The sequence below is a fragment of the Priestia sp. TSO9 genome (assembly GCF_021029645.1).
In the GTDB taxonomy this organism is placed as follows: Bacteria; Bacillota; Bacilli; order Bacillales; family Bacillaceae_H; genus Priestia; species Priestia megaterium_E.
Map to the genome: position 1 here is coordinate 1,769,518 of NZ_JAJEKD010000015.1, position 57,671 is coordinate 1,827,188.

The following is a 57,671-nucleotide window of genomic DNA, read 5'->3' on the forward strand; positions in this document are numbered from 1 at the left end:
GGAACGCTTTAATTCCCACAATGTTTGCTGGATTGTGAAGCGGTGCTAAATCAGATAAAGCTTCAATTTCCGCTAGTGTTTCATCTGTGATTAAAACAGAATCAGCAAACTTCTCTCCGCCGTGTACTACACGGTGACCTACACCAGTGATTTCATCGTATGATTGAATGATGTTTTGAGAAAGTAACTTTTCAACTAAAATTTTAACTGCAACAGCATGGTCAGGGATTTCTGTAATATCCGTTTGTTTTTCACCATTTACCGAGATCGTGAAAACAGCGTTATCTAAACCAATTCGTTCTACTAAACCTTTTGTTAATACCGTCTCACTTGGCATTTCAAATAATTGAAACTTAAGTGAAGAACTGCCGGCGTTGATTGCCATGATTTTTGACATAAAAAAACAGCTCCTTCTTTATTATACGTGCATCATAAACATAACGAACAGAACATAAAAGTGTAATCTCTACAATATTCTATGCATTTCGACACGATTTCTATCCTTATTCATTTAATCATTCACGACAATAGATTTCAAGAGCTATACATCATGAAAACGCTACCGACAAATATTCATTATTTTCGAAAAAGACTTACTTTTTATTCACTCGGAACCATTGGTCCATTTGAGCCATAATATCACTCATTGCTTCCCGATTGCTGAACTTCGGTAAATTCACAAGCAGCGCGTTTTCAGGTGCTGTTACTCCTTCTCCCTGCTTTTGAAGAACCATAATACTTTTAGCAGCCTGCTCTTGTTTGAACATTGAAAGCGGCAGCTGAACGATTCCTTGAACGATTGCTTCCTCTTTTAAAAGCGGCTGTAATAAATGAGACTGTTCAGATTCAAACAAGTTATTTGGAATAAGAGCCACTACGTATCCTCCGTCTTTTACATGACGCAAGCTTTGTTCAATAAATAAGTGATGAGCATAAGTGTGACCTTCTTCAGCTCTTACTTTATACTCTTTTGCCCCTTCGTCGTTTGGATAATAACCAACCGGCAGGTCACAGACAACTAAATCAACAGGATCAATAAAAAGCGGCTGTAAGCTGTCTTGATTGAATAATTGAACGCCGTGCTTCTGTAAATTTGCATTTACATATGTCAATTGAAGTAATAAATCATCCACGTCTACACCGTATACGTGTTCAATTGACGCAGCGTGTGTATTTAAAATGGTTGTTAATAAGTTCCCTGCTCCTACTGCTGGATCTAAAAGCGTATATTTATCTTTTCCTGCCATGAACTTTCCAACTAGGTAGCTGACAAATAGTCCTACAGCATCAGGCGTCATTTGATGGTTAGGCTGAACTGCTTCTTTCATGCCTTTTAAAATAGCTAGCTGATACGCTTTTCGAATCGTTTCTTTTTCAAAATGATCAAGCGTGATTGAATCGTACTCTTTTTTTAAACGTTTTTTAGTTACCTCATCTAGCTCTTCTTGTAAAATAGTTCCTTGAAACAAATTTTCTCCCGTTTCAGCTACTGCTTCTAAATATACGCAGTTTAGTTCTTTTCTTAAAATAATAGCTGTTTGATCAATTACACCAAATAGCTTTTCCATACTAGCTAACTGACTCATATTCTGCCTCCTGTGTAATGAAATAATATCTATATAAATGAGTAAACGTCCTATTTGGAACATCATATTTTATCATAAAAACTTCTTAAAACACAAAGAAGGCGAAAAACATTGTTTTCCGCCTTCTGCCGAACGCCACTGACAATCTTACTTAGCTGTTTTAGCTGCTTCGATTGCTGCTTCGTAGTTCGGATGCTCAGTTACTTCTGGTAAGTACTCAACATACGTTACGTTGTCATTTGAGTCTACTACAAAGATTGAACGAGCTAATAAGCGTAATTCTTGAATAGCTACACCATATGCTTCTCCGAAAGATAAGTCGCGGTGGTCAGATAAAGTTTGAACATTATCAATGCCATTAGCACCACACCAGCGCTTTTGAGCAAACGGTAAATCTACGCTTACTGTTAATACTTTTACGTTATCTAATTTAGCTGCTTCTTCGTTGAAGCGGCGAGTTTGCGCATCACAAACTCCAGTATCAATAGAAGGAACTACACTGATTAGGCGAACAGAACCCTTTGTGCTGTCAAGCGTTACTTCTGATAAATCATTTGCTAAAACAGTAAAGTTTGGAGCCTTGTCTCCAACCTTCACTTGATTTCCTAATAATGTTACATCGTTACCTTTAAATTTAGTCACGAATAATTCCTCCTTTAAATAAGTATGTACACTGTTCATATTAGCTTGTCTGTCTCTATATTGCAATTAAATGACATACAAAACATGGCACTCCAAGCTAGAAAACAAACCAAACAAAATAAGCTTTGCTTGCTTCTTTTACTATTCAAAGAAGCAAGCAAAGCTTTATTTTATACCTACAAATTAAAATCGTTTGCACTATCATGATGCTGATTTTGTTGATTGTGCTGATCCTGCTGATGATTGTTGCGCTTGAACATTTGCTGCACGCGTTCAATTGCTTGAGGTGCTGTATCTAGAATCTTTTCATATAAATGTGTACTTTCGTTAAGGTGAAGCATTTTAATTCCGCTTCCACTTACAATTAAAAAGGCAATTGGCGTAATCGATACACCGCCACCGCTACCTCCGCCGAATGGATGAGCTGATTCTTGCTGATGCTGTCCCGGAGAAGATGGTGCATGCCCTTCTACTCCAAACTCGCTTCCGCCCGCTGCAAAACCAAAACCTACTTTTGAGACAGTTAAAATAACACTGCCATCAGGTGTTTCTACAGGATCCCCAATGATTGTATTAACATCAATCATTTCCTTTAAATTTTCCATAGCTGTCGACATTAAACTTTTAATTGGATGTTCTGCCATTAAGATAACCTCCTTATGTTTTCACAGAGTGTGTCTTGTTCTTATTTGACGACTTCCATCTTTTGCGACGCTTTTTGGACGTATGCCGCCAGTATCTCAAGGTCCGTAAACCTACTAGAATAGCTTGACCAACTCGAAAAGAAATTATGCACTCAAATACCGTTTCTGACCAAAGATGTTGAAATACAGGAGTAACGCTCATGACAGGCATATCTTTTAGTTTCATATAACGGCTGATTATACCAACTATGCCCCCCTTTGCAGACCATACAGCCCCGGTAAGTACGCCTGTTAACGCAGCATCACCTAAGCCGAAACGGCTATGCCATCTAATATCACTTACCGTCACTTTCTGTAAGAAACGACGAAAAATTTTATGAAAACCGACTACCTGTTCAAGGAATTGCTTCGCATTTTCTAACATGCTTAACCCGTCTTCTACAGAATAATCATTCCATGAATTCTCGTCTTCTTTTCCTTGATCCCCCATTCCTTTCTTCTTTTCAACAAGCAAACGAGGAGAATCTTTTTTCACTTTCACTACCGGAATTTCATATGTATAGCGAATAAGACCAAACCAAGCCCTGAGTCTCACTCTGTAATAATCGTTATCTCGGACATGGTGAAGATCTACAAATAGTGTGATTTTTGTCCATACAATAAGTACAATAACAATTAAAAGTGCTAGCAATATCCATAAAAGCCATAGCACATCCTTCACTCCTTCTTAGCTTCACATTATCTCCAAAACACAGAATATTAAACCTTATGAAAACAATAAAAAGAGGTTGAGACATAACGAAATGAATCCAATCAACTGCTAGAAGAATCTAAATAAATGAAACCTCCTGCGTTTACCATAACAAAAAAAACGCACCACTAATCAAAAATCTTGATCAGTGGTGCGTTTTTCACTTCGTCTAAAACCCTTTTGTTCCAGCCTCTTTTTATTATCTGCTGATTGTACCTTCATGTATGACAGTTGTATCTGCGTAGTAATCATGAGCTCCTTGCTTCTTAGGTAAAAACGCAACTAATAAATAGCCAAGTAAAAAAACTGTTTTAGAAATATAGCGTCCAACTCCTTCACGAAACAGCACAACAGGCCAAGTTAAAGTGGAGTCTTTCAGCGATACTACTTTAAGCCCAAACACCATTTTTCCAAGCGTTTGGCCAAAATACTTGGTCATTAAAACAAAATAACCATAAAAAATAATAACCGTTACAATCGTATAGGGAGAAAAAAATCCATCTCCTCGAGAAATACCTGCTAAATGGAAAATGGGCTTGATCAGCAGAGAGTTCAAGCTAGCTACCACAGCTAGATCTAAAAGGTATGCCCAAAAGCGCATCCAAAAGCCTGCATAATGGAATTCACTACCTATTGGAGTACTTACCGCTGGGTCATGTTTTATATTGTCGTTTGATTCGGTTGAATGAGACTGATTTTCCATGTTCCCACCTCTATTCTGCATATAAATACATCAGACGCGGAGAGCTTGGCTGCGCAAATGTTTTTAACATTGCAGTAACTTGTTCATCTCCACCTATTACTTTTTGCATGCTCATTGAAAGCCAAGAAGGCAGTCCGAATCCTTGATTGTATTGAATTACTTGTGCACCTTTTAACTTATAATCTTTCTCCATTCCTGTTACCGCATCTTCAAAATAGCCTAGTTGATCGACCAGCTTCAGCTCTTTAGCCTGACGTCCATCGTACACTCTTCCATCTGCGATAGAACGCACTTTTTCTTTAGACAAGTGACGTCCCTCAGAGATAACATTGACGAAACCATCGTACGAGTTGTCTACAAGTGTTTGCATAATTTCTTTTTCTTCTCCGGTCATTTCTCTTGTTGGAGACATAATATCTTTATGAGCTCCGCTTTTGATCACAACAGATTCTACTCCTAGTTTATCAGCCAGCTTGCCGTAGTTAACGCTTTGCATAATTACACCTAGTGAACCTGTTAAAGTGTCCGGGATTGCATAGATTTTGTTAGCAGCTGTTGAAATGTAATAGCCTCCTGAAGCAGCCATTGATCCCATTGAAATATACACTGGCTTTTTCGTTTCTTTCTTCAGCTCTTCAATTTTTTTATGTATTTCAGCACTTTCAACGACGCCGCCGCCCGGTGAATTCACCTTAATAATGACTCCTTTAACTGCCTTATCATTTTTTGCAGCCTCTAGCTGCTTTAAAAATGCTTGGTGGTTATAACCATTTTGGGACATAAGCGGAGAGGAACCGCTTCCTGTATCTTGAATCGTTCCATTGACCTCTAGCACTGCAATTTTCTTCGCTGCATTTCCTTTTTCAATAACTGTTTCTGATAGTTCGCTGTCGTCTCCTCCAAATATGCCTGCCAGACCGTCATCTTTTTCTTCTTTGACTGAAAAACCAATATTAACAATCGCAGAAAAAATGAATAAGCAGGCCGCAATTAAAAGAGCAATCCACCTTTTTTTGTTCATGAAAATCCTCCTTTTTAGGTGTCAGAATTAAAAGATTATTCTTTTAATTCTTAAAGCAATAATGCTATAATTATTGTAACAAACTTTTTTTAAAAAGTTTACTTTATCGCTAATATTTTACATATCAGACAAACAAGGGGGAACTATCTATGCCAAATCGTCGCAACGTTTATTTCTTTCATCCAAAAAATCAGGAAACAAAGGCGCTTGTAAGTCCACTTATTGAACTTGCAAAACAATATGACTTTCAAATAGTAGATCATTTCGATAGCGCTAACATCATTGTAAGTATTGGCGGTGACGGAGCTTTCTTACAGGCTGTCCGTCAATCTGGCTTTCGAGATGACTGCTTATATGCTGGTGTCACAACTTCAGATCAACTAAGCTTTTACTGCGATTTTCATATCGATGAAACGGATAAAATGATTGAAGCTATTACGACAGAAAATATAGAAGTACGTCGATTTCCCGTTTTACAAACTCAAATTGATCAAGGAACTTCTTTTTATTGCTTAAATGAATGTTCGATTCGATCAGGTGTGATAAAAACACTCAGTCTAGATGTTTTTATTAATGAAAATCACTTTGAAACATTCCGTGGGGATGGGATGATTATTTCAACACCAACAGGCAGTACGGCTTATAATAAATCGGTAAGTGGAGCCGTAGTTGATCCGTTAATTCCTTGTATGCAAGTCAGCGAATTGGCATCGTTAAATAATAATAACTATCGTACATTAGGATCTTCATTCATCCTAAGCGCTGAGCATACGCTCACTTTAAAACTATCCAATGACAACAACCACAGTCCAATTATTGGAATAGATAACGAAGCATTAAATGCACGCCAAGTTGATCAAGTTCAAATTCGTTTAAGCGACCGTCAAATTAAAACGGTTAAACTGAAAGATAACTCTTTCTGGCAACGAGTTAAGCGTACATTTCTATAATAAAAAGCGCCCTTGGGCGCTTTTTATTTTTGATATACAATTTCTCCATTAATAGCAGTCATCTGCACCTGTACCGATGGGATATCATCTACATGTATCTCAAACAGATCTCTTTCTAACACGGTAAAATCAGCTACATAGCCCTTTTGAACATATCCTTTTTTGTCCTCTTGATGAATGGCCTGCGCGCTTCCTAAAGTAAACAGCTGAACAGCTTCAAATACTGTAAGTCGCTCAGATGGTATGTAAACGACCGAGCTATTTGGAGAAGTTTTTCTAGAAACTGCTGCATGAATTGTTAACATGGGATTGATAGGTTCAATAGGCGCATCCGATCCCCCTGCACACATAACGCCCTCGTCCAATAACGTTTTCCACGCATAGCAATAGTCTAAATGCTCTTCTCCAATTTTTTCAATGACCCATGGAAAATCACTGGCTAAAAACCGAGGCTGAATATCCAATACAACCGGGAGCTTTTTTACACGCTCAACTAAATCTTTTCGTAGAATTTGCGCATGAATAATACGATCTCTTTGCCCTGTTTGAGGAGGATATTGCTCGATGCTTTCTACTACATATTGAAACGCTAAATCACCAATCGCATGAATTGCAACCGTCATGCCCAATTCTCTTGCTTTTCTCACTAGCTGTTTTAATTCATCTAGTGATTGAATAGCTACACCTCTTGTAGATGGGTCGCTTTTGTATGGAAAGCTTAAAAGAGCAGATTGACTGCCGAGAGAACCATCAGCAAAAATCTTCATTGGACCTATTTCAATAAAAGCGGATGTGTCTTTCTTTTTTTCAAGGTATGTATACATATCATCTACAGCTTCATGATGAACAAGTAAATGAGCACGAAACAGCTGCTTTTCTTTATGAATAACGTCTTGAAATGCTTGATATGCACGCAAAAAGCCTCCATAATAATTTAAATCTTCCGTATGTCCACCCGTCAATCCGTGCTGAACACAATCTTTAATGGCTACTGAAAGAGCTTGTCGAATGTATGCTTCTGATACTTGAGGAATATGACCCGTTACTAATTCTTGCGCTTGATCAGCCAAAAAACCGGTAGGATTTCCTGCTTCATCCCTCTGGATAATACCTCCTTCCGGGTCACGTGTTTCAGCTGTAATCCCGGCTATTTTAAGAGCAGTCCCGTTTACTACTAATCCGTGACGACAGACTCGCTTCAACATAATCGGATGTTCAGTTGAAAGTTGATCAAGATCTTGATACTGAATCAAAGAGGAATCTTCCCACTGATTTTCATCCCACCCTTCTCCAATTACCCATTCTCCTTTTGGTGTACTCTCTACTTTTTGCCGAACGCGCATCAGCACGTCTTCCCTAGAAGTAGCTTGAGACAAATCAAGCCTAAGGAGCTTTTCACCGTGACCAATTAAATGAAGATGGCTATCTACAAAGCCCGGATACATTGGATATCCTTTGAGGTGTACTTCTTTGTCAATCTCAGCACCCCATTTAATTCTTAGATCTTTTTCTGCGCCTATATCTTCAATGAATCCTTTTTTTACATATACGCTTTCTACATGTTTACCCTCTTTTAGCATCGTATATATTTTGCCGCCGTAAAATAAAGTCCCCATCGCCAACATCTCCTTTACTTTATAAAGCTTGATCTTGTCTCTATTATACGTGACAAAACAAACAAGACAAAAGAGTGAGGTTTCCCCCACTCTTTTTAGCCATCATTATTTAATTAATATGACTTATTTACCACCAAGTTGTTGCTCAGCCATTTGAACTAAGCGTTTAGTGATTTCTCCACCAACAGATCCGTTAGCGCGAGCTGTTGCTTCTGGTCCAAGATTTACACCGAATTCAGAAGCGATTTCGTATTTCATTTGGTCGATAGCAGCTGCTGAACCAGGAGCTACTAATTTGTTTGTGTTTGCCATGTGTTTTCACCTCCTTGTTGAATATAGATTGTGTCAAAACACATGGCATCATACATTATTTTTTTGGTAATTTTATGAAATTTAACTTTTAAAACAAATCTTCTACGCTGTCTTGGGTATTTGTAGCCGAAGAAGCTGTCATCTCAAGCGTTTCTACATTATTTACCGCTTCTTGAATTAATGTTTCAAAATCATAAAATTGTTCGTATCGATTTATTTTTTCACGCTTTGGCTTCGTTTTTGGTGAGCTTGGCGTAAAGATTGTACAGCAGTCTTCATACGGTCGATTCGAAATTTCATGTGTATCAATTTTGCGGGCAATTTCAACAATCTCCGTTTTATCCATTGTTACAAGCGGACGCAAAATTGGCGTATTAGTCACTTCATTAATCGCATACATGCTCTCAACCGTTTGACTAGCTACTTGCCCTAAGCTGTCGCCAGTTACGATAGCTAACGATTCATTTTTTTCACGAATAAGGTCCGTAATTCGAAGCATCATACGGCGTGTAGAGGTCATGGTATAATTCTCTGGAATTTGCTTTTGAATCGCTTGCTGTACAGCTGTAAACGGTACAATGTGAAGCTTTACTTTTTCGTGATAAGCCGTTAATTTTTGCGTTAAATCGATGACTTTTTGCTTAGAACGTTCACTTGTAAAAGGCGGACTGTAAAAATGAACCGCCTCTATTTCTAAACCGCGCTTCATAGCTAAGTATCCTGCAACCGGGCTGTCAATTCCTCCAGAAAGCATCAGCATCGCTTTTCCACTCGTACCAACTGGAAGACCTCCGGCTCCGCGATAATCAAAGCATGTAATATACGTTGCTTCACTTCTCACTTCTACTCGTACATTTACGCTTGGTTCTTTTACGTTTACCTGTAGATGCTCTGTATTTCGTAGAATATGACTTCCTACTGCATAATTTAATTCGTTTGTATCAAGAGGAAATTGTTTATACGCTCTTCGAGTAGATACTTTGAATGTTTTTCCTTCTATATCAAATTCTTTCATTGCTTCTAACGCTGCTTCTTGAATCGCTTCAAGCTCATTTTCAACTTTTAATGCTAAACTAAAGCTTTGAATACCAAAGATTTGCTGAAGACGTTCGATGATAGGCTCGTGATTTTCACCGTTTAAGTGAATATACATGCGGTCTCTTGTGTATTTTACGTGAATATTTTGGAATGCACTAAGAGCCGTTACAATATTTTTTCTTAGCTGGGCAACAAATTTTTTTCTATTTTGTCCTTTGGTTGAGATTTCTCCGTACCGAATTAAAATATGGTTATATATCATAATCTTTTACCTCATTACTTTCTTTAGATCTTCAATTACTGTGAAAATAGCATTTACAATGGGCGTTACTTCATTATAATCATTTAAGCCTGACAAGCTCAATCGAATGGACTGATCGGCTTCTTCGTAATTTTTACCGATAGCTAAAAGCGTTTTGCTTGGCTTTTTTCGCTTTGATGAGCAAGCAGATGTAGTGGATACAAACACTCCTTTTTCTTCAAGAGCGTGAACAAAAACCTCACCTTTAATACCTTGTGCTGTAAAATTTATAATATGAGGTGCCGAATGCTCATTCGGCGTATTCATCGTGATTCTTTCGTGAGCAGAAAGTTTGTCCATCAGTTCTGCTTTTATTTTCCGCATTTTTTGCTGATTTTGAGCAGCATGTTCAAGTGTTAAACGCAGTGCTTTAGCAAATGCTACGATTCCCGGGACATTTTCCGTGCCTGATCGATGCTGCATTTCCTGAGAGCCTCCGCTAAGCAACGGATGAAGCTGAACTCCATTTCGTTTATATAAAACTCCTGTCCCTTTTAAGCCGTGAATTTTGTGTCCTGATAATGTGCATAAATCAATTTTATGATCCGCTAAAGAAAGCGGAACTTTTCCAATCCCCTGCACATGATCGACATGAAAAAGCACCTTCGAATAGTTCGTCAGCATCTGTCCAATTTCTTCAATTGGCTGAATGGTGCCAATTTCATTATTTACATGCATAACAGATACTAAAATGGTTTCATCCGTAATAGCTGATTCAATAGCCGCAGGTGATACAAATCCACTGGAATCTACCGGAACATACGTAACGTTAAATCCTAGTGCTTCTAACTGCTTGAATGGTTCATGAACAGAATCATGTTCAATATTTGTCGTAATGATATGCTGACCTCGGCTTTTATATTGCATCGCTACGCCTTTAATAGCCAAATTATTCCCTTCCGTTCCTCCAGATGTAAAAATAATTTCATTTGACGATACGTGCAGCAATTCTGCTACTTGCTCACGCGAACGGCTCAACAAATTCTCCGCCTGTACGCCAAATTGATGGAGGGAGGATGGATTGCCATAATAAGTTGTAGCTACTTTAGTAAAAGATTGTATGACTTCATTATAGGGTTTTGTTGTAGCGCTATTATCTAAATAAATCAAGGATGCGCGCCCCCTTCTTCATTTTTTCGGAACAACGTATTATCATAACATACCTTGATACTTTTTTAAATTGGACGTTACTTATATTATTGATAAACTATTTAGATTTTTTCAAAAAAACCTATATATGATTTCATAAATATGATAGTATGTATCACGTACTTTTAGTTTTTAAAAAGTCAGAAAATTTAATTAACATTATAAGATACACTAGGAGGCATTATGAAAACCAAAGCACTTACTAACAAAGAAATATTTGCCATCGGCCTTATGCTGTTCGCTCTCTTTTTTGGAGCAGGAAATATGATTTTTCCTCCTTTACTTGGACAGCAAGCAGGAACACACACTTGGAGCTCCATCATCGGTTTTCTCATTACAGGTGTAGGACTTCCGCTTATGGGTATAATTGCTGTTTCTAAAAGTAACGGAAACTTTACCGAAGTAGCTAAAAAAGTTCACCCTATTTTCGGAATTTCATTTACTATACTGCTTTACTTAGCAATCGGTCCTTTTTTCGGTATACCAAGAACAGATACGGTAGCGTTTGAAATCGGCGTAACACCATTTTTATCAGAAAATGCGGCTGCAAGCAAGATTCCTTTACTTGTCTATACCGTTATTTTCTTTGGCCTAACACTTTATTTATCATTGAATCCAACTAAAATTGTTGATCGCATAGGAAAAATCCTAACTCCTTTGCTGTTGGCAGTATTAGCTCTTTTAGCTATCAAAAGTTTAATGACCCCTATGGGTTCTTTTCAAGAACCTCACGCCAAATATATAGCCTCTCCATTTACGGGCGGCTTTATTGATGGATATTTGACAATGGATACAATCGCAGCTCTCGTATTTGGCATCGTTGTTATCAACAGTATTAAAGAAAAAGGCGTCACAGACGAACAAACACTTGCTTCGATATGTATAAAAGCCGGATTGATTGCTGCTGCTGGGTTAGCTCTCGTTTATCTCTCTCTCGCTTACATCGGTGCTTCAAGCGTAGAAGCAATTGGTATGAAAGAAAATGGAGGAGCTATTTTAACAGCTGTAGCTACAACATTATTCGGTTCGTTTGGAACCATTATTTTAGGACTTGCTATTACATTTGCTTGTTTAACGACAGCCATCGGATTAACTTCTGCTTGCGCACGATTTTTCACGCAGCTGGTGCCGAGCATGTCATATAAAACATTTGTTGTCATTTTAATGCTGTTTAGTGCTGTTATTTCAAATGTAGGTCTTACTCAATTAATTTCTATTTCCATACCTATTTTGACCTTTGTATACCCTATTGCCATTACGCTAATTGCTTTATCGTTAATTGAAAGAGCCATTTCGTTTGGTCGAGAAGTATATGTGACAGCCGTAATCATTAGCTCGATTCTTAGCATTTTTGACGGGTTAAAAGCAGCAGGAATTATCCTAACAGGCATAGACGACTTTTTCAAAAACTATTTGCCGCTTTATAACCAAGGCCTTGGATGGCTCATTCCAACAGTCATTGCCGCCTTCATAGGCTATATTATTAGTATTGCAAGAGGTACACATCACACAGATCGTATACAAAGAAAAGCGTCATAAAAAAGCTCGTGTCCTTTGGACACGAGCTTTTTAACTCTGTGAAGATACAATACGCTGTATACGATCCAGCGCACCAGGATCTACTTGCTCAATAGCTGCAGATGCTTGTTTTAATGCTTCTTTGTATTCGTAATGACGAAATGCTTCTTCTGCTTCTTCTAAAGACTGTGCAATCGAATGATGAGTACTTCTATAACGGTTACCATATTGAATCACTCTTTCAACGAGTCGCGCTTCTTCTAACATTGCCTCTGTTTCATCAAATGTATCCTGAACAAAACCAACAGCATCTTCAAGTAAAGATTGAACAGCTTGAATATTAAGCGGTTTTTCTTTCAGCTTAGCGGTTACTTCATTTAAGATATGAACCGTTTTTTCAAGCTGCACTTTATATTCTTCAGGAACACCAGGAAGGTTGCTTTTTTGAATAAGGCGTCGTGCTTCAATCAACTGAGATTTCAGTTCTTCTATTTTGTCCTTAGCTGAGAGCTCATCTTTGCGAAGAGCTTGTAGCATATCGCTATAGGATTCCTGAGATTCTTTTAATTGGTTAAGCTGTTTGGAAACGTCTTCGAGTTCTTCTTGGATCACACTGTAGGCTAAATTGTGCTCCGCCACCTTGTCCGAAATATTATAGTACAAGTTAGTCAATCGTTTTAGTTCGCGGTCCATTTTATAATATACGTCTAAATCGCGCTCTTTAAAATGATAGCTTTGCTGTACAAATAGCGTTTCTTCACGAAGTTCACGATTTCGTTCTTGAAGCATACGAAGGAAGTTAGATACCGTATGAGATTCACGGTTCATTTTATGATAGGAGAAAACCTCATGCTCAAGTGAGTCATATAACTGCTCTAAGCGTTCATTCACATCATCTAGTTTTGTAATCGCTTCTTCCACATATAATTCTTCAATATCTGCAATAATTTCAGCAGTTTCTTGTTTTAAAAGCTCTACCGTTTCTTCTACTTGCAGATGATCTAACACATATCCCTGCTCACTCATTTCGCGAAACCCGTCAAGCAGTTCATTGAACTGAACAGGAAGAGTGGTCTGACACTCAACTAACACTTTAGGAATTTGTTCTAAATACGAATCAATAGCTGTTAAATCAGTTTTTAATTGAAGAACAATCTCACGTGCTTGAAGATAGTTTCCGTTAATCGTCTCTTCTTCGTATTTTTTAAACTGCTCTTTAGATGTATTAATTGCGTATTCTAACGTTTTTTCAGCATTTCCATAGGAATACCGATGTGCGAGCAATTTTTTCTTCACATGGCGGTGAAGCTGATTTAATTCCTCAATATCATATCGATTATCTTGTTCGCTACCAATTAAATTTTGAAGTTCAGTAAGTATGTTTTCAATATCTATCTTGGTTTGTTCTAAGGCTTGATCAATATGTATAGACAACTGCTTCGCTTTTTTAAATCGGTATTTATCTGCTGCTTCTTCCGTTTCAAACAGTTCTTTATCAACTTTCGGGAGATTAGTTGATATAATTTCATCCCACTGCTCACGCCAACGTTCAAATAGCTCTTCAGTTTGACCTGTCATGTTCAATTCTTTTACTTTTGAAATTTCCTCTGCAACTGGCGTATTTGCTAATTCGACTTTGATCGTTTCCAGGCGATCAATTTCTTGATAAATCTTTTTACGTGAAAACATTCCGTACACAACTAATCCGATAATAAGTATGATTAGTGCTATAATGAATTCCATACTAAGCCCCCTTACAGTGCGTTCTACATGACAAGTTTCTTATTTATAAAAAGGGTGAATTTAATCCTTTAAATTTTTTTGCGTCAATGTTTTTATGATACCATGTAAAGTCCAACTTTTGAGCAAAAAATTAAATTTTTTTATACAAAATATTGGCATGGCGTCACTTTGTGTCGTTACAATGGAAAAAGAAGAAAAAAGGAGGCATTTTTTATGAAAGTTGACAAACATATTCATACTCCATTTTGCCCACACGGTTCACCTGATTCATTGCAACAATATGTTGAACAGGCGATTTCCCTGAACTTTGACGAGATTTCGTTTACAGAGCATGCTCCATTACCAAAAAGCTTCAGTGATCCGACGCCTGATCGCGACAGCGGAATGGATCCTGACAAACTTGATTGCTACATTCAAAACGTACAGCAAGTTAAAAAAGAATTTGAGCGCGATATTCGCATTAATATCGGATTGGAAGTTGATTTTATTGAAGGATTTGAACACGAAACAACAGATTTCTTAAACGAGTATGGTCCTCATCTCGATGACAGTATCCTTTCTGTCCACTTCTTAAAACATGAAGAAGGATATGACTGCCTAGATTTTAGCTCTGACGTATTTGCACATATTGTACAGAAATTTGGCAGCGTAAGCAAAGTATATGATAAGTATTACAACACGGTATTACGCTCTGTACAGGCCGATTTAGGCGTTTATAAGCCTAAGCGCATTGGGCATATGACACTCGTACATAAATTTCAAACTCGCTTTCCATATGACGACACGCTTTCCCCTATTATTTTATCAATACTCGATGAAATAAAAATGAAAGATCTGGCTTTGGACTATAATGGTGCAGGGTTGTTTAAGCCTTTGTGCAAGGAAGCGTATCCAGCTCCCTTTGTCGTAAAAGCAGCCCAACAGAAAAAAATCCCTCTCGTATATGGGTCAGACGCCCACTGTGCGAAGGATTTAGGCCAAGGCTATGGAGAGCTCCATTTAGGATAATTGAACGCGCAGTTTGTTTGTCCGTTCATATGGCAAACATACCGTTGTGTGCACCCATTGCTCAAGCTCAATCGCATATTGCTGAACAAAATACGGTTCGTGAGGCAATATATGAAGAACTTCACTTAGGTACTGAGGATGGAGATAAGGCATAGACAGCATGCCCTTAAGCTCAATGATTGTAAAGGAAACGTGCAGCTTTCGAAACTCCTTTTCTTTCATCCCTCTTTCAAGGATTGTTTTTAAGTAGTATTTTTCCTTGGTTAAATACGTAGTCATAACTTCTCGAATTAAAATCGTGTCAAGAGAGATTTCTCTATATACAAGCCGGGCAATGTGCCTATTTTCGTGCTGGTAATGTAAGATAGCTCGAATCATCACGATCATACTTTCTGTTGGAGACAGTTTTTTCATTTCTTGGAATGCTTGCTCCAGCACCCCAATATAACCTTCAAAATAAGAAATCACTAAACTTTCAAGCAATCCTTCTTTGCTATGAAAATAATATGAAATATTCGCTACATTCACTTTCGCTTTCCCAGCAATCTCGCGCACCGACGTACCATCAAAACCTTTTACGTTAAAAAGAGAAACAGCCGCATCAATAATTTTCTCTTTCGTTTTTGACTGTACAGCCATCTATCTACACCTCATTTCGATTTATTTTTACAAAACACATATGATTGCAAAATTGTGTAGAAATCGTTACAGTATTTAAAAAGGATTTTAGTAGCCTCTCTACATAATTCGTGATAGGCTTTTTAGTTCCTGTAATCTTTTATCGACAAAGTAGCGTTAAAACTGACGTTTCCTGATAAAAATTCATTAAATCTTATGTTGAATGGAGGAGAATACATTGTTTAATGTCGAAAACTACAGCGGCTCAAAACAAAAGGATTATGAATTAGTAATTAAGCAATTACGCGCCCTATTAGAAGGAGAAAGCAATACCATTGCTAATCTAGCAAATGCTTCAGCTTTACTAAATCAATTTTTAAATGAAGTAAACTGGGTAGGTTTTTATTTAATGGAAGACGGCGAGTTAGTACTCGGTCCTTTCCAGGGGTTGCCGGCTTGTGTTCGAATTCCACTTGGAAAAGGCGTATGCGGTACAGCAGCTCAAAATCAAAGAACAGAGCGAATCGAAGATGTTCATGCATTCCCTGGCCACATTGCATGTGATGCTGCTTCTCAGTCTGAAATCGTTGTGCCAATGGTAAAAGACGGTAAACTTTTAGGTGTTCTTGATATTGACAGTCCAATCAAGAATCGCTTTGATGAAATCGATCAACAGTATCTTGAAGAATTCGTCAAAGAACTCACTTCTTTTCTTTGAATATGAATAAGCAAAAAAACCGCTGCACATCAGCGGTTTTTGCTTATTAAACAAACGTTTGATTAGCCCATCATCACCGTTTTCTTATGTTCTTTCTTCTCCTTTCATCCTTCAAAAGAATATATCCTTTCTTTTACATTCTTTTAATCTTCAATCTTCCTTGACTTTATACGAGGAAACACCTATAATACTCGTTGTGTGAAATATTGCAGCTTATACAATCTTCTTTATGTTTTTTCATTTTGTTCCTCATTAAAAGATTGTTTTACAGAAGTAGCAAGTCTTTTAACAAGATGGTGTATCGTGTAACTCTCTGCTGCTAGAGCGATGGTACATGAAAACAAAATGAGCATATCGCTAGAATGTGTCTGTTTTTGTTTTGCATAAAATAAAAACACAAACAAGGAGGAGTCATCATGGCTCGTTATACAGGTCCAAGTTGGAAAATCTCTCGTCGCTTAGGTCTTTCTCTAAGTGGTACAGGTAAAGAATTAGAAAAACGCCCTTACGCTCCAGGTCCACACGGCCCAGGTCAACGTAAGAAAATTTCTGAGTACGGTTTACAATTACAAGAAAAGCAAAAATTACGCCACATGTATGGTGTAACTGAGCGTCAATTCCGTAACTTATTCGTTGCTGCTGGTAAATTAACTGGTAAGCACGGTGAGAACTTCATGATTCTTTTAGAAGCTCGTCTTGATAACTTAGTATACCGTATGGGTCTTGCACGCACTCGTCGTCAAGCTCGTCAATTAGTTAACCACGGTCACGTTTTAGTTGACGGTAAACGCGTTGACATCCCATCTTACCGTGTACAACCTGGTCAAGTGATCGGTGTTCGTGAAAAATCTCGCAACCTTTCAATCGTGAAAGAAGCGCTTGAAGTTAACAACTTCGTACCAGACTACTTAACAGTAGACGCTGAGAAATTAGAAGGTACATTCACTCGCTTACCAGAGCGTTCTGAATTATCTGCTGAAATCAACGAAGCACTAATCGTAGAGTTCTACTCTCGTTAATAGTAAAAAAGCCGTTCCTTATGGAGCGGCTTTTTTACTGTCTATATATAGAAAAAAAGGCCTTTCGGCCTTTTTTTATGCGTATTGAATAAGCGTATATTTTTTCTTGCCTCGACGAATCACTGTGAATTGACCTTCAATACGGTCTTCTGCACCTACTGTTTTTTGTAAATCTTGCTCGCGCTCACCATTTAAGTAAATAGCCCCGTTTGAAATATCTTCACGTGCTTGACGTTTAGAAGGAGAAATTTTACTTTCTACAAGTAAATCAATTAAACCAATATCTTCACCTGTATGCGTGTAAGAAGGAACATCCTTGAAGCCTTGCTTAATTTCTTCTGCTGTTAACTCTGAGATACTTCCGCTAAATAAAGCTTGCGAAATACGAATTGCTTGCTCAAGAGCTTCTTCACCGTGTACAAGCGTAGTCATCGCTGCCCCTAGTGCTTTTTGTGCTTCGCGTTTTTCAGGAGCTTCTTTTGCAGAAGCTGCTAATTCATTAATTTCTTCGTGTGATAAGAATGTAAAGTATTTTAAATATTTTATAACATCACGATCATCTGTATTAATCCAGAATTGGTAGAATTCATACGGACTTGTTTTTTCAGCGTCTAACCAAATTGCTCCGCCTTCTGTTTTACCGAACTTCGTTCCGTCAGCTTTTGTTACAAGCGGAACTGTTAATCCAAATGCTTTTGCATCTTCTTCTGATTTACGAATTAATTCTAAGCCAGCCGTAATATTTCCCCATTGGTCGCTGCCGCCAATTTGAAGCTTACAGTTATATGTTTGGTATAAATTCAAGAAATCGTATGACTGTAAAATCATGTAGCTAAATTCCGTAAATGAAATGCCAGATTCGATACGAGATTGAACAGAATCCTTTGCCATCATATAGTTAATACCAAAGTTTTTACCGATATCTCGTAGGAATGTAATAACATCTAATGAACCAATCCAGTCATAGTTATTCGCAATAACTGCTGCATTTTCACCTTCTTCGAAATCTAAGAAGCGTGAAAGCTGACCTTTGATACGCTCACTAAACATAGCAACCGTTTCTTTTTCGTTTAACGTACGCTCTGCTTTTTTACCGCTTGGATCTCCAATAAGACCCGTACCTCCACCAACTAATGCAATTGGTTGGTGTCCAGCTTGTTGAAAGCGACGCAAAATTAAAACAGGAAGCATGTGGCCGATATGAAGGCTGTCGGCTGTTGGATCGAATCCGCAGTATAAACGAACAGACTCTTTACTCAAAAGTTCACTTAAACCTTTTTCATCCGTTTGTTGGTTAATGAGCCCTCGAAACTCAAGATCTTGTAAAATATCCATGTTATATATTCTCTCCTTTATCTAATTGCTCGTTGCAATTTGTTGAACAACATAAAAAACGCCCCTTCTTAAAAAAGAAGGGACGAAAATATCGCGGTACCACCCTATTTGGAAATAAATTATTTCCCACTTAAATGATGTAACGGTCTACCCGTCTTTTGCTACTGTAAGTTCACAAAAGATGCTCAAGGACGTATTTCATATTTGTCTATGTACTGATTTTCAGCAACCATCAGCTCTCTTAAACAGGGAGACAAGTATTACTTCTTCCTATCACTGCAGTTTATTTTATTTAAAAGTTTACACCCCACAATTATGAATGATTTCATTTTAAAATTCAAGTCCAAAAAAAAGTTCAAACAGCTGGCTGTTTGAACTTTATAAAAACCACTTATTTTTCCTACAAAGATTGAAACATTTACTCCTTAGTCTTCCATCGTTGACAAATCTCCCGTTGGCAAATCTAATTCCCAAGCTTTTAAAACGCGACGCATAATTTTACCACTTCGTGTTTTAGGTAGCTTATCTTTAAACTCGATTTCACGCGGGGCTGCATGAGCAGCTAACCCTTTTTTCACAAATTGACGAATATCTTCAATCAGTTCATCTGAAGATTCATACCCATCTCTAAGTGCGATAAATGCTTTAATAATTTCCCCGCGCACAGGGTCAGGCTTACCAATAACACCCGCTTCTGCTACAGCAGGGTGTTCAACAAGCTTACTTTCTACTTCAAATGGACCCACGCGTTCTCCTGCCGTCATAATAACATCATCGATTCGGCCTTGGAACCAAAAATAACCGTCTTCATCCATATACGCCGAATCACCTGATACGTACCAATCACCTGGCATAAAATATGACTCATACTTTTCTTTGTTGTTCCAAATCGTATGCATCATAGATGGCCAGCCTTTTTTAATTGCTAAGTTACCCATTCGATAAGGTGGAAGCTCTTGTCCTTGATCGTCAACGATTGCTGCTTGTACACCTGGAATTGGTTTCCCCATAGATCCTGGCTTAATTTTCATAGACGGATAATTACAAATCGTCTGACCTCCAGTTTCGGTCATCCACCACGTATCATGAATACGTTTTTGGAACACCTTCATTCCCCAGCGTACCACTTCAGGATTTAACGGTTCTCCCACACTTAATACATGTCTGAGATTACTTAAATCATAGCGTTTAACTAAGTCATCACCAGCACCCATTAGCATACGAAAAGCTGTAGGTGCACTGTACCAAACCGTTACGCCAAAATCTTCAAGTGCTTGATACCATGCATCTGGACTAAATCGTCCTCCCACAATCACATTGGTTGCTCCAGCAAGCCAAGGACCAAAAATCCCATAGGAAGTCCCCGTTACCCAACCGGGATCTGCTGTACACCAATACACATCGTCATCTTTTAAGTCGAGCACCCACTTAGCAGTTTGATAATGCTGAAGCATTGCATTATGAACGTGAAGCACCCCTTTTGGTTTGCCAGTTGAACCTGATGTATAATGAAGTAGCATACCATCTGTTCTATCTACCCACTCAATTTCCACCTCTTTATTCGCCGCTTCTAATCGCTTCAGAAAATCTAGTTGAATGCCTTCTTCTTCTACATTTTCCCCTACCAGGAGAATGTGTTTTAAAGCTGGCAAATCTTTCACCGGAACGCGGCTCAGCAATTCAGGCGTCGTAATTAACACTTTTGCATCACTGTCTTGCAAACGATCTTTTACTGCACCTTCCATGAACGCTTCAAATAAAGGCCCAACAATAGCGCCAAGCTTCACCGCGCCTAACAATGCAAAATAAAGTTCCGGAGAGCGAGGCATAAAGATAAACACGCGATCTCCCTTCTCTACGTCTGCTTGTTTTAGCACGTTTGCGGCTTTGTTTGACCATTCTTTCATTTCTTTGAATGTATATTTTTCATTGCGCTGCGCATCTCGATAGTAAAGCGCAACTTTATTTTTACGCGTAGAGTTTGCGTGCTTATCAATTGCTTCATAAGCTGCATTTAATTTACCTGTTTCATGCCATGAAAATTCCTTCTCCACTTGTGACCAGTCAAAGGTTTGATACGTTTTATCATAGTCCTGTAAGTTGTATACCCCTTCAATTACAGGAAGCGCTTCCACCTTCATCACAAACTCCCCCTTATGTATAAAATTTACAAACCTATTATATAACAAAAATAGACTTTTCACAATTTTATAAAAATTATTTGTCGGAATTGGGATAATAGTCTCCCTTGTTATATGACAACCTCTGTTATAGAAGTGTCGAATTAACAAGAATCTCTTTTAATTTCCTATTCTATGTTTTTTAAAAAACTCCTTTTCTTTTATTTAATTTTTTGAAAACGCTTTAATATAGAGTTTTTTTTGTATTATAATACAGATAAGACTGCTTGAAGGTGGTGATTCATGTGAAACATTCCCAAACATACAATATGAAAGAACTAAAAACAGCTGTTGGAGCAATTGTTATTGAAGGACCTGTCTCCTCCAAGACCTTGCAACAACTTGATTTTCATGAGCAACTAACGGCCTTTCGTCCACCTGAACAGCAAAAAGAAGCATTGATCGAGATTGCCAACTTGCCTGAAGGTAGAATCATTATTGCTCGCCATCATCATACAATCATTGGTTATGTAACCTTTTTATATCCCGATCCTCTAGAACGATGGTCAGAAGGAAATATGGAGAATTTAATCGAATTAGGAGCTATAGAGGTAGCCGCTCCATTTCGCAGCTACGCTGTTGGTAAAAACTTGCTTATCGTATCTATGATGGATGATGCAATGGAAGATTATATTGTCATTACGACAGAATACTATTGGCATTGGGATTTAAAAGGAACAGGGCTAAATGTGTGGGATTACCGCAAAATTATGGAGAAAATGATGAATAAAGGCGGACTGACGTGGTTTGCCACAGATGATCCGGAGATTAGCTCCCACCCTGCTAATTGTTTGATGGTAAGAATCGGGAGCAGAGTACCTCAAAAAAGCATACAAGAATTTGATAGCCTGCGCTTTCGAAATCGCTTTATGTATTAAGCTGACCTTTAAGAAAAGGAGCTGTGTCTGATGATTGTTGAAGAGATGATGAAAACCGATCTCGTTACCTTAACCCCCGACCATACGATTGCTGAAGCTATGAAACTTTTAGATACACATAAGATTAGACATATTCCTATCGTTAATGACCTTCATCACGTAGTTGGCATCATTTCTGATCGAGACGTAAGAGATGCAAGTCCATCTATTTTAGATAATACTTATACATCTGCTCTTCTATCTGAACCCGTACGGATGATTATGCAAACAGAAGTCATTACAGCTCACCCTCTTGATTTTGTTGAAGAAATTGCAAGTATTTTTTATGAACATCAAATCGGTTGTATTCCCGTCACAAAAAACAAGCGGTTAGTAGGCGTTGTTACCGAAAGAGATCTATTACATACGTTTATTCAGCTTACCGGCACTAATAAGCCAGGTTCACAAATTGAAATAAAAGTAGAAAATAAGGCTGGTGTTCTCGCTGAAGTTACATCCCTCTTTGGTTCAACGAGAACAAACATCTTAAGTGTACTTGTCTACCCTGATGTAGATGAACGATATAAAATCCTTGTGCTTCGCATTCAAGCTATTAATCCATTGATTAGTATAAATACATTAAAAGAAAACGGCTATGAGGTGTTGTGGCCTAAATTACCGGAGATGACGTAATGACTAGTAATGCTGTATTTATTTATTCAGATGATATTCTTTCGTACAAATTCAGCAATAATCATCCGTTTAACCAGCTTCGTGTTCAACTAACATATGAACTGTTACGGGAATTTGGCGCTTTAGGCAATCAAGATATTGTATTACCGCGGATGGCATCTGATGAAGAACTTCAGCTTGTCCATGATACTAGCTATATTCAAGCGGTAAAATTAGCAGGAAGCGGTGAGCTTTCTATTGAAAAAGCAGCAGATTTTGGTCTTGGAACAGAAGATACACCTATGTTTCCCAACATGCATGAAGCCAGTGCTTTTTTAGTTGGGGGTACACTTACTGCTGTAGATTATGTGATGACTGGAAAAGCTAAGCATGCTCTAAATTTAGGAGGAGGATTGCACCACGGCTTTCGAGGAAAAGCTTCCGGCTTCTGTATTTATAACGATAGCGCGGTAGCCATCAAATATATGCAGCAAAAGTACAACGCGCGCGTTCTCTATGTCGATACAGATGCTCACCACGGTGATGGCGTGCAATGGACATTTTATGACGACCCTTCCGTTTGTACTCTTTCCATTCATGAAACGGGACGCTACTTGTTTCCAGGCACGGGAAACGTTAACGAACGCGGGCACAGTGAAGGCTATGGTTATTCATTTAATGTGCCTGTTGATGCTTATACGGAAGATGAGTCTTGGCTCGACGTTTATAAGACCTCTTTAAAAGAAGTAGCTGCTTTTTTTAAACCAGATGTTATCTTGACACAAAATGGAGCCGATTCTCATTATTACGATCCGCTCACTCATTTATGCGGCACCACGAAAATATACCGTGAAATTCCTAAAATTGCTCATGAAATTGCCCATGAATACTGTCAGGGAAGATGGATTGCGGTTGGCGGAGGAGGTTATGATATTTGGCGGGTTGTTCCTCGGGCTTGGTCATTCATTTGGCTTGAAATGATTGAACGAAAGGCAGAAGGCATGCTTCCTCTGTCATGGCTTGAAAAATGGACAAAAGTATCGCCTCACCCCGTTTGCACACAGTGGGATGATGAACCTAATATCTATCAGCCAATTCCAAGAAAACCAGAAATAACAGAAAAAAACGCTCAAACTCTTGAGCGCGCTCTTTATCCTATTCGTTCTCATACATCTCATTCTTAAAAAAAGGCTATACAAGCGTATGGCCTTTTTCACTGTGCTTCGGGATCTGAAATAATAATTTCGACGCGTCTATTTTTTTGTAGATTGCCATTAGACGTGTTCGGAACAAGCGGCTTTGTATCTCCGTATCCAAGTGCTTCAAAGCGGTTAGCAGAAAGAGAAAAATGGTTCGTTAAATAACGTATGACGCCGCTAGCACGCGCTGCCGATAGTTCCCAATTAGATGGATAACGATAGGTGTGAATGGGTCGATTGTCGGTATGACCTTCTACTTTAATATCATTTGGAATAGTACTGAATAACCTTCCTAATTCATCCAGAAAAGGGGTACCTTTTTTCAAAATGTCCGCTTGTCCTGTCTCAAACAGCACCTGTTCTTGTAAAATAAGCACAACTCCGCGTTCATCTCGCTTAGCGGTAATGACATTCTGAAGCTTATTTTCCTTCAGGTAATCCTGCACTTTTGCTAAAATGTTATCCAGCTTTTGAGACTGCTGGCTCTTTTCTACAGAAGCTAATGAGCCACCGCTTGTAAGCGAATTGACAACGGTCTGAAACTTTTGATTATCAACGCTAGACATTGAAAATAGTAAAATAAAAAAAACTAATATTAACGTCACCAAATCAGCAAATGTTACCATCCATTTTGGCGACTGTGCCGAATCCCTTTTTCTTCTACGCTTCACGAACGTGTTCACTCTTTTCTTCCAGCTTTCGTTTTTCAACAGGGGCAAATACTTTTAGCTTTGCTTGCACAAAGCGAGAATTTTGACCTGCCTGCAAGCCTATGACACCTTCAATAATCACTTCTTTAACAAAAAGCTCATGCTCCGTTTTACCAGCTAATTTAGCTGCGATTGGCTGAAAAAACAAGTTTGAAAGCAGCGCCCCGTAGAAAGTCGTTAAAAGAGCAATTGCCATGTTAGGCCCAAGCGATGAAGGGGTATTAAGGCTTTTAAGCATTAGCACTAGCCCAACGAGCGTCCCAATCATTCCCCAAGCGGGGGCATAATCGCCTGCTTTTTCAAACATACTTCGACCTCTCGCATGTCTTTCTTCCACTGCAGCTATTTCAGCTTCAAGCAGCTCTCGAATCATTTCCGGTTCTACTCCATCAACGGCTAGCAAAATACCTTTTTTCACAAATGAATCATCGATTTGTTCAAGCTCTGCTTCTAACGATAGAAGTCCTTCTCGACGCGCTTTTTCCGATAAATGTACAAATGTTCCTACAATTTCTTCTACGTTTATTTCTTTAGATTGAAACGCTTGTTTCCCTACTCTTCCCATATTTTTTAATTGTTTTAAAGGAAAGCTCACGCACAGCGTACCAAAAACGCCTCCGAGTACAATTAACATCGATGGTACATCAATAAAAGCTAAAAAACCGCTCATTCCTCCACTTGAAATAACCCCAAACACAACCATAGAGATACCAATTAGTATCCCTATAGGTGTGAGCATATCAATTTTTTTCATATTCTATCTCCCCGTGTCTGAACTTTGGATTCGTTCTTATTCATTCACAGGTATTATTTAGTTGATTGTCTGAACTCGATGCGGTGAGGAAGCTGTACAATGCTGCTGTCTACCGTTTCTTTGTTCATATATTTCGTTAAGAGACGCATCGCTACTGCACCAATATCATACATTGGCTGTACAACAGATGTTAACTGAGGACGAACCATTGTTGAAAGTCTTGTATTATCAAAACCGATAACTTCTAGATCGTTTGGTACATTCAATCCGCGATCTTGTGCCCCATGAATAACGCCTAATGCCATTTCATCCGTTCCAACGAAAATAGCAGTTGGCTTTTCAGCTTCTTCTAATAGTTTTTCAACCGCTTCAATACCTGAATCGTACGTGTAGTCTCCTTCTACAATATAAGAATCACGTACAGGCAATCCGCTTTCAGTAAGAGCACGCTTGTACCCTTTTACTTTTTTCGCATGATTGATTGGTTCTTCTAGCGTACCTGAAACGAATGCAATATTTTTATGACCGCTGTCAATTAGTGATTGCACTGCATCAAAAGCTGCTTGTTCATAATCAATAGTTACAGATGGAATTTGGTTAGTTGATTCGATTGATGCTGCAAGTACAACTGGAACCGGTGATTTTTTTAGCTCTTCCACGTGTTCTTCCGTTACATTCCCACTCATGAAGATGATTCCGTCTACTTGTTTACCAAGCATGTTATTTAAAAGGTGAAGTTCTTTATCTTGATTTTGATCGGAGTTACTTAAGATGATATTATATTTGTACATCGTTGCAATATCTTCGATTCCACGCGCTAATTCTGCATAGAAAATATTTGAAATATCAGGAATGATAACTCCTACTGTCGTTGTTTTTTTACTTGCTAATCCACGCGCTACTGCGTTCGGACGATAGCCTAGTCTTTCAATTGTTTCTAATACTTTTTTTCTAGTTGATGGTTTTACATTTGGATTTCCGTTTACCACACGAGAAACCGTTGCCATCGACACGCTTGCTTCCCTTGCTACATCATAAATTGTTACGTTCACAACAAACACTCCTTATCGAAAAACATTTCGTTTATTTTATCCTTATTTCATTTCTTGTATTTACGTATATAAATCCATCTTCCTTTATAGAATGGCTATTTCTAGCTCCTTCACTCTTACATACAGCTTAGATACCCTGTATGCATCTAAATCATTCCTGTTATGCCCTTATTATTACGTGGCAAAGACAATTTTACCAGTTTATATGTAACAATGTAAAAGACGGTGTATATTAAGTAAATAAAAAAAGTGAATCGCGAATTTATATCATATGCAATCACAGAATGATAGCGAATATCTGTAACTACTATACGATACTATGTGCTTCATCGCAACGTATTTACCGCCTTTTTCCGACAAGTTTCACGAGAATTTCATAAATTCTTGTTTTTTGGATTTGCACTTATTCTTTCCTATTTTGACAAAAGTTATCGACTGTTTTCAAAATACGTGATAATTTCGCTTATCTTTATTATAACGAAAGGCAAACAAGCTTGAAACCATTAAGTGCCTCAAACTTGTCATAAAAGTATACGAATTTTTCATTTTTACGTTTTTTTATAAATTTAAGTTACATATAGGTTTTAGCTGCTTCATAAATTCTGTAAATTGCGGGATATCCATTTGCTGAGCTGAATCAGAAAGTGCTACCGCAGGATCTGGATGAACTTCTGCCATAATTCCATCTGCACCAATGGCAAGAGCCGCTTTAGCCGTTGGAACAAGTAAATCTCGTCTTCCCGTTGAATGCGTGACGTCGACTAAAACAGGTAAATGAGTTTCTTGTTTTAAAATGGGAACAGCTGAAATATCCAGCGTATTTCGCGTTGCTCGCTCATAGGTACGAATTCCTCGTTCACACAAAATCAGCTGATCATTTCCTTTTGAAACAATGTATTCAGCAGCATTAATAAACTCATCAATCGTAGCGGCTAAGCCTCGCTTTAATAAGACAGGCTTCTTCACCGCACCCGCTTCTTTTAACAGCTCAAAATTTTGCATATTACGAGCACCAATTTGAATCACATCTACGTATTCTACAGCTGTTTCAATATCAGCGGGATCGACAATTTCACTAATAACGGCTAAATCGTATTCGTCAGCTACTCTTTTTAAAATTTGCAATCCTTCTAAACCAAGGCCTTGAAAATCATAAGGAGATGTTCTTGGCTTGTAAGCTCCGCCTCTAAGCATCCGCACGCCCTGCTGCTTCACCGCTTTTGCTACGGCTGCTACTTGCTCATAGCTTTCAACGGAACAAGGTCCTGCTACAATACGCTGAAGCCCGTCACCAATTGTTTCTCCTTTTACCGTAACAATTGTATTTTCCGGCTTCTTTTTACGAGATACAAGAAGTGCTTTACGATGATCATCTTCTTGAAGCTCTAAATGAGCTTTGAAAATCTCTTTGAAAATATGTTGAAGCGTAGACGTTTGAAACGGTCCTTCATTCTTGCTTAAAATCGCATCAAGCATTGCTCGTTCACGAACGGGATCAAACCGTTTGGTTGACTGCATGCCTTTTAACTTTCCTATTTCTTGAACAAGCTCGCCTCGCTCATTAATAAGCTTTAACAGTTTCATATTTACTTCGTCAATTTGAGATCGCAAATGCTGAAGATTTGAATTCGTCATGTACGTCCACCCTTTCACTGATTTTAAAAAATCCGTTTAGCAGGGTTACTACATAAGATGATAGATGATGGAGGATATATGTAAGGGGCTTCTCTGCTTTTATGTGCTAAACTACATCTATTGTACGAAAAAGCGGATGAAACCGCAATCAGCATATTAAAAAAAGAGTTTGAAACATAGCTAAATCACTCCAATCTAAAGAGTAACAAATGGGATAAATAAGCTCCTATAGATTGGTTGTTACAGAGAGGTTGATTTCCGTGCAAGACTTCGCTTTCCGCGGGCGGCCGGTGAGCCTCCTCGTCGCCTACGCTCCTGCGGGGTCTCACCTGTTCCGCTTTTCCCGCAGGAGTCTTCATCTTGCCCTCCAATCAACAGCTAGAGGCCGCTATATATATATGAAACCTGCGTTCACCCTACAAATAAAAAAACCGAACGATTAATCGTTCGGATCTTCCTTCACCTAAACTGCTTTTGTCCCAGCCGCTTTCAATTAATGAGCTACGTTTTTGGCTAATTCTTCTTCGTTAATGTTCCAGTGAGAAGCGTGCCACTTCACTTTTCCATCTTCAAACAGAAGCGCTTGAGGTGATTCATGCTTCACTTCATACGTTTCAGCAATATAGTTAGATACATCTCGTGAATCTTGCACATGAAGATAATAAGAAGGAATGTCTTCATGACTAGAAGCAAACGCTGAAAATGCCTCATGACCAGCTGCACTAATTGGACACGTTGTGCTGTGTTTTAAAAATAAAAAGCGATTGTTTTCCTTTACAACTTGTTCGAACTCTTCAACTGTTGAAATTTTTTTCATTTTTTTCACCCTTTCTGTACTTACTCTTAAGTTTACATGGTTTGAGCGTTTCCATACAAAAAGAGTGCTCAGCTTTATGTATGATGCTAATGAATTTATTTATAAGGTGAAGTTTTTTTCATCTTATAAAGAAAAGAACTTGTTAAATTAAAATCCCTCTGGTGAAACTAACATTTACTTGCCATTACCCAACCTAAATTATATACAAAAAAAGCGTTCACCCTATAGGATAAACGCTTTTGATTCTTTATTACGGTCGTGGCACTGTGCTTTCCACTTCATCTAGTGCTTTTTGAGCTTCTGTTAGCTTTTGCTGAACGTCTTCGTTGCTTTGAGACTCAACTTCATCAGCAAGCACTTCTAAGCTTGTTGGCGGTAATGCTTCGTGTTCAGGATCTACTTTACGGAAGTTTTTCACCTTGTCCACTACTTGTGAAGATTGCTCAGACAGTGTTTGTGATAAACCAGCCGTTTTTTCTTTAGCCGTTTGAGCAAACCCTTGTCCTTTTTCAACAGCGCTGTTTTTCGCTTGCTCCGTTTTTAGACGAACGTAAGCTGCCTGCTCATTTAAATCAGAACGGAACTCTTTACCTGATTTTGGAGCAAGTAGTAATGCCGTTGCAGCTCCTACAACTCCTCCAATCACTGTTCCTACTAAAAAGCCTTTATTTGAAGTGTTGTTTGGTTTATTTGGTTTGTTTGACATATGCGTCTCCTCCTTTAAAGTTCATCCTTATGAAAATGAGCGTGAGCGTTGAACCGCTTTTTCTTTTACTTCAACAGGTACAGGCTCTGCTTCAACTTTTTTCTGTTTTCTTAATTTTATACGCTCCCATACGTCTAATGCAACATTGCTCCATTGAACGACTTGAGCAACAGTTTCTTTATTTTCTTCTACTTTCTCTGAAACGCTTGATGATACGCTTTTAATAGACTTATTTAGGTCTTGGATTGAGTCACCTACGCCTTTAACAGAATCCACCACTGTGTTCAGCGCTTCGGATTTACGCTGAATATCTTCAGCTAACAGATTAGTCTTATGTAAAAGTGCAGTTGTTTCGGCTGTGATTCCTGTCATTTGCTTTTCTACACCGTCTAAAGTACCTGCCACTGAATTTAATGTGTGCTGAACGGATTTCAATGTTTTGGACACGGAAACCACCAGGTAAAAAATCGCAATGGCAACAATAGCAGCGCTTAAATAAAGAATAATAACCATCTGTGCAAGGCACCTCCTATTTTCTTCTCTCTTGTTATAACTACTTTCCCAATTTTATAAACAATTAAACCTTCTATTCCCTATAGACTCTTTAACTTTACCATATTCTCTCTGCTTTTATTCAGAAAAAGGGAAGATTGTACATTATTTCGCGATATATGAGTTATTTCCCTTCCTAAAGAAAAAAAGGATTTTAAAGCATAAAAACTAACAAAATAAGCTCAGTGGGGTACAATAGAAAGTGAATCACCAATCATTGTTATTTTAAGGAGGCACTATTTATGAAAGACCCTCGAATTGCGACATTAGCCAAAAATTTAATTAATTATTCTGTTCGCCTTCAAAAAGGAGAAAAAGTATTAATCGAAAACTTTGGACTTCAGCGCGAACTTGTGACAGCACTTGTAGATGAAGCGTACAAGGCGGGTGGCTATCCATTTGTACTGCTAAAAGATCATTCGGTAGACCGAGCTCTTTTAAACGGTGCACAAGAAGAGCAGTTCAATATGATGGCAGACTTTGAAGCAAATGTGATGAAAGAAATGAATGCTTATATTGGCTTGCGTTCTGGTTCAAACATTTTTGAACAATCAGATGTTCCGGCAGATAAAATGAAAATCCAAGGGAATACGATCGGTAAAAAAGTACATAGAGAAATTCGCGTTCCAAAAACAAAATGGGTCGTTCTTCGCTATCCAAACGATTCAATGGCGCAGCTTGCTAAAATGAGTACAGAAGCATTTGAAGATTTTTACTTTGATGTATGTAACTTAGACTACGGCAAAATGAGCAAAGCGATGGATGCTTTAGTTGAGCTCATGAACCGCACGGACAAAGTTCGGTTAACAGGTGAGAATACGGACTTAACGTTCTCTATTAAAGATATTCCTGCAGTGAAGTGTGCCGGAGAAATGAATATTCCGGATGGTGAAGTATACACCGCTCCTGTACGTGATTCTGTAAACGGAACAATTTCTTACAACACTCCTTCTAACTATCAAGGCTTTACGTTTGAGAATGTATCCTTAACATTTAAAAACGGTAAGATTGTTGAAGCAACCGCTAATGATACAGAACGCATCAACGGCATTTTTGATACGGATGAAGGCGCTCGTTTTGTTGGCGAATTTGCGATTGGCGTAAATCCGTATATTCAACATCCAATGCAAGACATTTTATTTGATGAAAAAATTGACGGAAGCTTCCACTTCACTCCTGGCGAGTGCTACGAAGATGCGTATAATGGAAACAAGTCAAATATTCACTGGGATATGGTGATGATTCAGCGCCCAGAATACGGTGGCGGTGAGATTTATTTCGATGACGTGTTGATTCGTAAAGACGGGCTATTTGTCATTGAGGAATTAAAAGCGTTAAATCCTGAAAATTTAAAATGAGTTTTGAAATAAAAAAAGGCACTCAGGAGAGTGCCTCTTTTTTATGATACGGTCTGCTGATATAGTTTTTCAAACTTTTGAATGTCTCCAGCACCCATAAATACTAATACAGCTTCATTATGGTCTTTTAACGATTCAATTGTTTCTTCATTAATTAATTCAGCTCCGCTGATTTTGCTTCGTAAATCTTCAATTGATAATTTACCTTGATGCTCACGAGCTGATCCAAAAATGTCACATAGATATACTTTATCAGCGTGCTGTAAGCTTGCTGCAAAGTCCTCTAAGAACGTTTGTGTACGCGTAAACGTATGCGGTTGGAAAACAGCCACAACTTCACGGTTTGGATACTTTTGACGAGCAGCTGAAATCGTTGCATTAATTTCCGTTGGATGGTGTGCATAATCATCGATTAGCACTTGTTTGCCAACGTTCTTTTCACTGAAACGACGCTTTACACCTTGATATGTTTTAAAACGCTCTTGCAGCACAGCAACATCAATTTCTTCATAATGACAAAGTGCAATAACAGAAAGTGCATTTAAGATGTTATGGTCGCCATACCCTGGAATTTCAAATGATGCGTGGAATGTATTACGAACGAACACATCAAATGTTGTGCCTGTTGTGCTTTTTACGATATTACGTGCTTGGAAATCATTTTCTTCACCTAATCCGTAATAAAGAACAGGTACCTTCGCTTGAATTTGCTGCAGATGTTCATCGTCACCGCAGGCAATAATTCCTTTTTTGACTTGAAGTGCCATCTCTTGGAACGCGCTGAATACATCATCGATATTGGCAAAATAATCAGGGTGATCAAAATCAATATTCGTCATAATTGCATAGTCTGGCGTATAAGATAAGAAATGGCGGCGATACTCACATGCCTCAAACGCAAAATACTTGCTGTCTTTTACACCTTTACCCGTACCGTCTCCAATTAAATATGAAGTAGGTTCAGCTCCTTGAATCACATGCGCTAACATACCCGTTGTGGATGTTTTTCCGTGTGCTCCTGTTACGGCTACACTCGTATACTGTTTCATAAAGTCACCTAAGAAACGGTGATAGCGTACAAGCTTGACTCCTTCTTTTGAAGCTGCTTCTGCAATTTCTTCATGCGTATCAGGAAAAGCATTTCCTGCGATTACAGTCATGCCGTCTTTAATATTATTTTTATCAAATGGTAAAACAGGAATTCCCTGCTGCTCTAGTGCTTTTTGCGTAAAAATTTCTTTTTCAATATCCGATCCTTGAACTTGAAAGCCCATATCGTTTAGGATTTGCGCAAGCGCACTCATTCCTGTTCCTTTAATACCTACAAAATGGTAAACTGTCATATAAAGAACCTCCAACATTCGTCTATCTGTAAGACAGTATATGACGGTTATCTAGAATTGCTCTTACAAACGTATATAAATGTCGTTTGAATGCTGATTTCACGATAACATTCGTACATTATATCACTTCTTATAACATAACTCCATGACTCCATTTCTACTCTCTTCCCTTGCGAAACGGCCTTTTATTTTGGCTTCATCACATAGTATATAGCCTGCTGTTTTAAAAACGAGCGCCATGTCATTGCATTTTTTTTGTCATTATATTGCGTTACTAACTGTTCAATGCGTTGTTTATGTCCTAAAAAGAAAGAGTCAATTAACACGTCATATCCGATTGATTTTATTTTTCGAATCCAAATTACTTGTTGTTCCTCTAAATTTGCAAATCTTCCTCTTACATCTTTGATGATAACCTGCTCATTTGTCAATGGGGTATATCCTTTTAAGAAAAACGAATTAGGTACTTTAGACACAATAATTGGCTCTAGTACACTCGTCAAAAAAAAGGCTCCTTGAATCAAAAACGACTCTGTTTTCTGTTTCGCCTGATCAGCTAAAAAAAGCTGCAGCAAGGTTTTCCCCTGAATGGTTACATATTCAAATGCAAACCACTGAAAAAATAATTGTTCATGGGAATCAGACAGAGGCGCCTCATGAGGCAAGTTTACTAACTCTTTAAATAAATGTGAAGCCCGCACTTTTTCTCGTATATTCGTATAGCGGTTCACAAAAAAGAAATATTGATTGTAAAAGTCGCAAATAGCATTATCAGACTGAAGCTGCTTTTGTTCACGAATTTCATTAAAGTTAATCAGTTCATGATTTTCTTCTGTCATTACTCTTCACTCGTACTCTAATTATTTTAGTTTGTCCTCTTTATACGCCTTCAGCTCATATGTTTCTGCTGGTGAGAAATGATAGCAAACTATCACATGCTAAAAAAGCAACACACACATTATCCTTACATATAGTAAATCATTTTACTAGTTCTGACAAACCTTTTCCTTTTTTTCTTGATGGATTTCTTCCAAAATCTCTACTCAAATTCTGTATAAACAAACTTAAAGCAGGAAAAAAAGAAGCGATGGATACAGTGACAGAGCGTTAGCTCACACCATGCTGTATCCTGCTGATTTTGCATAGCCTCTTTTTTAACCTACATGTAGAAAAACAGCTTAAAATGTAGAAGTGGCTGTTTGACTTTCCATTTCCTGAAGCTCGTTTTCGGTAATGAGCACATCTCTCGGCTTGCTTCCTCTTGCTTCTGAAATAATTCCTTGCTGCTCCATCATATCAATTAGTCGCGCTGCTCGATTGTACCCCATTCTGAAGCGTCTTTGCAGACTGGAAGTAGATGCACCGCCTTGATCTAGCACAAACTCGCATGCTTCATAGAAAAGCTCATCCTCTTCATTTGAAGCAAAGCTTTGCTGCTTTTTCAACAAATCTTCTTGATCAAATAGGTATGTTGGCTTCATTTGTTTTTTGACATGATCTACAACGCGGTCAATTTCTTCATCTGAAACAAAGTTCCCTTGAATTCGAACGCTTTTAGAAGAGCCGTTTTCAAGAAGCAGCATATCACCTTTACCTAGTAGCTTCTCTGCTCCCCCTGTGTCGATAATTGTACGTGAATCAACTTGCGAAGAAACAGAAAATGCAATACGCGTTGGCACATTCGCTTTAATTAAGCCTGTAATTACATCTACGGAAGGACGCTGCGTTGCAAGCAATAAGTGAATGCCACATGCTCTTGCCTTTTGTGCAATACGGCAAATAGCTTCCTCTACTTCCCCAGGAGATACCATCATTAAGTCGGCAAGTTCATCAATAATAATAACTAGATATGGCAGCTCCCCGCTTTTTTCATTATGTTCTTTTACACGTTCGTTGTATTTTGTAATATCACGTACGCCCGCATGTGCAAACAATTCATAACGGCGCTCCATTTCCTCTACTGCCCATTTTAAAGCTGTAGTAGCTGCTTTAGCATCCGTGATAACCGGGCTGACTAAATGCGGAATACCGTTGTAAGGAGCTAGCTCAACCATTTTAGGGTCAATTAACATAAGCTTGACTTCGTGTGGCGCAGCTTTATAAAGCAAGCTGACGATAATAGTATTAATACACACGCTTTTACCAGACCCTGTCGCTCCGGCAATCAAACCGTGAGGCATTTTATTCAAGTCAGTCACAACCGGCGTTCCTGAAATATCTAATCCTAACGCCACCGTTAAAGGAGAGTTATCTTTTCTAAAAGAAGGATGCCTCAAAATTTCACGAATTAACACCGGCTTACTTTGACGATTTGGCACTTCAATTCCAATCGTATTTTTCCCTGGAATCGGCGCTTCAATTCGGATATCACGCGCGGCTAGGCTCAGTTTAATATCATCTGTTAAATTCGTGATTTTGTTCACTTTCACACCGGGTTCAGGATGTACTTCAAATCTGGTCACGGTAGGACCTTGCGTGACGTTTACGACCTTAGCTCGAACGTTAAAGTTTTTTAATGTCATATCCAAAAGCTCACGCTGCTCATCCGCCCATTGATTATCTTCTTCAATAGCAGCTGGAGGAATGTTAAGCAAGTTCATTCCAGGAAATGCATAAGGAGAAGAAGCCTTTACATTTACAGGTTCTTCAGCTTTTAACGAAGCCTGCGGAACCGCTTCTTTGGTTTTTTCACCGTGAACTTCTTCTTGCCTACTTACTTCCGTTTTTTTTTGCAGAGCTTCTGCCTCCTGCCTTTGGTATGAACCTTGAGACGGCTGACTTTTTTCTCGAGCGCTGTTATTCATCTTTGTACGGTCTTTTTTCAGCATCATCACGTTAAAAGGCACTAATCGCTTACCGCGAGCTCGTTCAGCATTTTCTGGCTGTTCTGCAGGTACAAGAGGTTCTACAGCTGACTCTTGCTGTACTTGTTCTTGTAACTCTTGACTTTCCTGCATACTGCTCTCTTCCTCTTTTATCACCGAATTTTCAAGCTCTTGGTGAACAACAGCCGATGCCGCTTCTGGTTGCCACTCATCAGCTGCGGGTTGCGATGAATTTAAACTTTCAGAATTCAGCTCATGTTCTGCTTCCATATGAACACTGTTTGCTGGCTCTTCTAGAATGACGTCACTTTCTTTCTCAGCAGCTGGAGTTTCTTCTTTCTTTCTAGGCTTTAGTGCTTCTACTTCTTCTGCTGCTGCTTGTAAAAACACTGCGCTTCCGTCCATCAACGTTTCTGTTTCTACTTCTTCAGTCTCATTTCCTATCTCTTGTTGGAGAGAAACTGATGATTCAGACGGATGCGTTTCCTCTGAAATTGGAACTTCTTCGGCCGTTGTCATACCTTTTTTCGCTAAATCCCAGCTAAGAGTTCTCTCTTGTTCCACTAACGGTTCGACCGCGTGTGATTCTTCAAAAGTTAGCTCCTCTTCCTGTTCTTTTACAGCTGCTGAAGAACTTGGCTTTTCTTCAGGAAATGATAGCTTCTCTTTTTGATTTTCCTCATATTGCTTCCACTGAGCAAAACGCTGAGAAGACAGTTGCATCATTTCTTCTGTTTCTTGAATCGGTGCTTCTTCGGCTATAGGCGTAGAAACTGGTTTTCTTAACGGCTCTACAACAGTTGTATTCATCGCTCGTCGGTAAATTTCATCTTCAAACGCTGCTTTTGATAACTGTGTACTCGGAAGCTCATATTCTACTACTTCCTCACTTCCTTTTTGTACAACATTAGAAGGCCGCTTATTAAACCCATAAACAGGTGAAGGAATTTCAGTCGGACGAAACGGACGTTTTCTTACTTGCGGAACCGCTTCTTTCTTTTCAGATACCGTTTTTAACGGCTGAGATACTGACTTAGGCTGCGTTAGCGCCGACTTGCGAACAGGCTCTTGATAAAACGGAGCCGGTGCCTTTTTTGCTACAGGCCTTGGTTCATTTTTAGGCGTTGCTGCCTTTTTTGCTTCTCCCGTATCATCAATTAAAGGAAAACGAAACGTTCCTTTTGGATATTGATAAGCTACTTTTGTATGAACATCTTGCTGTTCTTCACTGTAACTCCGCTTTTGCGTTCTGGCCGAGTGTGGAACAGAAGGTTTTGGCGCTGCTTTCATCACTGGCTTTTGATGAACTGACTGCATTTGTTTAGGCTTAGGAGCCTTCTTTTTAGGAATTGTTTTTTCTCTATTTAAAGGGTATTCTTCCGTTGTATTTCCGTGTTCGTCTACAACAATTTCTTTCACTTCGTATCCTAGTAAATAATCCATTACTTTTCGTACAAAACCCATTTTTATCACTCTTTCTATCAGACTATCTTACTTCGTTTAGCCTCTTATACCGCAGTGCTGCGATATCTACAAAAAGCTATCCATGTATCCTTTATTTACCTTTGGCCTCAAAGTATTCTCTGAGATGGATATATATACTATCTTTTCATTTATCATTCTATCACGTATGCTTGAACTCTTACTATAAAATCTACTATTTTGCTTCCCTTATTTATACAGTAAAATTCCTCTTTACAAAAATATTTTTTCGCGTCTAGTTAGCACTCATAATTAAACACGAAAAAAGCCACTAGTATATACTAGTGGCTTTTAATTTTATCAAACCTTTTTAAGAATTGACAATTGCTTTTCAGCAACTGTAACGCTTTGAAATATACGTGTAAAAAAACATCATGCTTTTGCCCTATAAATCAGTATGGCACTCTGCTTTTATGCTTGAAAAGGTTGACCTACTTCATATTTGTCTTCAAGTACTAAGATCCCTTTTTCTTGGGGAGCGTTCGGAAGCGCCAGCTCTTTAGCAGAGCAAATCATACCTGAAGAAGGTACACCGCGTAGCTCTGCATCTTTAATGATCATACCGCTTGGCATAACCGCTCCTACTTTTGCTACCACGACTTTTTGACCTGCGTCTACATTTGGTGCTCCACACACAATTTGAAGTGTTTCTGTGCCAACATCTACTTTACAGATGTTCAGCTTATCTGCATTTGGATGCTTTTCTTTCTCTTGAACATATCCCACTACAAATTTAGGAGATAAATCCACTTCAAGTTTACCTTCAAAACCGCTTTCGCTAAGTACACGATTTACTTCTTCCACCATTTCTTCTGTTAATTCAAGAGAACCATTTCCCTCTACTTTTAACTTAGAAGAAGCATGAAAGATGTTATAGCCAGCTGTTGTATTTGATTTTTGATCAAAGATACGTACAACGTCGCCTTTTGTTTCAAACGTGCGATTTTCAATTGCGATATCTTCTAGCTTGACGATTAACGTATCGCCGATACCTTCTTTATTATAAAAAAGATTCATAATTAGTCCCGTCCTTTACTGCGATTTTTTCCTAGAATAAAAATAGGTTCTAGCTCACCGTTTTCGTATAAAAATGAAAGAGCTGTGATGGGTACACGTCCACTTGCAAAAAAGCTCATGGTCATTTGCGCAAGAATATCATAACCCGTTTCGTTTTGGATATCAGCTAGAATCAGCACATCTTGATGAGGTACTGCTATAGCCATTGTGCCCGAAACACTAGAAGCAAAATCTTGCAAAAATGCCTCGTTAAGAATTCGGCTTGCATCGTATCCATCGTTCTGATTGACAAAATAAAAGTCATTGCCTGCTACCGTATCTTTTTTATGTGAAATCGGCAAAGAGCGAAGATTAAATTTAGCCATTTCCCGCACTGCGGATAGATCTAAATTTTCCTTGCGAATTAGTTTCTCATCTAATAGACGATATGTATTGCCTAAATCAAGCGCATAATAAATGCGTGTTTCAGCTGTATGTTCATCATAAATCAACGGCACGTCTTCATTCGATTTATCTGGAAAAGACGTTGAGCGAATAACTGGATAAATGCGCTTTTCTTTTCCCGTTACCTGCTGTTCATCGTTCATAACACGAAGAGCTTCTTTTATATAATATACCATTTCATCTAGAGCCGCTTCCTTTTTTTCTTCCCATTTTGCAATTAGCCCAGGTAAAGAAATAGTTACACCTTTTTTCGTTTCCTGATGTTCAACGCGCAGCGTATCTTTTTCACGATCAAATAAAAAGGACCAATCCGCACCCGTTAATCGCTCTTCTAGTAGTTTTCTCATCTTTTGACTATTCATTTTCGCCATATTTACGCCTCCTTTTCTCATTTTTATGTATGAAGACTGATAGCTGTAGATCGCTATCAGTCTTCACTTGATTTATGCATTTAAGCCGTTAATAAACTCTTCAATTTCTTCTTTTGTTTTACGGTCTTTGCTGACAAAGCGCCCTGTCTCTTCTCCGTTGCTGTAACCAACAAAGCTTGGAATTCCAAATATGCTTAATTCTGCACAAAGATCGATAAAGTCGTCGCGGTCGACATAGTGAAATGTATACTCACTATGATTCGCCTCAATTTCTGGAAGCACAGGCTCGATTACTCGGCAATCTGGGCACCAGTCTGCTGAAAACATCATGATATGCTTTCCTTCTTTAATGATTTCTTTGTATTGTTCAATTGTTTGCATTTTTTCCATTTTTCTTACCTCCACTTTTTCTTTTACTTTCGTATTTAAACGGCTAAAGCCCTATACATTATTTAATCCTTCTACATCAAAACATAGTATATGAGTTGTTGCAACTATCATACACTGATGCTTTTCTATTATAAAGGGTTACAAAGAAATTTCCTATTGAACAGCTTGATTTGTCCTAAAATCCAGCTGTCCTTTTAGCATTAAAACAACCTGATAAAACATAGCCGTCCGATCTAAATTTCCATTGGTAAAAATACCGATTGCTCCTTCTTTTTTTCGAATATTCTTTTGGTTTGTATACAATTCCATAGCTTCGGCTAATTCTTTTTTATCATGACGAAGCATACCGGCTACCGCTTCAGGAAGCCGAATACGAGCCCCTCCACCTAAAATCGGTTCAAGGTCCTTAGAGGTAACAAGACTTCCCCAATTGCAAAGGAATAAGCCATGAGGTGTTTCCTGCACCCCTCCTTCAAGCCCAATGCCGATATCAGCACCTGTCTCTTTGACAGCAGCACGCGCGCGGTTAATCGCTCCTTCGATGGTTTCTTCGTCAGAAAAAGGCTGTGGCGACACCCCGGACTGCACGGCTACCTCTACATATGTAAAAGTATCTCCAAATACTTTTTTTACTGCATTTACTTTCGTTGGATTTTTCGTTCCGATTGCAATTTTCATTTTTTTCTCCTGTCATTATGAAACAAAGCAACCGCAAACGCAGCTGCTTTGTTCTTTTTTATCCGTTTTGCTTAATCGTATCGAGCGTTGTTTGGTCTGTAGAACGTACGAGTTTGACAAGTAATTCTTTTGCGGCTGCATAGTCATCTACATGAATCATAGACGCATGAGTATGAATATAACGTGAACATACGCCGATGACCGCAGAAGGAACTCCATTATTAGAAGTATGAACGCGCCCTGCATCCGTACCTCCTGGAGAAACAAAGTATTGATAAGGGATGCTGTTTGTCTCAGCTGTATCTAAAATAAATTCTCTCATTCCTCTATGTGTGACCATCGTACGGTCAAAGATACGAAGTAATACGCCTTTTCCTAATTGTCCAAATGCATTTTTATCGCCTGATGTATCGTTAGCTGGACTAGCATCTAGTGCATAAAACAAATCCGGTTTAATCATATTCGCAGCTGATTGAGCACCGCGAAGTCCTACTTCTTCTTGCACAGTAGCTCCAGAATATAAGATATTTGGCAATTTTTCATTTTTTACTTCTTTTAATAATTCAATCGCAAGTCCGCACCCATAGCGGTTATCCCATGCTTTCGCCAGTATTTTCTTTTCATTTGCCATTGGCGTAAACGGACAAATCGGTACAATTTGATCGCCAGGACGAATGCCCATTTCTGCTACTTCCTGCTTACTATCTGCGCCCACATCAATCATCATATTTTTAATGGCCATTGGCTTGTTGCGCTGTGATTCGTCTAATAAATGAGGAGGGATAGAAGCAATTACGCCGGTGATAGGACCTTTTTTTGTAACAACATGGACGCGTTGAGCTAGCAGTACTTGACTCCACCATCCTCCTAGAGTTTGAAAACGAAGCATTCCTTTATCTGTTACAGACGTAACCATAAATCCTACTTCGTCCATATGTCCCGCTACCATTACTTTAGGACCTTTTTCTTCATTATAGCGAACGCCGAATAAACTTCCTAACCCATCTTGAATGACTTCATCTACAAGGGGTTCAATTTGCGAGCGCATAAATGAACGTACTTGATGTTCGTTTCCAGCGGCACCTGGTAACTCCGTTAATGTTTTAAATAGAGATAGCGTTTCATTGTTCATATATACTCTCCTTTATGTATCATTTTCTTTATTGTATCGAAAACCGGAAATAGTTGCTAGTTCCGTCCTTCTCTTCTACAACTCAACTTAACAAAGCATTCGACAATTTGATATAATGATGAAAACATATCCTTAAAAAGCAGGTGAATAACGTGAAATGGACTCAACTAATAGCAGGAGCTGCAGTCGGATTTGCAAGCGCTTATATTCTTCAAAAAAGAAAGTCGTCAATTTCCTCATCGGAAGCCCTTACGATTGTTAAAAGCGCTTTTAAACAAAATGGGGCAATCGACGGCTCCTGGATTGAAACAACGACTAAAGTCATTCAAAAACATGGTCTCTCTTTTTATGGTTATACAGGTGGAATTATCAGAACACGTGATGCAAAACAGGAACATTACGAGTTTTTCATTGATAAAAAAAGCGGTTCTATTATTGAATTGACGCTGAATGCACCCGTTTAATTTCGTCAACTATTTCTCCTTTGTTATCCCATTTTACAGCTCGATAAAAAGCATCATGATAAAAACTTAGCCAAGCATGATTCTCATAGGCATAAGCTAGCCACTGCTGCTTTTGTTCAATCGAAGTCATTGGATAATCATCATATGCCATTACCCATAAGACATTTTGATGTGCATGTGTTGGCAAAAGATCGCCCATGTGCACTAAGATGTCATTGTTTCCTTTTAATACAACTACAGCATGACCATCACTGTGACCGCCGGTATGATGAACCGTTACTCCAGGCACAATTTCCTCTTTATCGCTAAATGTTATTACTTGATGCTGAATAAATTCCCAATTTTGTTTCCAATACGTATTTTTAGAACGTATATTAGGATTTCTCATTTCATTCCACTCGATCTCACTAACAAAGATTCTTGCATTTGGAAAAGCAGAGGAAAAATGGCCATTGCTGCATTTTGTTAACCCTGACACATGATCAAAGTGAAGATGCGTCATAATGACATGAGTAATATCTTCGCACGTAAACCCTAACTTTTGTAAATCTTCAGCAATAAATGATTCTTCTGTTACACCAAAATGACGCTTTTTTTTCTCATCCAACATACCATTCCCTATACCTGCATCAATTAACATGAGGTGTTTTTCAGTTTGAACGAGCAAAGGATCAGTCCTCATTGGAATTCGGTTTCCTTCTGAGATAGGATATTTTTTTGTCCAAAGCTCTTTTGGAACAACACCAAACATTGCTCCTCCGTCTAAATGATTATTCCCTCCACGAAGCCATGTCACTTTTAATTCGCCTATTGTTAACGTTTCCATTTTACACCTCCATTATATTCCTTTTTATTTTATCACTATCTCCTTCTCTTTTTGAACAAAAAAAGACTGAGGAACTCAGTCTTTTTCGTTCAGGTATTTTACTTCACAGCGGTAAATACGGCTGCCTTTTTGTGAAAATTTCTCTTCATATTCCGTCATAACATTGCCTTCAAAATCGCTTTTATGCAAATCTAAGCTAATGTATTTGAGAAGAAGCCCATATTCTGAAAAGCTTGTCAATGAATATTCAAATAGCCCTTGATTATCTGTTTTAAAGTGAATTTCTCCACCATCAACCAGCAGGTTTTCATACATGCTTAAGAACGTTTTGTATGTTAAACGGCGTTTGGCATGTCTCTTTTTTGGCCATGGATCAGAGAAATTGAGATAAACGCGATCCACGTCATTTTTTGCAAAAAACTCACTAAGGTGGTTAGCATCTACATTCAACAGCTTTAAATTTGGAAGCTCTTCTTCAATCAATCGTTCTAGAGCACTTAAGATGACACTTTCATACATTTCAATTCCAATATAGTTGATATGCGGATTTTGTTTAGCCATCCCTACTAAAAATTGGCCTTTTCCTGTTCCTACTTCAATATGAAGAGGATTTTCGTTTCCAAAAACCTCTTTCCAGTTCCCTTTATACTCTGCTGGATTTGGAACCACGTATTGAGGATTTTCAGCAATTTTATCTTTTGCCCAAGGTTTGTTTCGTAATCTCATGTTGCACCTCTTTAATGTATTTTAACGCATTGAAAATGTCGGTTATTCAAAACAACCGACATTCTCATGCATAATTGTGTTTAGATAGAAAAAAATAAGAGCATCATACGAGAAAGGATGATGCTTAATGCCTTTAAATGCCGAACACCAAATGAATATATTAAAAGATATTTTATCTAATCATCAAAGTGATTGCTGCGGAACGGTTGCGGAATGTGAACAGGTTGAACGTTTAATTCAATCAATGTTAGCAAAAGGATACGCTAGCACAGACGTACAAGCAACACTACAAAACGTGTATAAATACACGCAAGATGCAAAAAGTGCTGCTCATTTAGACGAACATATTCAAACCAATCAACAAAATTTATCACAATGGGTCCAAGAACTATCTACCTTGTCATAATCTTTGCTACTGTGCTTGAATGTCGTTGACGAGCAACATCCGAAGATATTCAAGCCAGTAATTCATTTCAGAATGTTCATTTTTCGAACGATGCCATTCAACGAATAAAATGGTTTGACTTATCACATACCACTTCATTCTCTTTTTCAAGTTCTCGGTTAGTTCAACTCCATAATGCTCAAGCCATTCTTCCCACTGAGATGGATTGATGTACCAATAAAGCAGTAAACCTAAATCAATAGCAGGATCTGCAATCATCGCTCCGTCCCAGTCGATTAAATATAGCTGCGTATTCTCTCCAAGCATCCAGTTATTGTGGTTCACATCACAGTGACACACAACATATTTATCTGTCTGAACGGACGGAAGCTCTGCTTGTAAATAACTGATTCCCTGCTCTACAATACTTTCTTTTTGAAGTCGCTCGTCCACATTCTCTACGATATCGGCTAGCACGTCTTCGGGAAGAAGCGGTGTTTTCCCCAACCTTTTCAACATATCTAATAACTCGTTTGAATGATGAATTTTACTAAGCAATTCTGTCACTCGACTCGAATTCATATCTTTTGGTTTTAATTCTCGACCATCTAGCCAGTGCTGAGCTGTGATCACATCTCCATTTTCCATTCGTCTTGTCCACACGAGCTTCGGTACAATTCCTTCAGCTGACAATACTGCTAAAAAAGGTGATGAATTACGCTTTAAAAAAAGCTTTCGGTCTTGAAATTTTGCAAAATAAGCTTCTCCTGTCGCTCCGCCAGCAGGAGTAATTTCCCATTCGCTTCCTAATATATCTTCCAACCAATTCACCTTCAATTTCAACACACACATTTCGTTTAAAAATTTCACTCAATAAAGCAATCTATTAAGACATCATGACGTTATTTTCTTAGTAAATAAAAAAGACGGCTATTGAGGATATGTATCAATAGCCATCCTTTATAAATATTATCTCCATCATACTTTTTTCGTCAAGTGGTTGAAGACAATAATTACGTTTGAAATAAAATAAGAACGCTAAGCTTTGAAACGTTTATAGCATTATCCTCTATAGTAGGATACCCATTTTTATATACTTTACAATGATCAAGTGCTATTTTCCATGGTCCTTCTGGCAAAACTACTTTTTCTTCCATTAGGCCTTGATTAAAAAACACAATAATATTCTTCCACGGACCGTAAGCCAATACGTTTGATAAGCAATAGCCAATAACGGATTGCGGCGTATTTAGGAAAGAGACATGCTGCCTAATCGCTGAAGCATCTCCCAAGCGAAATGCACCGTGCTGTTTGCGAATACGAATCAGCTCTTGGACCCAATTCACATCAGGAGAAAATTTGATTCGTCGATTCCAATCAAGTGCATTAATATCATCGGGTGAATTATAGCTGTTCTCTACGCCTTGTTTAGTGCGGTAAAACTCTTGACCACTATGAAGAAACGGTATGCCTTGTGAAAGAAGTACAATAGCAGTAGCAAGGCGGTGACGACTTCTACGAGTGTCTTCGTCTTCGTCTCCGTTTGAACTCATTAACTTATCCCACAGCGTATGATTATCATGTGATTCAACGTAATTAACTGATTGTGCTGGATTTATAAATAAAGCCCGGCTGTCTTCTTTATCCAGAATGCTCCCCGCTATAACGGATTGCACGGTCTCTTTTTGATGAATATTTCCGCTGATAAAACCTTTTTCATACACATCAAACGTGCTTCCTTTTACAGAATCTCGAAAGCGATCATTAAAATAGCCGATTTGAGGCGTTTGGCGGGCATTAGCCATAATTGCTTTTTGATTGTAGGGGAGAGGAGTATTTAAATCCCAACCTTCGCCAAACACCAAAATAGTAGAATCGATTTCATTTATTTTTTCCCGAATGATGTTCATCGTTTCTATATCTAAAATCCCCATGAGGTCAAAGCGAAACCCATCAACGTCGTACTCTTTTATCCAAAATAATACTGAATCGATAATAAACTTTTGCGCCATTTTCCGTTCAGAAGCAAAATCATTTCCTACTCCCGTCCCGTTCGAAGGCATCCCAAACTCATCATGTCGAAAATAATAGCCCGGAACAATTTTTTCAAAAGGTGATTCCTCTCGTACAAATACGTGATTATAAACTACATCTATAATAACACGGAATCCCTGTTGATGAAGTGTTGATATTAATTGTTTCACTTCAGCAATACGAGTGGCGGGATTTGAAGGGTCAGCGGAGTAGCTTCCTTCTGGTACATTAAACAACAATGGATTATACCCCCAATTATAAGAAGCCCGAGGATTTAATTCATCTACTCCGCCAAAGTCGTTAATAGGAAGAAATTCAAGGTGGGTTACTCCTAGCTCTTTTAAATAATGAAAACCTGTTGTTTTGCCTGGCTGCCCGCTTGATTCAGTAACAGCTAGGTACGTACCTTTTTTTTCTATCCCGCTTGAAGGATGAATAGAAAAGTCGCGAACGTGCATTTCGTAAATAACGGCATCCGTTGGCTGAAGGAAAGGCGGCTTTTCATGGAGATGAACATAGGCTGTATGAAGATTTATCAGAACTCCGTATTCACTATTTGCTGTAGCTGCAACGGCATAAGGATCCACCGCTTCATTTGTCCGGCCGTTTACATCTATTAAAAATCGATAATAATACCCTTCTTTATCTAAGGAGAGTTCCTTTTCCCATACGCCTTTTCTTTGACGAGCCATAACGTACAGTTCTTCTTTCCCGCTGTTTGCATGTATTAATTTTAAAACCACTGCTGATGCAGTCGGGGCCCAAATTTTTATCATAATATGATCTGAATAAAATGCTGCACCCAAATCATTTTGATTATAATAAAATCTCTCATCAAACTCTTTGGTTCGTATAACAGCCCCTACCTGCAGGGGAACTTTCTCCCCGTAATTATCACAGATAATGTACGACTGTCCAATTTCTATGCTACCTTCAACCTTGCCTTCATATTTGATAAAACCTTCTAATTCATGTACGTTTTCAATAGAGATGGTCTCATGCATTTGTGTACTTTTAATCACAAAAAAATCAATTTGACCTTCATGATAAGAAGTTGGAACTAAAAGAGTAATACGATCTATTTGATCTAAATAAGCCTGAAACTTATTATCACCAGTCATCCTTTTCTCCTCCTTATGCCAATTACCTCTTTAGTAGCATTATATGTAGCAAACGCAAAAACGAAAGCACTTTCATAACGTGAATGTTCGTATTATTCACCTGCTTCGAATTCCCGGTCAAAATAAATACTCTGGCTGTGTTCGAGTAATACTTGAGCTGCTTTCATCTGCTTAAACTTTAAAGGTACTTTAGATTTCCTAAGTTCATAAAACCATTCTTCATACTTTCTAGCATCTACAAATTCAACCTGATAAGGCTTCGCAGCGTAATCAATGTATCCACTTCTGCTCAGTAATATTTTCTTTACGTTATGTTCAATATCGTGAGTACGATAGATGCTTCGGACAATTTGCTCCGTTCGATTTAACCCAATTAAAGGATTTAATATCTTTTTTTGATCTCTTCCTCTTAACTCTGTCCAAAAATTTTCTTTTGAATACTGAAAAACAGCACTTTTATATGTTTCTATTAAACAAATACAGAGGGTTTCCGTTGGAGTAACAATAATGATATCTCCTTCTACCGGAGCTTTATTAATCAGGAAAACAGGTTTGTACATCACGAGACACGTATCAGGAAAGCGCTGGATAAAATAACGGAGAGCTTCATCATGGTAATATTTACGATCTGCTTGTGAGAACTCAAATAAAGTGGATGTAGCCCATTTCATTTGAAGATCAAATACATTTTCTAAAAACAATATTTTTAAGTCTTCCGCTGTTTGTGGAAGAGTTGTAAACCTCAATAGCTCTTGATTTTCCACGCTATCGCTAGAGAACGCTTCTTCCACTTCACACGTTTCTTTTTTTCTTGTAAACCGCTCTTTTGCTTTTTGCAAAAATGAACGTTGATCTTTTGTTTCTTCTTGTACAGGCGGCTCATGTAATAGCCCTTCTTCAAATAATTGCTTTGCTTTCTTCCAATTATGCTTTTTTAAGTGATTAAACTGAGACGTGTAGTGATAAACGTCTTTTTCATAACGGGAAATATAATCTTGCACCTTAAGTAGCTGCGCCACGTTTACATCAATCCCCTAATTAAAATTCCTCTAAAACTTTGTTCGCCGATGATTTCTCTATTATCATCGGCGTTTTCTTTCCTTTGATGAGAGTGATTTTTAAATAACCTCTCTCCATGCTTGTATGTTCATATGCTACTGTGACTGCAAGGAAAAAGATAGTATTTTTTTATATTTAGGTTTGCTAGCAGGATGAACTTCAAAAAGGGCAAACGAACTTACTTGAAACTGTTCTTCAATTGACGTTTGCTTTAACTGTTCTTTCAAAAGTCCGGCTTCCCCTCCCCACTTCTTTGCAATCGTAATATGAGGACGATAAGGACGTTTTTCGTATAAGCCGCTTAGATCTTCCCATACGGCCTGTATATCCCTTTGCAGATTCATAAGCTTATCACTTGCCCTAAGGCTTACATAAAGCACTCTAGGCTTGTTATACGCACCGAACACATCATATTGATCTGCCTGCAGTAAAAAACTTGAATGACGGAAGGCTACTTCTTTTAAGCGGGTAATCAGCTTTTCCTTTTTGTCATCTAAAAACCCTAAAAATTGTAGCGTTATATGATAATCATCAGGGTATGTCCATTGTTTGAAAGGAAAAGGTATTAATTCCTTTGCCCAATTTTCTGCCTGATGGGCAATGGATACAGGCACATCGATTCCAATAAAATAATGTTTATCACCTTTCATCAAATCTCTCCTTTTCTTTTCATTATCTTTCCCCAATTGGTTATGTTCAAAAAGAGCTAGATCTATTTTAAAGGTTTTTCCGTATAAAATAGAGAGGTTTTTCTGAAAATTTGTCATGTGCTTAAAAAATAAGAATTTGTGTTATCATAGAAATAATACAGAGAATTTTTATAAGAAAAGGATGAGAAAAATGAAAGTTGTTAACAATATGGCTGATTTGATTGGCGAGACACCTCTTGTTAAGTTGAATCGTCTTCAACCTGCAGATGGAGCATCCGTTTACTTAAAACTAGAGTTTTTTAATCCAAGTCGTAGTGTAAAAGACCGTGCTGCTTTTAATATGATCGTGGAAGCTGAAAAAGCAGGCTTGCTCAATGAAAATTCTACTATTATTGAACCAACGAGCGGAAATACAGGTATTGGCTTAGCTATGAATGCAGCGGCAAGAGGTTATCGTTCTATTTTAGTCATGCCAGATACCATGACTCAAGAACGAATTAACTTGTTAAAAGCATATGGTGCTGAAGTTGTTCTCACACCGGGTGATGAGAAAATGCCTGGAGCAATTCGCAAGGCAGAAGAGCTTACAAAAGAAATTCCAAATGCATTTATGCCTATGCAGTTTGAAAATAATGCAAACCCTGACGCTCATCGAAAAACGACTGCTAAGGAAATTATTGAGGCAATGAACGAGTTAGGCAAAGATCTATCTGCTTTTGTTGCTACTGCTGGAACAGGCGGAACGATTACAGGAACTGGTGAAGTCCTAAGAGAAAACTACCCAAATATGACCGTTCATGTTGTGGAACCAGCTGGGTCTCCTGTATTATCTGGAGGAAGACCTGGGAAGCACAAGCTTGTAGGAACAAGCCCTGGATTTATTCCTGATACGCTTAATGTAGATGTTTACGACGAAATTTTAAAAATTAAAGATGAACAAGCCTACGATATTACGCGACGCTTGGCTTCTGAAGAAGGAATTTTAGTCGGTCCTTCATCTGGCGCTGCGTGCTATGCTGCTATCGAGGTAGCCAAAAAATTATCTCCTGACCAAGTGGTCGTATGTATCGCTTGCGATACAGGTGAACGTTATTTATCAAGCGACCTGTTCTCATTTGAATAATAAAAAAGCGAACGCAAAGGCGTTCGCTTTTTTATTTAGCTAATTCGTAAATAGCCTGTGCATAGATAGCTGTTGCGCGAAGTAAATCCTCGATTACCATGTACTCATCTTTTTCGTGCGCTACTTCTTCACGGCCTGGGAAAAGAGGGCCAAATGCCACGCCTGCTTCTAATGCTCTGGCATATGTTCCTCCTCCAATTGAAATAAGTGTAGGTTCTTCATTTGTTTGTTCTTGGTAAACCTTTTGAAGCGTTTGAATAAGCTCATGTTTTTGATCGACGTGATGTGGTTTAGAATCTGTAAAATGTTTGATGGTCATTTGATAAGATTCATTTTTTTCTTTAATCGTATCAATAATATCGTCAATATGAGCTGATACAGGATAGCGAATGTTTAAACCAAAGTGCCCCGCTTCTTCTTGATTGTAAGACATGATTCCAACATTTATCGTTAAATCACCCGTGACCTCATCTTTGCGATTTAAACCCATTTTTTCTCCTAGTGCATCTTGGACTAAATACGCATTTGCATAACCTACAAACTGATTAGCTTGTTCATCAAGTTCTAATGTGTGTAAAAAGCGAAGAAGCGTAAGTCCAGCATTTTTCCCTTTATCAGGCACACTGCCATGTGCTGAAACGCCTTCTAAAGTAAGTGTGTATACACCGCTCTTTTCTGTTATTGAACCTTTTAAAGACTGATCTTTTAAAAATTGATCATATTTATTTTTAATATCCGTTTCACTATGGAATTCAAGAACAGCTGTTGCAAGATCAGGAACCATATTGTAGCGTCGCCCAGAGACAAATGATGTAAGCTGAACGCTTCCCTTTGTTCCTTCAATTGGCTGCTGGCGAATTTCTACGTCTGTAATGCCTTTTTCAGCAAAAATGATAGGAAAATCCGCATCCGGCGCAAATCCCATCGTTGGCATCTCTTCATGGTTGAAGTAGTGGTCCACACATCTCCAGTCACTTTCTTCATCCGTTCCAATAATTATTCGAACCCGTTTAGATAGAGGAAGCCCTAAATCTTTCACAATTTTCATCGCATAATAAGCAGCCATCGTCGGGCCTTTGTCATCGATTGCTCCTCTAGCAAAAATTTTCCCGTCTTTTATTTCACCGCCGTATGGATCAACCGACCACCCGTCTCCTTCAGGAACAACGTCTACGTGACAAAGAATGCCAAGAAGATCTTTCCCTTCTCCTGCTTCAATATGACCAGCATATCCGTCTACGTTCTTGACGGAAAACCCGTCATTTTTTCCTTTATTTAAAAGAAAGTCAAGCGCTTGAGCAATTCCAGGTCCAAATGGCTCTTCTGGTTTGTTTGTCTCTGTTAAAACACTTTTAATTTGCAAAAAACGCTTCGTCTCAGCTAGAATTTCAGCTTCTCTTTTTTGCACTTCTTCTTGCCAATTAATTGCTGTCATCTGTTTGTCTCCTTTGCCTGCTTTACAGATTGTGTCTATCATTACTATTGGTAAATTTAACTTTATCATACCTTTATATAGAAAGAAATAATTGTCTCTTTCCTTTCATATCAAAGGTTTACAGAGTCAAAATTTCGGGAAATAATTTGTAGGCACAATCGATAAAAACGGATTCTATTTGTTTATTGTTTACATATACTATAAAAAATGTGCAAATAGAGGAAGGAGATGTTACGAAAGGATTACATATTTATATCATTTTTTGTAAATATTGTGTTAATTTGCGTTTTCTCTTTTATTTTTCTGTCGATTTTGTGTACAATAAGGATAAGGACTGAAATAGTGCTTGACATCTCAGAGTTATAAAGAAGTTGTGCCTTACGAAAAACGAATAAGGAAGTGGTTTTTTGAAACCTTCAACTAATCGAATGCTAACTCGTATCAAATCGGTCTATATGTTCATTTGTAAAAATGGAACAGTTACAACGCAAGAGCTCGTAGACGAATTTGGTATTACACCAAGAACCATTCAGCGTGACTTGAATGTGTTAGCATATAATGATTTAGTTCGCAGCCCAAGTCGCGGTACATGGACGACTACGCAAAAGAAGGTCAAGATGTCATCCTAGTAAGTTTATTTCAAGGGTAGTAAGTGATTTATATATAGAGATAAAATTCTACGCAGTAGAAAGTCAAGACTTGGACGAGTGCATAGTCCCCCGCTCCATTTGCACGTCAAGCAGAGTTGGTACTCGTTTAAGTGCTTTAACGTGAAATGTTTCACTTGTCTAATAAAGTGGACAAAAAAAGGAACCATTTTAGACTTAGGTTCCTTTTTCTTTCGCCTCTTCTTAGGCATTTGATTTTTGTAATAAAGCTAGTTCTTCTTCGGTTAACTCCCTGTACTCTCCTAAATCTAACGACTCGTCTAATAGCAAAGCTCCCATAGATAAACGTTTTAAATACGTTACTTTTTTTCCTCTTGCTTCAAACATACGCTTCACTTGATGAAATTTCCCTTCAACGATCGTTAATTCAATTTCTGATTCCACATCGCTTGTTAGTATCTTTAACTCTGCTGATTTTGTTACGTATCCATCATCAAGAGTGACACCCTGTCTAAATGCTTCAGCATCTTCTTCAGTCACCGGTGCATTAATTTTTGCAAAATACGTTTTAGGAACGTGCTTTTTAGGAGATAGCAGCTGATGTGCAAGCTGACCGTCATTTGTCAGCAGCAAGAGCCCTTCTGTATCTTTGTCTAAACGCCCTACCGGAAATGGATCGTACACAGCATCGTCAATTTCCAGTAAGTCCAACACTGTTTCATGAAGAGAATCTTCGGTCGCTGATATGACACCTTGCGGCTTATGCAGCATAAAGTAAACAAATTCTCGGTAAGAAACGGCTTCGCCATGTACAGTTATTTCTTGTTCATCTGGATTAACGTGTACCTTGGCACCTTTAACCGCTGTACCATCTACCTTAACAGCTCCAGTCTTTAAAAGACCTTTCACTTCTTTTCGGCTTCCGTACCCAATAGTAGAAAGCAATTTATCCAAACGCATGTAATATCCTCCTCTTTTTTGAAAAGAAGATGACTCTAACGAGTCATCTTCTTACTTAGGCACTGCGCTGTTTATTTCGGCGCAGTATCTTTCTTTCAATTGCACCTGTTACCCTCGCTCCCATTACTTTTTCAAGCAGGCTTGAACGATAGGTAATAATAAAGTAAATAAGGCCGCCTACTGCTGCTCCTATAATCGTAATAACAGTGGCAGAGAATCGTCCTGGCGTTGTAAACAGACCAATCACTGCGGCGACAATTTTTACGCTGATTCCCATACTCGCAACAAAAATGAGAATAAGCACAGAACGTTTTATAAACTCACTGTAGTTATATTTTGCGTGTTTTTGAATAAGCGCAAACATATAAACAAGAGATACGATATAGCCTAGTGCTGTCGCTAAAACTGAACCAATCTCGTGGAACATAAGAATAAATGGAACGTTCACCACAATTTTCACAATCAATCCAAATAATAGACTTAAAACAGCATATTTTTGTTTGTTGATTCCTTGTAAAATAGCTCCATTAACCGTAAAAAATGAGAATAACAAAGCTACCGGTGCATAATAAAGCAAGACATTACCACCCGCATCCGATGCATCTGTTCCAAAGAAAAACGTATAGGCTGGGCCAGCTAAAGCCATTAACCCTACAGATGCTGGCAGCACAAGAAACATAATCGTTTGATATGTTTGATCAATTTGCTTTTGCAATACATTATAATCTTTATTCACAAATGAACGTGTAATCGTTGGTACAAGAGTCAAACCAAACGCAGTAGCTAATGAAACAGGAATCATCACAAGCTTTGGAACATAAGACTGAACAATTCCGTTCATGGACTCCGCTATTTCTTTTTGTCCAGCCGCTACCATCGCACGGTTAAATGTGAATTGATCCACATACTGATACAGCGGAATAGCTAAGCTGACAAATACATATGGCAATGAATACGTAAGCAGCTCTTTAAAAATGGATACGGTAGAAATACGCGTAGGCGTTACCGTCTGCTCGTTCACCATTTTATCAAGATAAGGCTTTCGTTTTTTCCAGTACCAAATTAATACGGCCAGTCCAGCAAGAGCTCCTACAAAAGCCCCCATCGTAGCAAATCCAACGGCTAATGCAAGACTTCCATGGACAACTTTGATGACGATATAGGTAGATGCCAATAAAAAGACAACCCGCACAAGCTGTTCAACTACTTGTGAAACAGCTGTTGGTCCCATAGACTGGTGACCTTGGAAAAATCCTCGCATTAAACTCATCATCGGTACTACAATTAACGCAACACTAACCATTCGCATAACCATTACTACATCTTCTAAGGAGTTATTTAAATCAGAACCTCCCAGCGTAATTCTAGACATAACAGGAGCTAACGAATATAAAAGTAAAAATGCAAGTATTCCTGTGACAAGCATTAATTTCATGCCGGCCCGGTACATTCTTCTACTCGTATAGTAATCACCGAGTGCATTATATTTTGATACAAATTTCGATACGGCCATTGGCATACCGGCTGTAGCAATACTTAAATAAATAGCATATTGGTTATATCCGTAACCAAACAGTGCTCCCCCTACGGTTCCAACAAGGATCGCGAATGGAAATAAATAAATCATTCCCAAGATTCGGGATACATAGGTGCCAAGCGTCAGCACAAAGGTCCCTCTTAACAATTTTGAATCAGACATACGTTTGCCTCCGATACTTAATGTTACATACTGATAATAATGATAGAATTGAAAAGAAGCAAGTGACAGTATACACTAAGAAAGGTCTTATACTCACTCGCACTCGTCAACAAACTAAAAAACAAAGACTATAGCCCATTTTATCCAATGTTGAGAGATTTGTCAGTGAACAAACTAAAATTTTTTAAGAATAGACAGGTTGGTGAAAGTATGATATATGATGTAGTCGTAATCGGAGGAGGACCTTCTGGTTTGATGGCATCGATTGCAGCTGGTGAGTCAGGTGCAAACGTATTATTAATTGATAAAGGCAATAAACTTGGACGAAAGCTTGCCATTTCTGGAGGCGGACGCTGTAATGTGACAAACCGTCTTCCCATTGATGAACTTATTAAACACATTCCAGGAAACGGGCGCTTTTTATACAGTGCGTTTTCTGTTTTTAATAACGAAGATATCATCTCTTATTTTGAAGGCCTTGGAATTAAATTAAAAGAAGAAGATCACGGCCGTATGTTTCCGGTTAGCAATAAAGCGCAATCTGTTGTTGACGCATTAATTAGCGAACTTCACCGTCTTCGTGTGACGATTCGCACAAACACAGCCGTTAAACGCGTAAACTATGAGAACAACACCGTGAAAGAAGTTGTGCTTCAAAACGGGGAAGCAATCCAAACGAAAAGCGTTGTGATTGCAGTAGGTGGAAAATCAGTACCTCATACAGGTTCGACAGGAGACGGTTATCAATGGGCAAAAGATGCGGGACATAAAATTACTGAGCTTTACCCAACAGAAGTTCCTATTACATCTAGCGAACACTTTATTAAAACCAAAACGCTTCAAGGTCTATCGCTTCGCAATGTAGGACTAAGCGTGCTAAATAAAAAAGGCAAGCCTGTCATTACTCATCAAATGGATATGATTTTCACTCACTTTGGCATCTCTGGCCCTGCCGCTCTTCGCTGCAGCCAATATGTTGTTAAAGAGTTAAAGAAACAAAAAAGCAATACTGTTCAAATGTCTCTTGATTTATTTCCTAGCCAAAACGAAGAAGATATTTTTCAACAATTAGTCAAAACAACAAAAGAAGAGCCGAAAAAAGCAATTAAAAATGTCTTAAAAGGTTTTGTATCTGAACGCTATCTATTGTTTTTACTCGAGCAGACAGGCATTGATAGTCAGGCGCTAGCAGGACAGCTTCAGCATGAGAAACTGAGAGAATTCGCAAGACTGTGCAAGCGATTTGAATTTGCTGTAAACGGCACGCTTTCTTTAGAAAAAGCATTCGTCACAGGAGGCGGCGTATCTGTTAAAGAAATTCACCCAAAAGAAATGTCTTCGAAATTTATGCAAGGCCTTTACTTCTGCGGGGAAATTCTTGATATCCATGGATACACTGGAGGATACAATATCACTTCTGCTCTTGTAACAGGCCGTTTGGCGGGGAGTAATGCAGGAGAATTTGCAACAAGCCTAGCATAATATGCTAGGCTTTATACATAACCATGGCTGAAAAACAGTACACCTGCTCATCACGATCAACATCAACTGTCACTTGGTATTTAATATCAACGACGTCTTCATCCTCTAATTTCCGTAAAAATCGATTCACCGCAAATTCTAAATCTTTTTCATGCTCTTTATCAAACATTTTTACTTGTATCACAGCTTCGACCACCTTGTCCTATCAAATTTGTTTCAATCAGAATGGACTGTTTCTCTTGATGATGGTTTTTGTACTGATTTTCAATCTCTTACTACCTCTATTTTTATGAGGGCTTTTATAGATTTAGTCATCATTTGTTTTCCTGCTATCATTTTAGTCGGATGGCAGAAGTTTCATTCAAAAAAGAGAGTGAGACATAACGAAATGAATCCAATCTAAAGACGAACAAATGAGATACATGAGCTGAACCGCTTGTAATACGGAAGCCGATTTCCGTGCAAGACTTCGCTTTCCGCAGGGTCTCACCTGTTCTGCTTTTCCCGCAGGAGTCTTCCCCTTACCCTCCAATCAACTGCTAGGAGAAACGAAACAAAAAAATGAACCACTAATCAAACGTGTTGATCAATGGTTCATTTTTCACTTCAGCTAAGATACTTTTGTCCCAGCCTCTTTTTTATTTATTAACCGTTTTTCCTTCCCACTCTAACATACCGCCAACCATATTTGTTACTTTATATCCTTGTTCTTGAAGGTAGTAACATACGTTTTCACTGCGGCGGCCCGAACGGCAAATGAAAATATATTCTTTGTCTTTATCGAAATAATCCACATTAGCTGGAATATCATTCATACGAATGTGTTTAGCAGTTGGAATCATTCCTTCTGCTACTTCTTCATCTTCGCGCACATCAACTAAATGAAGTTCTTCTCCATTTTCAACGCGTTTTTGAAGTTCTTCAGGCGTAATTACTTTTACTTCTTCCATCTTCGTCATTCCTCTCTATTCTTTCATTCAGCTTGCTATCGCTATTGTAGCAAATTCAAATACCTTTATGCCACTAAATAAGAAAAGCTTAAGCAGCAAGATGCCTAAGCTTTTCCAATCGTAGTTAAAGGTTTGACTAAGCGCCTGATGTCAAACCCGAAAGGCGGACATCAGGCGCTTAGGTCTAGAACAGAACCCCTGACTGCTCTTTAGTCAGGGGTTCTCTTCTACATCCATACTTAATTAGCTACGATGTTTACTAATTTACCAGGCACAGCAATCACTTTGCGCACTGTCTTACCTTCAATGAACTCTTGAACATCTTCATTAGCCATTGCAATATCTTGAAGCTCTTCACGAGATGCCTCAGCAGGTACATTAACTTTTGCACGTACTTTACCGTTAATTTGAACGACAATTTCCACTTCATCATCTACAAGTTTCGCTTCGTCAAACGCAGGCCAAGCCTCATACGAAATTGTATCTTCGTTACCTAGTTTGCTCCATAATTCCTCAGTCGTATGAGGACAAATTGGTGCTAATAGCTTCACAAATCCTTCTACGTATTGCTTTGGCAGCACGTCAACTTTGTATGCATCATTGATGAATACCATAAGCTGAGAGATACCTGTATTAAAACGGAGGCCTTCGTAATCTTCCGTTACTTTTTTCACCGTTTGGTGATACACGCGTTCAAGCGTAGTGTCACTGCTTTCTTGAACCTTGCTGCTTAATTCACCGTTATCGTCAACAAGTAAGCGCCATACACGATCTAAGAAACGGCGTGCACCATCAAGCCCTTTTGTTGACCAAGCGATTGATGCATCTAAAGGTCCCATAAACATTTCGTAAAGGCGAAGCGTATCTGCACCGTGGCTTTCTACGATTTCGTCTGGGTTTACAACGTTACCTTTTGACTTACTCATTTTTTCGTTGTTTTCTCCAAGAATCATACCTTGGTTAAACAGTTTTTGGAACGGCTCTTTTGTTGGAACTACGCCGATATCATATAAAAACTTATGCCAGAAACGAGCATATAATAAGTGAAGAACAGCGTGTTCAGCTCCACCGATATAAATATCAACCGGCAACCATTCTTTTAATTTATCTGCATCTGCTAACGCTTCACTGTTTGTTGGATCAATGTAGCGTAAGTAATACCAGCAGCTGCCTGCCCATTGAGGCATTGTATTTGTTTCGCGGCGCCCTTTTTTGCCTGTTTCCGGATCTACAACGTTCACCCAGTCATCAATGTTTGCTAACGGAGATTCACCTGTGCCTGACGGTTTGATTTCAGTCGTTT

57 protein-coding genes and 1 other annotated feature (2 of these 58 only partly in view) are annotated in these 57,671 nt (G+C 38.5%); of the genes, 14 read left to right on the forward strand and 43 right to left on the reverse strand.

The genetic code is table 11. From position 1 onward, the window contains the following. The 7 genes from LJC66_RS24320 to sppA form a co-directional block, all read right to left on the reverse strand. Positions 1 to 397 carry the start of an acetate kinase gene (locus tag LJC66_RS24320; protein ID WP_050688617.1) on the reverse strand. It extends 794 nt beyond the left edge of the window, so only the first 397 of its 1,191 coding nucleotides appear in the window; the start codon lies at positions 395 to 397; its stop codon lies off the left edge, out of view. A 196-nt stretch (positions 398 to 593) separates the two neighbouring features. Next, positions 594 to 1,586 carry a class I SAM-dependent methyltransferase gene (locus tag LJC66_RS24325; protein ID WP_050688618.1) on the reverse strand — a complete coding sequence of 331 codons (993 nt, stop codon included), beginning with the start codon at positions 1,584 to 1,586 and terminating at the stop codon, positions 594 to 596. A gap of 147 nt (positions 1,587 to 1,733) precedes the next feature. Further along, positions 1,734 to 2,228, reverse strand: coding sequence for a thiol peroxidase (gene tpx, locus LJC66_RS24330; RefSeq protein WP_013059470.1), 495 nt, complete (start codon positions 2,226 to 2,228; stop codon positions 1,734 to 1,736). 176 nt (positions 2,229 to 2,404) lie between these two features. Beyond that, on the reverse strand, positions 2,405 to 2,872 hold the full coding sequence (gene ytfJ / locus LJC66_RS24335) for a GerW family sporulation protein (RefSeq protein WP_195695807.1): 468 nt from the start codon (positions 2,870 to 2,872) through the stop codon (positions 2,405 to 2,407). A 13-nt stretch (positions 2,873 to 2,885) separates the two neighbouring features. Further along, a complete protein-coding gene (locus tag LJC66_RS24340; protein ID WP_050688620.1) occupies positions 2,886 to 3,584 on the reverse strand; it encodes a DUF2953 domain-containing protein in 699 nt (232 codons plus the stop codon). Positions 3,585 to 3,822: 238 nt separating this feature from the next. Further along, positions 3,823 to 4,326 carry an RDD family protein gene (locus LJC66_RS24345; protein WP_230933679.1) on the reverse strand — a complete coding sequence of 168 codons (504 nt, stop codon included), beginning with the start codon at positions 4,324 to 4,326 and terminating at the stop codon, positions 3,823 to 3,825. A 10-nt stretch (positions 4,327 to 4,336) separates the two neighbouring features. Next, complete coding sequence (gene sppA / locus LJC66_RS24350) at positions 4,337 to 5,347, reverse strand: signal peptide peptidase SppA (RefSeq protein ID WP_013059474.1); 1,011 nt, start codon at positions 5,345 to 5,347, stop codon at positions 4,337 to 4,339. A gap of 149 nt (positions 5,348 to 5,496) precedes the next feature. On the opposite strand from sppA, the gene LJC66_RS24355 reads away from it, so the two are divergent. Then, positions 5,497 to 6,297, forward strand: a complete 801-nt coding sequence (locus LJC66_RS24355; RefSeq protein ID WP_050688622.1) for an NAD kinase — start codon at positions 5,497 to 5,499, stop codon at positions 6,295 to 6,297. 23 nt (positions 6,298 to 6,320) lie between these two features. On the opposite strand, the gene LJC66_RS24360 is transcribed toward LJC66_RS24355, so the two are convergent. From LJC66_RS24360 to LJC66_RS24375, 4 genes are all read right to left on the reverse strand, one after another. Beyond that, the gene (locus LJC66_RS24360) at positions 6,321 to 7,913 is read right to left on the reverse strand and encodes an amidohydrolase (RefSeq protein ID WP_230933680.1); all 1,593 of its coding nucleotides are present in this window, start codon (positions 7,911 to 7,913) and stop codon (positions 6,321 to 6,323) included. A gap of 123 nt (positions 7,914 to 8,036) precedes the next feature. Further along, positions 8,037 to 8,225 carry an alpha/beta-type small acid-soluble spore protein gene (locus LJC66_RS24365; RefSeq protein WP_013059477.1) on the reverse strand — a complete coding sequence of 63 codons (189 nt, stop codon included), beginning with the start codon at positions 8,223 to 8,225 and terminating at the stop codon, positions 8,037 to 8,039. A gap of 88 nt (positions 8,226 to 8,313) precedes the next feature. Continuing rightward, entirely contained in the window at positions 8,314 to 9,525 is a 1,212-nt protein-coding gene (thiI, locus tag LJC66_RS24370; RefSeq protein WP_195695803.1) for a tRNA uracil 4-sulfurtransferase ThiI, read from the reverse strand. Between the two features lie 6 nt (positions 9,526 to 9,531). Then, a complete protein-coding gene (locus LJC66_RS24375) occupies positions 9,532 to 10,674 on the reverse strand; it encodes a cysteine desulfurase family protein (RefSeq protein WP_195695802.1) in 1,143 nt (380 codons plus the stop codon). A gap of 222 nt (positions 10,675 to 10,896) precedes the next feature. Between LJC66_RS24375 and brnQ the strand changes: the two genes are divergently transcribed. After that, positions 10,897 to 12,252, forward strand: a complete 1,356-nt coding sequence (gene brnQ, locus LJC66_RS24380) for a branched-chain amino acid transport system II carrier protein (RefSeq protein ID WP_230933681.1) — start codon at positions 10,897 to 10,899, stop codon at positions 12,250 to 12,252. A 30-nt stretch (positions 12,253 to 12,282) separates the two neighbouring features. Here brnQ and ezrA read toward each other — a convergent pair whose 3' ends face one another. Beyond that, positions 12,283 to 13,974 carry a septation ring formation regulator EzrA gene (gene ezrA / locus LJC66_RS24385; protein ID WP_230933682.1) on the reverse strand — a complete coding sequence of 564 codons (1,692 nt, stop codon included), beginning with the start codon at positions 13,972 to 13,974 and terminating at the stop codon, positions 12,283 to 12,285. Positions 13,975 to 14,187: 213 nt separating this feature from the next. Here ezrA and hisJ point away from each other — a divergent pair, with 213 nt between their 5' ends. Further along, positions 14,188 to 14,982: a histidinol-phosphatase HisJ gene (gene hisJ / locus LJC66_RS24390; RefSeq protein ID WP_230933683.1), complete on the forward strand. Its 795-nt coding sequence runs from the start codon at positions 14,188 to 14,190 to the stop codon at positions 14,980 to 14,982. Here the strand turns inward: hisJ and refZ are convergent. Next, positions 14,974 to 15,621 (reverse strand): forespore capture DNA-binding protein RefZ, encoded by a 648-nt coding sequence (gene refZ / locus LJC66_RS24395; RefSeq protein WP_050688629.1) that lies wholly within the window; start codon positions 15,619 to 15,621, stop codon positions 14,974 to 14,976. The genes hisJ and refZ overlap by 9 nt on opposite strands. Positions 15,622 to 15,838: 217 nt before the next feature. Here refZ and LJC66_RS24400 point away from each other — a divergent pair, with 217 nt between their 5' ends. Continuing rightward, on the forward strand, positions 15,839 to 16,318 hold the full coding sequence (locus LJC66_RS24400; RefSeq protein ID WP_013085220.1) for a GAF domain-containing protein: 480 nt from the start codon (positions 15,839 to 15,841) through the stop codon (positions 16,316 to 16,318). A 416-nt stretch (positions 16,319 to 16,734) separates the two neighbouring features. Next, positions 16,735 to 17,337, forward strand: coding sequence for a 30S ribosomal protein S4 (rpsD, locus tag LJC66_RS24405; RefSeq protein ID WP_013059485.1), 603 nt, complete (start codon positions 16,735 to 16,737; stop codon positions 17,335 to 17,337). A gap of 75 nt (positions 17,338 to 17,412) precedes the next feature. Here the strand turns inward: rpsD and tyrS are convergent, their stop codons facing one another. Beyond that, positions 17,413 to 18,672, reverse strand: coding sequence for a tyrosine--tRNA ligase (tyrS, locus tag LJC66_RS24410; protein ID WP_028410504.1), 1,260 nt, complete (start codon positions 18,670 to 18,672; stop codon positions 17,413 to 17,415). A gap of 75 nt (positions 18,673 to 18,747) precedes the next feature. Continuing rightward, positions 18,748 to 18,958, reverse strand: a binding site (T-box leader). Positions 18,959 to 19,097: 139 nt separating this feature from the next. After that, positions 19,098 to 20,813: an acetate--CoA ligase gene (gene acsA, locus LJC66_RS24415; protein WP_043975961.1), complete on the reverse strand. Its 1,716-nt coding sequence runs from the start codon at positions 20,811 to 20,813 to the stop codon at positions 19,098 to 19,100. Between the two features lie 284 nt (positions 20,814 to 21,097). On the opposite strand from acsA, the gene LJC66_RS24420 reads away from it, so the two are divergent. From LJC66_RS24420 to LJC66_RS24430, 3 genes are read left to right on the forward strand one after another with little or no spacing between them, the layout of a single operon-like run. Further along, a complete protein-coding gene (locus LJC66_RS24420) occupies positions 21,098 to 21,730 on the forward strand; it encodes a hypothetical protein (protein WP_028410502.1) in 633 nt (210 codons plus the stop codon). Positions 21,731 to 21,760: 30 nt separating this feature from the next. Further along, a complete protein-coding gene (locus tag LJC66_RS24425; protein WP_016765739.1) occupies positions 21,761 to 22,402 on the forward strand; it encodes an acetoin utilization AcuB family protein in 642 nt (213 codons plus the stop codon). Continuing rightward, positions 22,402 to 23,565, forward strand: coding sequence for an acetoin utilization protein AcuC (locus tag LJC66_RS24430; RefSeq protein WP_050688631.1), 1,164 nt, complete (start codon positions 22,402 to 22,404; stop codon positions 23,563 to 23,565). Before LJC66_RS24425 ends, LJC66_RS24430 begins: the two co-directional genes overlap by 1 nt. A gap of 29 nt (positions 23,566 to 23,594) precedes the next feature. Here LJC66_RS24430 and motS read toward each other — a convergent pair whose 3' ends face one another. The 8 genes from motS to LJC66_RS24465 all read right to left on the reverse strand — a co-directional run bounded on the left by motS (position 23,595) and on the right by LJC66_RS24465 (position 29,767). Beyond that, on the reverse strand, positions 23,595 to 24,206 hold the full coding sequence (gene motS / locus LJC66_RS24435; RefSeq protein WP_050688678.1) for a flagellar motor protein MotS: 612 nt from the start codon (positions 24,204 to 24,206) through the stop codon (positions 23,595 to 23,597). Positions 24,207 to 24,240: 34 nt separating this feature from the next. Continuing rightward, positions 24,241 to 25,044, reverse strand: a complete 804-nt coding sequence (gene motP / locus LJC66_RS24440) for a flagellar motor protein MotP (RefSeq protein WP_230933684.1) — start codon at positions 25,042 to 25,044, stop codon at positions 24,241 to 24,243. Between the two features lie 53 nt (positions 25,045 to 25,097). Then, a complete protein-coding gene (gene ccpA, locus LJC66_RS24445) occupies positions 25,098 to 26,096 on the reverse strand; it encodes a catabolite control protein A (RefSeq protein ID WP_025750682.1) in 999 nt (332 codons plus the stop codon). A 558-nt stretch (positions 26,097 to 26,654) separates the two neighbouring features. Then, positions 26,655 to 27,731: a bifunctional 3-deoxy-7-phosphoheptulonate synthase/chorismate mutase gene (locus LJC66_RS24450; RefSeq protein WP_230933685.1), complete on the reverse strand. Its 1,077-nt coding sequence runs from the start codon at positions 27,729 to 27,731 to the stop codon at positions 26,655 to 26,657. Between the two features lie 240 nt (positions 27,732 to 27,971). After that, positions 27,972 to 28,106, reverse strand: a complete 135-nt coding sequence (locus tag LJC66_RS27875) for a hypothetical protein (protein WP_265589370.1) — start codon at positions 28,104 to 28,106, stop codon at positions 27,972 to 27,974. Positions 28,107 to 28,224: 118 nt separating this feature from the next. Next, positions 28,225 to 28,548 (reverse strand): bacillithiol system redox-active protein YtxJ, encoded by a 324-nt coding sequence (gene ytxJ / locus LJC66_RS24455; RefSeq protein ID WP_014458000.1) that lies wholly within the window; start codon positions 28,546 to 28,548, stop codon positions 28,225 to 28,227. A gap of 250 nt (positions 28,549 to 28,798) precedes the next feature. Continuing rightward, positions 28,799 to 29,254 (reverse strand): YtxH domain-containing protein, encoded by a 456-nt coding sequence (locus LJC66_RS24460; protein ID WP_013059496.1) that lies wholly within the window; start codon positions 29,252 to 29,254, stop codon positions 28,799 to 28,801. A gap of 27 nt (positions 29,255 to 29,281) precedes the next feature. Next, the gene (locus LJC66_RS24465) at positions 29,282 to 29,767 is read right to left on the reverse strand and encodes a DUF948 domain-containing protein (RefSeq protein WP_013085231.1); all 486 of its coding nucleotides are present in this window, start codon (positions 29,765 to 29,767) and stop codon (positions 29,282 to 29,284) included. Between the two features lie 281 nt (positions 29,768 to 30,048). On the opposite strand from LJC66_RS24465, the gene LJC66_RS24470 reads away from it, so the two are divergent. After that, positions 30,049 to 31,164 carry an aminopeptidase gene (locus LJC66_RS24470; RefSeq protein ID WP_013085232.1) on the forward strand — a complete coding sequence of 372 codons (1,116 nt, stop codon included), beginning with the start codon at positions 30,049 to 30,051 and terminating at the stop codon, positions 31,162 to 31,164. Positions 31,165 to 31,205: 41 nt separating this feature from the next. Here the strand turns inward: LJC66_RS24470 and murC are convergent, their stop codons facing one another. The 8 genes from murC to LJC66_RS24510 all read right to left on the reverse strand — a co-directional run bounded on the left by murC (position 31,206) and on the right by LJC66_RS24510 (position 40,846). Beyond that, positions 31,206 to 32,507, reverse strand: a complete 1,302-nt coding sequence (murC, locus tag LJC66_RS24475) for a UDP-N-acetylmuramate--L-alanine ligase (RefSeq protein ID WP_013059499.1) — start codon at positions 32,505 to 32,507, stop codon at positions 31,206 to 31,208. A 185-nt stretch (positions 32,508 to 32,692) separates the two neighbouring features. Continuing rightward, the gene (locus tag LJC66_RS24480; protein WP_013059500.1) at positions 32,693 to 33,346 is read right to left on the reverse strand and encodes a hypothetical protein; all 654 of its coding nucleotides are present in this window, start codon (positions 33,344 to 33,346) and stop codon (positions 32,693 to 32,695) included. A 339-nt stretch (positions 33,347 to 33,685) separates the two neighbouring features. After that, the gene (locus LJC66_RS24485; protein ID WP_230933686.1) at positions 33,686 to 36,796 is read right to left on the reverse strand and encodes a DNA translocase FtsK; all 3,111 of its coding nucleotides are present in this window, start codon (positions 36,794 to 36,796) and stop codon (positions 33,686 to 33,688) included. Between the two features lie 429 nt (positions 36,797 to 37,225). Beyond that, entirely contained in the window at positions 37,226 to 37,831 is a 606-nt protein-coding gene (gene ytpR, locus LJC66_RS24490; RefSeq protein ID WP_013085234.1) for a YtpR family tRNA-binding protein, read from the reverse strand. Between the two features lie 2 nt (positions 37,832 to 37,833). Further along, positions 37,834 to 38,646 carry a DUF1444 domain-containing protein gene (locus tag LJC66_RS24495; RefSeq protein ID WP_050688634.1) on the reverse strand — a complete coding sequence of 271 codons (813 nt, stop codon included), beginning with the start codon at positions 38,644 to 38,646 and terminating at the stop codon, positions 37,834 to 37,836. A 72-nt stretch (positions 38,647 to 38,718) separates the two neighbouring features. After that, positions 38,719 to 39,036 (reverse strand): thioredoxin family protein, encoded by a 318-nt coding sequence (locus LJC66_RS24500; protein ID WP_013059504.1) that lies wholly within the window; start codon positions 39,034 to 39,036, stop codon positions 38,719 to 38,721. A 153-nt stretch (positions 39,037 to 39,189) separates the two neighbouring features. Further along, the gene (locus LJC66_RS24505; RefSeq protein ID WP_195695793.1) at positions 39,190 to 39,714 is read right to left on the reverse strand and encodes a DUF84 family protein; all 525 of its coding nucleotides are present in this window, start codon (positions 39,712 to 39,714) and stop codon (positions 39,190 to 39,192) included. 58 nt (positions 39,715 to 39,772) lie between these two features. Next, complete coding sequence (locus LJC66_RS24510) at positions 39,773 to 40,846, reverse strand: M42 family metallopeptidase (RefSeq protein ID WP_013059506.1); 1,074 nt, start codon at positions 40,844 to 40,846, stop codon at positions 39,773 to 39,775. A gap of 152 nt (positions 40,847 to 40,998) precedes the next feature. Between LJC66_RS24510 and LJC66_RS24515 the strand changes: the two genes are divergently transcribed. Further along, positions 40,999 to 41,310, forward strand: a complete 312-nt coding sequence (locus LJC66_RS24515) for a PepSY domain-containing protein (RefSeq protein WP_025750689.1) — start codon at positions 40,999 to 41,001, stop codon at positions 41,308 to 41,310. Here LJC66_RS24515 and LJC66_RS24520 read toward each other — a convergent pair. Together LJC66_RS24520 and trmB are read right to left on the reverse strand one after the other, a co-directional pair. Further along, complete coding sequence (locus LJC66_RS24520; RefSeq protein ID WP_195695792.1) at positions 41,279 to 42,136, reverse strand: YtnP family quorum-quenching lactonase; 858 nt, start codon at positions 42,134 to 42,136, stop codon at positions 41,279 to 41,281. The genes LJC66_RS24515 and LJC66_RS24520 overlap by 32 nt on opposite strands. Before the next feature lie 75 nt (positions 42,137 to 42,211). After that, a complete protein-coding gene (gene trmB / locus LJC66_RS24525) occupies positions 42,212 to 42,862 on the reverse strand; it encodes a tRNA (guanosine(46)-N7)-methyltransferase TrmB (RefSeq protein ID WP_013059509.1) in 651 nt (216 codons plus the stop codon). 127 nt (positions 42,863 to 42,989) lie between these two features. Here trmB and LJC66_RS24530 point away from each other — a divergent pair, with 127 nt between their 5' ends. After that, positions 42,990 to 43,268 carry a YtzH-like family protein gene (locus LJC66_RS24530; RefSeq protein ID WP_013059510.1) on the forward strand — a complete coding sequence of 93 codons (279 nt, stop codon included), beginning with the start codon at positions 42,990 to 42,992 and terminating at the stop codon, positions 43,266 to 43,268. A 6-nt stretch (positions 43,269 to 43,274) separates the two neighbouring features. On the opposite strand, the gene LJC66_RS24535 is transcribed toward LJC66_RS24530, so the two are convergent. The 4 genes from LJC66_RS24535 to thpR form a co-directional block, all read right to left on the reverse strand. Beyond that, positions 43,275 to 44,069 (reverse strand): phosphotransferase family protein, encoded by a 795-nt coding sequence (locus LJC66_RS24535; RefSeq protein ID WP_195695791.1) that lies wholly within the window; start codon positions 44,067 to 44,069, stop codon positions 43,275 to 43,277. A gap of 191 nt (positions 44,070 to 44,260) precedes the next feature. Then, on the reverse strand, positions 44,261 to 46,402 hold the full coding sequence (gene pulA, locus LJC66_RS24540) for a type I pullulanase (protein WP_230933687.1): 2,142 nt from the start codon (positions 46,400 to 46,402) through the stop codon (positions 44,261 to 44,263). Positions 46,403 to 46,494: 92 nt separating this feature from the next. Continuing rightward, on the reverse strand, positions 46,495 to 47,421 hold the full coding sequence (locus LJC66_RS24545; protein WP_195695789.1) for a hypothetical protein: 927 nt from the start codon (positions 47,419 to 47,421) through the stop codon (positions 46,495 to 46,497). Positions 47,422 to 47,556: 135 nt separating this feature from the next. Continuing rightward, complete coding sequence (thpR, locus tag LJC66_RS24550) at positions 47,557 to 48,111, reverse strand: RNA 2',3'-cyclic phosphodiesterase (RefSeq protein WP_230933688.1); 555 nt, start codon at positions 48,109 to 48,111, stop codon at positions 47,557 to 47,559. A gap of 190 nt (positions 48,112 to 48,301) precedes the next feature. On the opposite strand from thpR, the gene cysK reads away from it, so the two are divergent. Further along, a complete protein-coding gene (gene cysK, locus LJC66_RS24555; protein WP_013085245.1) occupies positions 48,302 to 49,234 on the forward strand; it encodes a cysteine synthase A in 933 nt (310 codons plus the stop codon). 31 nt (positions 49,235 to 49,265) lie between these two features. Here the strand turns inward: cysK and pepV are convergent, their stop codons facing one another. Then, entirely contained in the window at positions 49,266 to 50,669 is a 1,404-nt protein-coding gene (gene pepV / locus LJC66_RS24560; protein ID WP_230933689.1) for a dipeptidase PepV, read from the reverse strand. A 407-nt stretch (positions 50,670 to 51,076) separates the two neighbouring features. Here pepV and LJC66_RS24565 point away from each other — a divergent pair, with 407 nt between their 5' ends. Further along, positions 51,077 to 51,298 carry a DeoR family transcriptional regulator gene (locus LJC66_RS24565; protein ID WP_013059517.1) on the forward strand — a complete coding sequence of 74 codons (222 nt, stop codon included), beginning with the start codon at positions 51,077 to 51,079 and terminating at the stop codon, positions 51,296 to 51,298. Between the two features lie 222 nt (positions 51,299 to 51,520). Here LJC66_RS24565 and LJC66_RS24570 read toward each other — a convergent pair whose 3' ends face one another. Further along, complete coding sequence (locus LJC66_RS24570; RefSeq protein ID WP_230933690.1) at positions 51,521 to 52,237, reverse strand: pseudouridine synthase; 717 nt, start codon at positions 52,235 to 52,237, stop codon at positions 51,521 to 51,523. A 55-nt stretch (positions 52,238 to 52,292) separates the two neighbouring features. Then, positions 52,293 to 53,936, reverse strand: a complete 1,644-nt coding sequence (locus LJC66_RS24575) for a putative polysaccharide biosynthesis protein (protein WP_230933691.1) — start codon at positions 53,934 to 53,936, stop codon at positions 52,293 to 52,295. Positions 53,937 to 54,146: 210 nt separating this feature from the next. Here LJC66_RS24575 and LJC66_RS24580 point away from each other — a divergent pair, with 210 nt between their 5' ends. Next, positions 54,147 to 55,418 (forward strand): BaiN/RdsA family NAD(P)/FAD-dependent oxidoreductase, encoded by a 1,272-nt coding sequence (locus LJC66_RS24580; RefSeq protein ID WP_050688644.1) that lies wholly within the window; start codon positions 54,147 to 54,149, stop codon positions 55,416 to 55,418. A 4-nt stretch (positions 55,419 to 55,422) separates the two neighbouring features. On the opposite strand, the gene LJC66_RS24585 is transcribed toward LJC66_RS24580, so the two are convergent. The 3 genes from LJC66_RS24585 to leuS form a co-directional block, all read right to left on the reverse strand. Then, positions 55,423 to 55,602, reverse strand: a complete 180-nt coding sequence (locus tag LJC66_RS24585; RefSeq protein ID WP_013059521.1) for a sporulation protein Cse60 — start codon at positions 55,600 to 55,602, stop codon at positions 55,423 to 55,425. Positions 55,603 to 56,056: 454 nt separating this feature from the next. Next, positions 56,057 to 56,368 (reverse strand): rhodanese-like domain-containing protein, encoded by a 312-nt coding sequence (locus LJC66_RS24590; protein WP_071270224.1) that lies wholly within the window; start codon positions 56,366 to 56,368, stop codon positions 56,057 to 56,059. Between the two features lie 239 nt (positions 56,369 to 56,607). Then, a protein-coding gene (gene leuS, locus LJC66_RS24595; RefSeq protein WP_230933692.1) for a leucine--tRNA ligase crosses the window boundary here: on the reverse strand, positions 56,608 to 57,671 show its 3' portion. Its footprint extends 1,351 nt past the window's final position; the window shows 1,064 of its 2,415 coding nt (coding positions 1,352-2,415); its start codon lies off the right edge, out of view — the gene reads right to left on this strand; the stop codon is at positions 56,608 to 56,610.

Coding starts and splice junctions, on each gene's coding strand:
- ytpR (WP_013085234.1), bottom strand. CDS start 37,831: ATGAATCTTTTTTATAATAAAGAAGGTATCGGCGATACGTTAATCGTC.
- motS (WP_050688678.1), bottom strand. CDS start 24,206: ATGGTAACATTTGCTGATTTGGTGACGTTAATATTAGTTTTTTTTATT.
- thpR (WP_230933688.1), bottom strand. CDS start 48,111: ATGAAAGGTGATAAACATTATTTTATTGGAATCGATGTGCCTGTATCC.
- LJC66_RS24460 (WP_013059496.1), bottom strand. CDS start 29,254: ATGTCAAACAAACCAAATAAACCAAACAACACTTCAAATAAAGGCTTT.
- LJC66_RS24360 (WP_230933680.1), bottom strand. CDS start 7,913: ATGGGGACTTTATTTTACGGCGGCAAAATATATACGATGCTAAAAGAG.
- cysK (WP_013085245.1), top strand. CDS start 48,302: ATGAAAGTTGTTAACAATATGGCTGATTTGATTGGCGAGACACCTCTT.
- acsA (WP_043975961.1), bottom strand. CDS start 20,813: ATGAAGGTGGAAGCGCTTCCTGTAATTGAAGGGGTATACAACTTACAG.
- LJC66_RS24470 (WP_013085232.1), top strand. CDS start 30,049: ATGAAAGACCCTCGAATTGCGACATTAGCCAAAAATTTAATTAATTAT.
- LJC66_RS24505 (WP_195695793.1), bottom strand. CDS start 39,714: ATGAAAATTGCAATCGGAACGAAAAATCCAACGAAAGTAAATGCAGTA.
- LJC66_RS24590 (WP_071270224.1), bottom strand. CDS start 56,368: ATGGAAGAAGTAAAAGTAATTACGCCTGAAGAACTTCAAAAACGCGTT.
- LJC66_RS24580 (WP_050688644.1), top strand. CDS start 54,147: ATGATATATGATGTAGTCGTAATCGGAGGAGGACCTTCTGGTTTGATG.
- LJC66_RS24450 (WP_230933685.1), bottom strand. CDS start 27,731: ATGACGAATTCAAATCTTCAGCATTTGCGATCTCAAATTGACGAAGTA.
- tyrS (WP_028410504.1), bottom strand. CDS start 18,672: ATGGATATTTTACAAGATCTTGAGTTTCGAGGGCTCATTAACCAACAA.
- LJC66_RS24500 (WP_013059504.1), bottom strand. CDS start 39,036: ATGGAAAAAATGCAAACAATTGAACAATACAAAGAAATCATTAAAGAA.
- rpsD (WP_013059485.1), top strand. CDS start 16,735: ATGGCTCGTTATACAGGTCCAAGTTGGAAAATCTCTCGTCGCTTAGGT.
- LJC66_RS24365 (WP_013059477.1), bottom strand. CDS start 8,225: ATGGCAAACACAAACAAATTAGTAGCTCCTGGTTCAGCAGCTGCTATC.
- LJC66_RS24425 (WP_016765739.1), top strand. CDS start 21,761: ATGATTGTTGAAGAGATGATGAAAACCGATCTCGTTACCTTAACCCCC.
- LJC66_RS24430 (WP_050688631.1), top strand. CDS start 22,402: ATGACTAGTAATGCTGTATTTATTTATTCAGATGATATTCTTTCGTAC.
- LJC66_RS24480 (WP_013059500.1), bottom strand. CDS start 33,346: ATGACAGAAGAAAATCATGAACTGATTAACTTTAATGAAATTCGTGAA.
- brnQ (WP_230933681.1), top strand. CDS start 10,897: ATGAAAACCAAAGCACTTACTAACAAAGAAATATTTGCCATCGGCCTT.
- pepV (WP_230933689.1), bottom strand. CDS start 50,669: ATGACAGCAATTAATTGGCAAGAAGAAGTGCAAAAAAGAGAAGCTGAA.
- LJC66_RS24325 (WP_050688618.1), bottom strand. CDS start 1,586: ATGAGTCAGTTAGCTAGTATGGAAAAGCTATTTGGTGTAATTGATCAA.
- pulA (WP_230933687.1), bottom strand. CDS start 46,402: ATGACTGGTGATAATAAGTTTCAGGCTTATTTAGATCAAATAGATCGT.
- LJC66_RS24510 (WP_013059506.1), bottom strand. CDS start 40,846: ATGAACAATGAAACGCTATCTCTATTTAAAACATTAACGGAGTTACCA.
- ytxJ (WP_014458000.1), bottom strand. CDS start 28,548: ATGAAAAAAATTTCAACAGTTGAAGAGTTCGAACAAGTTGTAAAGGAA.
- ytfJ (WP_195695807.1), bottom strand. CDS start 2,872: ATGGCAGAACATCCAATTAAAAGTTTAATGTCGACAGCTATGGAAAAT.
- LJC66_RS24530 (WP_013059510.1), top strand. CDS start 42,990: ATGCCTTTAAATGCCGAACACCAAATGAATATATTAAAAGATATTTTA.
- thiI (WP_195695803.1), bottom strand. CDS start 9,525: ATGATATATAACCATATTTTAATTCGGTACGGAGAAATCTCAACCAAA.
- LJC66_RS24485 (WP_230933686.1), bottom strand. CDS start 36,796: ATGGGTTTTGTACGAAAAGTAATGGATTATTTACTAGGATACGAAGTG.
- motP (WP_230933684.1), bottom strand. CDS start 25,044: ATGAAAAAAATTGATATGCTCACACCTATAGGGATACTAATTGGTATC.
- LJC66_RS24355 (WP_050688622.1), top strand. CDS start 5,497: ATGCCAAATCGTCGCAACGTTTATTTCTTTCATCCAAAAAATCAGGAA.
- LJC66_RS24575 (WP_230933691.1), bottom strand. CDS start 53,936: ATGTCTGATTCAAAATTGTTAAGAGGGACCTTTGTGCTGACGCTTGGC.
- LJC66_RS24520 (WP_195695792.1), bottom strand. CDS start 42,136: ATGGAAACGTTAACAATAGGCGAATTAAAAGTGACATGGCTTCGTGGA.
- sppA (WP_013059474.1), bottom strand. CDS start 5,347: ATGAACAAAAAAAGGTGGATTGCTCTTTTAATTGCGGCCTGCTTATTC.
- trmB (WP_013059509.1), bottom strand. CDS start 42,862: ATGAGATTACGAAACAAACCTTGGGCAAAAGATAAAATTGCTGAAAAT.
- LJC66_RS24495 (WP_050688634.1), bottom strand. CDS start 38,646: ATGGCGAAAATGAATAGTCAAAAGATGAGAAAACTACTAGAAGAGCGA.
- hisJ (WP_230933683.1), top strand. CDS start 14,188: ATGAAAGTTGACAAACATATTCATACTCCATTTTGCCCACACGGTTCA.
- murC (WP_013059499.1), bottom strand. CDS start 32,507: ATGACAGTTTACCATTTTGTAGGTATTAAAGGAACAGGAATGAGTGCG.
- refZ (WP_050688629.1), bottom strand. CDS start 15,621: ATGGCTGTACAGTCAAAAACGAAAGAGAAAATTATTGATGCGGCTGTT.
- LJC66_RS24345 (WP_230933679.1), bottom strand. CDS start 4,326: ATGGAAAATCAGTCTCATTCAACCGAATCAAACGACAATATAAAACAT.
- LJC66_RS24465 (WP_013085231.1), bottom strand. CDS start 29,767: ATGGTTATTATTCTTTATTTAAGCGCTGCTATTGTTGCCATTGCGATT.
- LJC66_RS24570 (WP_230933690.1), bottom strand. CDS start 52,237: ATGCGTTTGGATAAATTGCTTTCTACTATTGGGTACGGAAGCCGAAAA.
- ezrA (WP_230933682.1), bottom strand. CDS start 13,974: ATGGAATTCATTATAGCACTAATCATACTTATTATCGGATTAGTTGTG.